Below are 40,506 nucleotides of genomic sequence, written 5' to 3' on the forward strand. Positions count from 1 at the left end.
CGGGGGGTCGAGGATCCGCGGATCGGTCGCGAGGAACGACGCCCCCCTGGCTCACGTCGACATCGGTCTCAATGACGCAACGGGCGCCAAGATGTCCTACTACCTGCGTTACTCGGCCGAGGTGGAGGCCGTGGACTGCCGACGCGACGTCCAGTCGTTGGTCGGGAGCATGATGCTGCACCAGACGTTGCCCGCCGCGCAGGCGAAGAAGTTGCCCCTCTCCGTCACCGGGACTGGCGGGTACGGCACCCCGCGCGGCAAGCAATTCGTGGTGGTGCGTCTGTATGGGCCGTGGGGAGGGTCGATCGAGGACGTCCGGCTGGAAGGTCGACTCCTCGACGGCGAGATCCGTGTCAACCGGCTCGACGGAAGGCCCGTGGCGCTGGTGCCGGTGCTGGTGTCAGGGCCGGAACAGGTGCCGTTGACCTGGCGGATGACGACCGGGGAGGGCCAGTCCGGGCCCGTGCGACTGCGGATGACGCCGGGCGTCGAGCCGGGCGGGGCCGACGAGATCCTGCCGAGTTCGTGCTGACGGGTGGCCGCGCCGGAGGCTCGGTCGCTCTGAGAGCATGACGTCATGACGTGTCACGTGAAGTTCGCCCGGTGACGGATTCTCCAGCGGTCGGACGACAGAGTCGTCCGCTCGCGCGGCGGCTGGTGTTCATCGGGATCCCGGTGGTCCTGCTGGGGTTCGCCCTCGTCTGCGGCTGGCAGCTGCTGCACGTCGCGAGCGGGGTCCTGAAGAGCCAGGACCAGGCCACCGCGCTCCGTGCCTCGCTTGAGGCACGGGACCTCCCCCGAGCCCACGAGGACGCGGTGCAGTTGCGGGGCACGGCCGATGACCTGCGGGACCGCACCGACGGCCTGGTCTGGTCGCTGATGGGCTGGACGCCCGGGGTGGGTGGGGACTTGAGGGCGATCCGGACCGCCTCGTCCGGCCTCGCCTCTGTTGCCCGGGGTGCCGAGAAGGTTCTGGGGGTGGGCGTGGCGCCGGACGGTCTGCTGCGCGGTGACCGGGTATCCCTCTCTGCGGTCCGGGAGATCTCGACGGCGACATCCGGGATGGTGGCTGGTTTCGGGGAGCTCGATCGCGCCGTGGACGACCTGTCCTCATCCCCCTTCGGCCCCATTCGGAGCAGGGCGGCGCGGGTGGCGGACTCGGTCACGGCAGGGCACGACGCGGTCCGGGGAGCGGCGCCCGTCCTGGAGGCAGCGCCTGCACTGCTGGGAGAGCAGGGCACGCGCAACTACCTGCTCGTCTTTCAGAACAACGCCGAAATCCGCGCCACCGGCGGCCTGATGGGGTCGGCAGCCTGGCTGACGGTCACGGATGGCCGACTCCGGCTCGAGCGCACCTTCTCGCCCATCGAGGAGACGAACGAGGTGGAGGTGCCGTTCAGCTTCACCCCCGCCGAACGGGTTCTGTACGGCGACAACCTCGCTCAGGGCGCCATCTTCGTGAACTCGATGCCCGACTTCTCCCGCGTTGCGGATCTATTGAGACAGGGCTGGGGCTCGTGGTTCGCCGAGCCGCTGGACGGGGTGATCTCCCTCGACGCGGTGAGCCTGTCCTACCTGCTCGACGCCACCGGTCCGGTGGAGGTCATGGGCCAGACCTTGACGGGCGACAACGCCGTCGACGAGTTGCTCAGCGGTGCCTACTCCCGCTACCCCGACAACGAGCAGCAGGACGCCTTCTTCTCCACGGTCGCCGACACGACGTTCGATGCCATGACCAGTGGCCGCGTGGACGGGCCGGTCCTGGTCTCGGCGCTGCGTCGGATGGACCAGGAGTCGCGGTTGGCGCTGCACTTCTTCGCCGACAACCTCTCCGTGGCGAACCTGGACCCCTTCACCCCGGCACCCGACGAGGCCGGCCACGCAATCGCGGTGGGTCTGAACAACGTGTCCGGCGACAAGATGAGCTACTACCTGCGGAGCAAGGTGGCCGTGACGGCCAACGGCTGCAAACGGGGTCGAGAGTCCCTGACCGGCGCGGTCCAGTTGACGTCCCGGGCGCCTCTGGACGCCACGAGTCTGCCGGCGCGCGTCACTGAGGTCCGTCCGGAGACTCCCGCCATCGGTGGAGTCTTCCGTCAGGTTCCCCTGGGTTCCCAGATGGTCCAGCTGGTGCTGCGCGCGCCCCAAGGAGGCTCGATCGGGGCGGTGGACGTGGATGGCGCTACCGTCTCAGGGGCGAGGGTCGCCCAGGGCGGGCTCGAGACCGTGAGCGTCGAGGTTCAGCTCGGCGCCCAGCAGTCCAGGCAGGTCTCCTGGCAGATGTCCACCGGCAAGGCCCAGGCCGGGGACGTCGACGTGATCGTGACCCCGAGCATCGAACCGACGGTCGCCTCGTTTCGTGTGCCGTCCGCCTGCGGCTGATCCATCGACGGCCAGGCTCCCTCGGGGGGAGGTGGGAGTTCGATCGATGTGGGCTAGGCTCGCGCGGTGTCGAGGCGATGCCATCGACGGCAGACCGCGAGGCAAGTAGCAACAAGGCTTCGGAACCGGGGACGATCGAGCGAGGCTGACTGATGGAACTGCGTGACCACCTGCGAATGCTCGCGATGCACTGGTTCGGGGTGCTGCTGATCGCTGCGCTCGTGGTGTCAGGTGCAGCGGCGTACACCTTCAGCCAGACCAAGATCTATGCGGCCGACGCCAACGGCTTCGTCAGCACCGGCTCCACGGGCAACGCCGCCCTGGGCTCGATCAACGACGACTTCTCCAAGTCACGAGCGACGTCCTACGTCGACATCGCGAAGAGCAGGGCGACCGCCCAGGAGGTCATCGACGACCTGGGCCTCGACGCCAGTCCGGCCGGCCTGGTCGGCAAGATCTCGGTCGAGCAACCGTTGGACACGGTGCTGATCAAGATCACTGCTCGCGACGAGACGCCGGAAGGCGCCCAGAAGCTCGCGGACGCGTGGGTGAAGGCGCTGGCGACCCAGGTCCAGCAGATCGAGGACCCGCAGCAGCGGGAGCGGACCGGTACACCGCGGGTGATCACCATCGAGTCGGCCGAACTGCCGACCTCCCCGGTGGCGCCGCAGCCTGAGCGGAACCTCGCCCTCGCCCTGCTCGTCGGCCTGGCCTTGGGGTATGCGTACGCGCTGCTGCGGCACACGCTGGACCGCCGCCTACGCACCCCTCAGGCGATCCAGGATCGCTTCCAGGTCTCCGTGGTGGGCACGATCCCGATGGTGGGTGCGCTGGGCCAGGACCCCAGCGACCGCCAGCAGGTGGTGCTCTCCCAGGCAGACGGTACGTCGCGTCAACGCGACGCGGCCGAGGCATTCCGCAAGCTCCGCACCAACCTGATCTTCATGGACGTGGACCACCCACCCCAGGTGATCGTGGTGACCAGCCCGCGGCCGGGCGACGGCAAGTCCACGGTGGCCGCCAACCTGGCCGCCGCGGTGGCCTACAGCGGGCAGAAGGTCGCGCTGGTCGATGGTGATCTGCGGCGCCCCACGGTGGCGCGGTCCTTGCAGGTGGATGGGGACATCGGGCTGACCGACGTCCTGGTGGGCCGTCTCCCGCTGTCCGACGGCCTTCAGCAGTCCGACAAGCACGCGAACCTGTTCGTGCTCCCGGCCGGGCGTATCCCGCCCAACCCCAGCGAACTGGTGGGCTCGCAGGCCATGCGCACCATGCTGGAGAAGTTGTCCCAGGACTATCTGGTGATCATCGACGCGCCTCCGCTGCTCCCGGTCACGGACGCAGCCATCCTGACGGCGGCGGCCGATGGGGCTTTTGTGGTGGTCTCGGCGGGCCGGACGCTGGACACCGAGCTCGGCCAGGCGCTCTCCCACCTCGAGGCCGTGTCGGGCAAGGCGCTCGGCATCATCCTCAACAAGACGTCGCGCCGGGCGATGGGCGGCTACTACTACTACGAGAGCGCCTACTACGGCGAGGAGCCTGGCGCCAATCCGTCGACGGGGGAGTCCCGGAGCGGGAGCAAACGCAAGCGCCGGCGCAAGAGCAAGGCAGGCTTCCTTGCTCGACGCCGCTGAGCCCGTGCAGGCCGACCGGGTGCTGCGCCGGAAGGACGAGCTGGCCGTGGTCGACTCGACCGACCGAGTGGCGATCCTCGACCTGGACGATCTCACCTGTCCTCCGCGCGTCCTGGAGGGCACGGCGGCGGCCATCTGGCAGCTGGTGGACGGGGTCCGCTCCGAGCGGGACATCTGCCAGGAGCTGGCCGAGGCCTACGGAGCACCGTTCGAGGTGGTGGCCGACGACGTCGCGGCCTTCCTGAACCAGATGGTGGAGGCTGGACTGCTCGTCGAGGCCGCCGTCGCGGTGATCGATGAGGGGTCCGGGGTGGAGCAATGAGTGCCCCCATCCAGATCGACGTCCTGGGTGTCACGATCGAGGTCGTGCCCACCGGCAAGGAGGCTGACGAGCTGGGGACCCTGCTGTCGCGGGCCTGGGACCGTTGTCTGGTCTCCGAGGTGAGCACCGGCCCGGCCGACCTCGTCGTGCATGCCGTGGTCGGTCGCCGGACGCCGAAGAAACTCCGGGGCGAGGTCGTCGCGGTCGCACCCAGCGTGGAGGCGCTGATGGAGGTCGTGACGCAGACCGTGACCGTCGAGGCGATCACCCGCCGGGCGGGGGACCTGGTGATGCTGCACGCGTGCGCGCTCGCCCACCCCGAGACCGGCGCCGTGAAGGTCTTCGTGGGGCCGTCGGGGATGGGGAAGACCACCATCGCGCGGACCTTGGGTGGCCGGTGGGCCTACCTGACTGACGAGACCGCCGCCTTCGCCGAGGACGGCGAGCTGATCGCCTACCCCAAGCCGCTGTCGGTGATCACCGAGGAGCGCCACAAGGAGCAGGTGTCGCCGAGCGACCTGGGGCTCCTGGCGTCGGTGCAGCCCGGCGACGTCGACGGGCTGTACCTGCTGGATCGCCGCGACGATGTCGCTCAGGTGACTCTGGAGCCGGTGCCCCTGGTCGAGGCCGTGGCTCTGCTGGCCGAGCACACGTCGTACTTGGGAGCGCTCGAGAGGCCGCTGCACCGTGTCGCTGAGGTGATCACTGCCGGTGGCGGACTCCACCGGGTGACGTACGCCGACGCCGGCGACCTTGCCTCCTTGCTGAATGGAGACGGGAAGCGATGACGAAGGGGTTGTGGCGCCTGGGCGACCTTGTCGACCGAGTGGACGGCGAGGACGGTCGCGCCGTCGTCATGGTGGGGCAGGACGTGCTGGTGGTCTCCCCGGTCGCTGCGGCGATCCTCGACCTCCTGATCGCGGGCGAGCAGAGCACGGCGTCGCTCGCCGAGTCGCTGGAAGCCGCGTTCGGTGCGCCCGTCGACGCGACCTCCGAGGCCCTGACGACCCAGGTGGTCCAGTCGTTGCTCGAGGCGGGGCTTGTCGTCGCGTGTTAACGCTGGGTGAAATCTGAGATCGAATGGCGCATTTGACGGACTGTGCCTTAGGGTGACCAAGAATGCTTTCCGGGACGTTTGAGTCCCAACCACGAGGGGAACCACAGATGACTTCCACCATGGACTCGGCCAGGACCGAAGAGGGCGCCGCCACCAGCGGTTTCTCTCGCCGCTCAGTCGTTCGTACCGGCGCCCACATGGCTTGGGCGGTGCCGGCGATCTCCCTTGCCACCGCTGCTCCTGCCCTGGCGACGTCGCACGGCCCGGATCAGCTGAAGATCACGAGGTTCAAGGCGCGCTACATCCGCAAGCGTCGCGGCGTGCGCGTCATCACCGGCCCGATCCGGAACAAGGGCCAGTCCAGCGCTGGTCAGGTCACCGCGGTGGTCACCTTCCCGATCCGTCGCAAGGGCCCGTTCCGCCGCCCGCCGAAGGTCTCTGGTCGCGTCAGCCGGGGCTGGAGCCTGGTGGGTCGCCGCGAGGGCTACAACCTGACCTTCGTCACCAACTCCGAGATCGAGGCCGGCGACCGTACGCAGCCGCTCATCTTCACGGTGGTGACCGCTGGCGGCAAGAAGCGGTTCTCGAAGGGCACCGTTCGTCTCGTGGTCAACGGCAACGACAGCTCTGACACCGCCTCGAGCCGGCTCTGACCGGAACCCTGTCCCCCTCTGAGGGGGCCGCACTGACCCTCCACGAGGGCGTGCACCTCGGCTACGCCATGGTCGCCCGTGTCGCTTGCGACACGGGCGTCCGTGCGTTGGCGATCAAGGGCCCGATCTTAGGCCTGCAGGGCCTACGGGGTTCGAAGATGTCGCGAGACGTAGACTTCTTGGTGCATCCGAGGGACATGCGGTCCTTGGTCGGCGCGCTTCGGAGAGTCGGCTGGTTCGTGGACGATGGGTTCCGAGCACCGAGTGTCACGAGGTCGCACTCCATCGTGATGCGCCATGCTGAGTGGCCGTGTGAAATCGACCTCCACCATCGATTCCCTGGGTTTCTGGCGTCCCCGGACTTCGTCTTCGAGTTCCTCTGGGAGTGTAGAACCTCAGCCGAGTTGGCTGGGGCCTCGATGGCATGCTGCGATGTCATGACCCATGGGTCCCTTGCCGCCCTCCACTATATCCGTGATCGGGCGACCGGAAGCCGGTCAAGTGAGTTCGACGAATTGCTGGCTGGCATGGATCGACAGTTGACCAGTGCCGACAAGGTGGAGTTGGGGGCCCGCGTCGCAAGGCTGGGGGCGACCGAAACGTTGCGATCGGTACTCGAACTTCTTGACGTGCCAGTTGAGGCGGCTGCGGAGTTCGATACAGATGCGGAGATGCTTGAGTGGCGGCTGGCGGTTAACGCCACCACGCTGACCAGCTTGGGTTGGGTAGTCGCGCTGCGAGGAAGTGGCCTCCGACGGTGGCCGTCGATCCTCTGGCAGGCGGCATGGCTCAACGAGGCAGATCTTCGGAGAGCCGAGCCGAGCCTGGGATTGGGTCGGGCACCCCTTCTTGTGGCTAGGATGCGGCGTCTGGGCCGAGGGCTGCGGGCGCTACCGCGCGCTATCTGGGCCATCGCTCGACTCAACTGAACGAGCGCCCTGTGGAGCTCTGTCCGAGATGACCAAGGAGTACACCGCTCAATGAATTCGGACGGGCTGCGCCCTACGGTAAGAATCTTGGGTACGCACGGCGTGCCGGCGAACTACGGGGGCTTCGAGACCGCCGCCGAGAACGTCGCTCGCTATCTCGTTGACCACGGCTGGAGGGTCATCGTCTACTGCCAGACCGACCATGAAGGGCCTGTCTACCACGATGTCTGGGAGGGTATCGAACGCGTCAACATCTCGGTCCCCGACAAGGGCTGGCTCGGCACCTCGAAGTTCGATTGGCTGTCCATTCGGCATGCGGTCAAGCACGGGGATCTCTGCCTCACCTTCGGTTACAACACGGCGGTCTTCAACGTCCTCCAGCGCGTGTGGGGGATTCCCAATGTCATCAACATGGATGGCATTGAGTGGTCACGGGAGCGGTGGGGGCGAGTGCGCCAGGCGATTCTCTATCTCAATGAGCGGATCGGCTGCTGGGTAGGCAACGAGTTGATCGCCGACCACCCGGAGCTCAACACCTACCTTCGGACACGGGCCCCTGCGCGCAAGATCACGACCATCACCTACGGTGCGCACCCGATTGTTGAGGCTCCTGTCTCCCATTTGACTGCGCTTGACCTGGAGCCCGGCAAGTACCTCAACCTGATCGCGCGACCAATTCCGGAGAACTCGATTCTTGAACTGGTGCAGGGGTTCTCGGCGCAGCGTCGCGGGATGCGACTCGCGGTGTTGGGGAACTATGACGTGGTGGATGATCCCTACCATCGGCTGGTTGTCGAGGCGGCGAGCGACGAGGTCGTATTTCTAGGCGCTATCTATGATCCCGCCATTGTCCAGTCTCTCCGCTTCCACTCAGCCGGGTACCTTCATGGCCACACAGTGGGGGGTACGAACCCCTCTCTCGTCGAGGCGTTGGCAGCAGGGAACCCGGTTATTGCTCACGACAACAAGTACAACCGGTGGGTGGCTGGAGACGCCGCGCTCTACTTTGGGTCGATGGCGGAAGCAGCCGAGGCCGTAGACCAGCTGGCTGGCGACCCGGGGTTGCGCAGTCGTCTGGGTGCCAACGCCCTCGCCCGCTGGGAAACTGAATTTACCTGGGAGAAAGTGGCGGGCGAGTACGAGGCGCTGCTCAGAAAGCGCCTCCCCTCCCGCAAGCGACGTTTCATCAAGAAGGGTTGACAAGTGGTCAAGGTCGGCATCATCGGGCTGGGAAAGATGGGGCTCTCCCATTACTCCATCATCAACGCGCACGAAGACGTAGAGGTCGTGGGCGTGTGCGACTCGAACGGCTACGTGCTCGACGTGCTGCACAAGTACACGGGCGTCGAGATCTTCTCGGACTTCGAGAAGATGTTGGACAGTCGGGGGGTCCAAGCTGCCGTCATCTCGACTCCCTCGAGACTGCACGCTCCGATGGTGCGAGCCTGTTTGGAGAGAGGCATTCACGTCTTCTGTGAGAAGCCGTTCTGTCTCGACCCGGCTGACTCCTTGGCCTTGGCCGAGCTGGCGAAGGAGAAGGGCCTCGTTTGCCAGGTCGGTTATCACAACCGATTTGTGGGTGCCTTTGGAGAGGTCAAGCGTCTTCTTGACGCTGAGGCCATCGGCCGCGTCACTCACGTGCTGGCGGAGGCGTATGGTCCCGTCGTACTCAAGCCCAAAGGGACGACGTGGCGGAGCCAGAAGGATGAAGGGGGCGGCGCACTCTACGACTACGCTGCGCACCCACTCGACCTGCTCACCTGGTATTTCGGTCGGCCTGACTCGGTGTCGGGGACGATTCTCGGCCACGTCTTCTCCACCGAGACCGAGGACGAGGTCTTCACGACCATTGACTGGGGTCGAGGGATGAGTGGGCAACTGTCCGTCAGTTGGTCTGACGAGTCACAGCGGAAGATGACCACCAAGATCACTATCTGGGGCACCAACGGCCGGATCAATGTGGATCGGCAGGAGTGCCAGGTCTACCTTCGTGATGCGACCGAGGCCCCGAACGGTTACGTCGCAGGGTGGAATGTGCGGTACACCACGGAGCTGACAGGTGAGGTCGACTTCTACGTTCGCGGCGAAGAGTACTCCGCTCAGCTGGACGCGTGGGTCAGGCGAATTGGCGATGGCGAGGTTGACGGGATCGGGGACTTCTCGGACGCCACGGTGACCGATCAGTTGCTGTCTGCGATCAGGCACGGTGACTCGGGGCAGGTTCGTCCTATCCTCGCTGGGGATGCCAGTCCGTCCCAGATTCCCGCCCGTGGCTGGCTTGCGCGGTTGCGTGAACGCCGTCGGACTCGCCGGCTCAACACGACAGGTAGGAAGGCATGACCATGGACCGCTTGCTCTTCGGGGACAACCAGTTCTTCGGCGTCAACCACATGTCCGAGGAGAAAGCGCGCTCGCAGGCAATGCGCTTCCAGTCCTTGGACGCCGTGATGTCCGTGCTCGACTCGGCATACGACGCGGGCGTCACGACGTTTATGTGCACCACGCATGATCGGATCGCCGAGGTGACTGAGCGAATGCGAAAGGAACCCGCCCGCTACGCCGAGCAAGTGTTCTACCCGTGCATGCCGTACGCCCACAAGTACGCCAATGCCATGGCTGAGTCGGGCATGATTGGCTCGATCAGGCAGTTCTTGCCGGATGAAGGCTTCTTCGATGCGGCGATGCGCGGCGGCAAGTCCCTGGCCAAGAAGGACATCGAAGGTCTCACCACGCTACTCATCGACGCCGAAATGAAGATGTTCGAGGGGCTCAAGACGCCTGTCATCTTCCTTCAGAACGTAGTCGTGGATCTACTCCTCGGTCTGGGATTCACAGAGGCCTTCAGGATCTTCGCAGACCACGTCAAGGCCAGGTACGGTGCGGAGCCAGGCTTTATCACGATGAACCTGCCCAAGCTCCTGGACGCACTCGACGAAGTTGGGGTCCACAACCCGATTGTGTGTTCCAACATCAACAAGATCGGGTTCCGCATGTGCGGCGGTGTGGATGCTTACGTCGATGCGATGACGAATCGCGAGTTCCGCGCAGTTGCCATGTCGGTGTACGCGTCTGGCGCCATTCCGCCCGCGGAGGCGATCGAGTGGGTTGCTCAACTGCCCAATCTCAAGTCGATCGTCTTCGGAGCCTCTAGTCGCTCCAACATCGAATCGACCGTGGAGCTGGTAGGTCGATACTGGCTCGCCGAGGGGCTGAAAGAGGGTTCTTAGGCGGATGACGGAGGCGGCGACTCGCGTGCTCGGGGCTCTTCCAGGGCAGCGTAGGAGGGGAGATGCTTCACGTCATCCACGAGGAAGCCTGACGCGATGGTGCGGACCTTGCTCTGTAGTGGTGATCGCTCAAGGAAGCAATCATGTGATGTCTGAACCAAACTGACTGGAGCTCCGTCGCACGGCGATTGGGTTGGCATAGCAGCCGGGCCTGTTGGTTGTTCAGGTCGGCAAGGACCTCGGTATCAGCTAGTTGGAGCTTCGACGCTGGATGTTTCAGGACGGTGTCGATGCCGGGCCGCCGTGAGGGGCTGTCGACCAATCGCGGGACGGGCCCGAAGACCCCCGGCTGAGATCTTCGAAGAGTAATGACAGCCGCCGCAGAAGCCGGAGTTGCAGCGACCGGTCGACCCACGCAAGTGACCTCGTGGGTTCGTTGGGCACCGGCTGTGTGATGCCGGCCCCCTGGGATCCATCGGCCGGGTCGCGTCCAGCGTCGGCAAGGTCCGGGTTCTTCGCCGACCTCGTCGCACGCGGCCTGACCGGGGTCCCGCTGGTCACCTCAGATGCCCACGCCGGCCTGGTCGATGCGGTCGCAGCGAACCTGCCCGGCGCGGCCTGGCAGCGCTGACGCACCCACTACGCCGCGAACCTGAGGTCGGTGACACCCAAGAGCATGTGGCCCGCGGTCAGGACGATGCTGCACTCGGTCTACGACCGGCCAGACCGGCCCGCCGTACCCGCCCAGTTCGACCGGCTGCTCGATTACGTCGACGGCAAGCTTCCCGAGGTCCACGACCACCTTGACGCCGCCCGCGCCGTCATCCTCGCCTTCACAGGTTTCCCAGGGACGTGTGGACCCAGATCTGGTCCAACAACCTCGCCGAAGGCCTCAACCGTGACATCCGACGCCGCACCGACGCCGTAAGCATCTTCCCCACGACCGAATCCGGAATGGGAGCTGATGATCTGCCTGCCCTGACCGCCTGATCCATCACGAAGGAAACGCAGCGCTACACCACTACGTGGGACTTGACCCACCACTGGAAACAGAAGTCCCTTCACGTCACCGCCCACGTAGCGACATGATCACCACACCATGTAGGTCGAAGGAAGCGGGTCAGCTGCCTGCACCCGAAAAGCCCTTGCACTATTTTGTTCGCAATTAGACATCGAGCTGGTGTCGGACCTCCGCCACGGCATCTGCGAGTCGGCCGAAGTCAGCCGGATCGGTGCGCAGGCGCCCTGACGTTGTAGCCCGAGCCAATTCATGGACGGCCCTTGAAGGACTGAGTTGACACGTGGACTCGATCCGCATGATTTCGCTGACGGGGTTGGTGGCCAATTCCTCGTAGTTTACGATGATGTCCAACTTGGTGCGATTCGCATAAATATGATGCATGCCAAGCACCCATTCACTCGCCGCCATTTCTGCCACACTCAGCGATGAACTCCCGATGATCTGACTCACCGATTCGTGCATCGGCGCGAGCTCTTGTCGAATGTGTGTCCACTTCCGGCGACCAACGCCCCACCAGTCCTCGTCGGCAAACCCGTGGACAGTGTTCCATTCGACGACCGAATTCACAAAGTCTTCCGGCCTTCTAATAATGGCCACTAAGATAGCGTCGGGGAACAGTTCGCGGATGAATTCAGCTCTGTAGGTCATCTCGGGGTACTTGTCCATGACCCGCCGACTGCGAGATATGCGCTGGTAGCGGCTGAAAGCCCGGGCCGCCCGCTCGCGAACTTTCGGCGTGACATCGGAGGCGCTCAGAAGGAACTTGCCGTGCTTCGAGTAGAAGCCGCTGACGTCTTCGCCCGGCACGATCAGGTTCCACATCAGCTTCGGTTCATTGAGCCACCCCACGTCTGGATGGGCACTCAGCAGTCGTCCCAAGTGAGTAGTGCCCGATCGACCCACCCCGAGGATAAAGATGGGTCGGTCGATGGGTTGAATTGGTTCCTTTTCGATACCCTGCATCAGGTTCCATCGCACGACGGGGTTGAACCACTGTCCGCGCGTCGTAGCAGGTCGCCCCTCAAACATAGTGTAGGTGAGGAGGCGCCGCAGGGTCGGGGCGATCCCCGCCAAGCGCACGTATCGTCGATCTATCTGAGCTACCATTTTTTACCGTCCGTGTGAGACATCGCTGACGACAGCGCGGCGGTCCAGAGGCTGGTTGACAATTGATTCATCTTTTCGCTTAGATCCTCGATTCGTGAATCAAACACCTGCTCAGCCGCCTCGACCCAGGCTCTGCCGGCAGGAGCGTCAACCAAGCCAGCCCAAGCACTTCCGTAAAGACCCGAAATGAACTCGTGACGATTTGCCACTACGGGTCGACCGAGCTCGTAGGCGCGCGTAGCAATACCGCTCTGGAAATAGAATCGATACGGGATCAATATGGCGCTGGCGTTGAGCATTTCCTCGTCCAGCTCCTCCTCCGTCAAGAAGCGTGCATCAACCTCCCATCCAGCAACTTCGGGCCATCCGCGCCCCACAATCTTCAAACGCCATGCGGGCGGGGCGATCTCGGCGATGGACTGAAGCAGGGCAAGATCGCGAGCGCCCTTGAACTGCCCGGCGACGAGGATGGTGCGAGCCGCTTGCAGCGGCCTGGGGCTGGATCGCCGTAACTTCACAGGGTGGGGAAGGATGTGGACTTCGCGGAAGCCCAGCTTTGTTAGCTCCTCAGCCGCGAGCGCGGTGTGGGCGACAGGATGTGTTCGCTTCCCGGCAGCTCCCCACGCCCCAAGTCGAATGGCGATTCGGCCGTGGCCGAATTGCGAGCCAAGAGGTATGGGATCGTGGATGACTATGAAGCGTTCCCCAAATCGACTGCTTAGTCGCCAAAAAGCGAGGTCAAGAAAACCGAAGGTAGTCCAAGTGATAATGACTGGATTTCGTTTAACGGAGGTCGCCAAGAGCTTCCGCACGGCCCCGAGCCCCCGAGCTATTCGCTTTCCAAGACTGTGCGAACTGAATTCAAAGGGCGCTTCAATGATGCTTGGTGACAGACTGGCGGGCAGCGTGTCTCTTAGGGCGTCAGTGTAATGATGAAGGGCGCCGGGCAAGGGGTTGTAGAGAATCGCGCCACCGCGTGCCGACCATGTGCGCAAAAGAACTCCTGGCAAGAGAGTGGGCTAGTTACGGTTGACGCCAATGTTCGACACCGTCGCGCCATGGCGACCGCCAAGACTAGCATGTGGGGTTACCCTGCCGGAGGGCCGCCTGCAGGTCCCCCTGAGGTTGTGAGCAGGCTCCTGTAGGCTACGGCTGTCGCCGTGAGGCGCCGACCCCATCATCTGACCCGACTGGATCGCCGTGTCTTTGCAGCAACCCACGCAGGTGTCTTCGTTCCAAGGGCGACGCGTCGATAAGGACGTTGCTGGGGAAGAGTGGTTCGGCCGCATCGCCGCCGTGGCCATCATTGTCGGAAGTACGCTCGAGCGCGCGACGTTGCAGGTCGGGTCGGTTGATCTCTACTGGGGCCAACTCATAGCGCTGGCGCTGTTCCCGATGGCCTTCTCAGGGCGAGTCGAGGTGCATATTTATCGTCGCTACTATGTCATCTTCGCGGTCGCGGCTCTATTTTTTCTGACCCCGTCGCTAGTCGCGTTGCCCTTCCCGGAAGTCCGACTGAAGCTGATACTGCAGCTACAAGTAAACGCGTTCATCGCCTTGGTGTCCTTTTCATTATTCACCCGCTTGACCGCTGCCAGCTTGAGGGGGGTGTTTAGTGCTCTCACATGGGCGTTGGTGCTCGGATCTGCGATTCAGATCATCTGGTTTAGTCATGAGTTGGAGTCGGCTGGTGCCAGACTGTTCGACCTTCCGCGTCCGTTCGCCCTTTTCATCGAGCCTGCATGGATGGCCACGATGGCGGCCCTCCTGCTGGGCGGGGCGCTAGCGTTGCGCCAACGTGGCGTCGCAATGATGCTGTTCATTCTAATTGCCATCATTTTCACGCGCGGGGCCCTGATCATCGCCCTGTGTGCTGTGATCGCCCATTTCTGGAGAGGTCGGCGTCTGCGCTTGGTTGGCCCTTTGATGGTGGCGGGAGCAACTGGCTTGGGGCTCTGGTTCTTCTATGTCGCTATGACGGGAGAGCGTCCAACTCGCAATGACACCAGTCTTGACTCGAGGGCCTCCGACAGTTGGGTCATCAGGGCCGCGAATGACGGCGATTTCTTGCCTTGGGGTGGCGCGGAATTGTACTTCCGTGTCGTTGGCTACTGGCGCCCCCTTCCGGAGGCCAGCAATGTCGCGGGCCTAGAGTGGATCTGGAAGTTCGGAGCCGGGGGCCTGATGGTCCTAGCCCTGTGGACGTTTTTCGTATCTTGGCGCGTACCGAAGGCGCTGGCTATCCAGGCGGCGGGCTCTGCTTCTGGCGCGCGGCGTACTCCGTTGGAGGCTTTTCCCGCCTGGCTCGCTCTGGCGGCTTTGCCGCCCACGCTTCAATTCAACAATGCGTTTGGTCGGCCGTGGATGTGGGTCACGGTCGCCCTGTTATTAGCTGTCATGTACAGAGTGGTCAGCGGTGACACGGCGAGAACTAGAGGGAGCGAGACGAGTCTTCAGTCGCAGCCAGTTGGAAGTGCCGCCACCAAATAGCAGCTTGGAGTGGCGCGCTGATAGCTGTGGCAATGGCGACTCCAAGAGCTCCCGCCCAGACGGCGCCGATCACGGCCAGAAGTAGGCCGAGAACGGTGCTGTGCACTCGGGCGCTCAGGGTGCGTCGTGCATTTCCGAGCGCCCTCAGGCCCACTGTCGGGCCGATGCGGAGACCGGCAGCAACTTGGGCTATGGCGAAGTAGATCAATAGCGGTTCGACGTGATGCCATGTTGGGCCAAGAATTTCGGTGCCGACGCGGTCCGGCAATAGCAAGATGGCCACAGACCAGACTAGGCCCACCAGGCTGAGTCCTGCCCCCACGAGATATGCCTGCGAGCGCATTCTGGGAGGGGAGTGGCTATGCGTCCGGACCAACTCAGGGACGATTGCTGATTGCACGCCTTGGATCAGACTTGCGGGCGGGCCGAAGACAGTTTGAGCTCCTCTCAAAGCTCCGGCGGCAACAAGTCCGGCTGTGGCGGTTACCACGTACGCCACGGCCTGATAGGAACCTTGGCTGGCCAGCGCGTCGGCTGCGTATCGATAGGCCAGGTCGCCGTGTTCACGCAGCCACGAGCGTGTGGATCTTAGTCTTGGGCGAACGCCGAGTGAATAAGACCCAACCGCGGCACCCAAGCAAGCTCCGATACCCCAACACAAGACCAAGGTGGTCGGACTCGCGGCGCCTCTCATCAGCAGGATGGCTGCGAGGGCGAACTGCCCCAGCCCCTGAATGATGTCGTTGAACAAGGCGGCCGAGGGTCGGCCAGAGGCCAAGGCGGCGTAGCGCAAGTTGTCCTGCAGTGCCAAGAACGGAAGCAGCCCGCCTAAAGCGATTCCCAAACTGTGTGCAGTTCCGCCAGCTATGACTCCGCCGGTCGCGATCAGAAGTCCGAAGATTGTGCCGAATGCCACACTCGCTCCAGCTCCGGCCGTGGCTCCCATCCTCCAACGCTCTTGCGTGACCGCGCTGTACCGGACGATTTGAGTCTCGGACGTTAGTCCCCGTAGGACGCATATTGCGATGAGGTAGCCAGCGAAGAGGAGCGAGAAACTACCGAACTCATCGGGGGTGGCAGAGCGGGCGACCAGAACTGTGAGTCCGAAATTTGACGCGCTGTAAACGAATTGATCTGCGAGCCCTGCCGAAGCCCGGTACTTACCTGTGTTCAGCCTCGATGCACGGCTGCCAGGCGGCCACCGTCGGCCGGGAGCCGGGGAGCCCACTCCATCACTCATCCTGCCTCCAGGCGATGGGGTCAGCCGCGCGGCAATGGCCAGGCTCGCCGCTCATTGTCCTTCGAGCCAACTGGATGGTCCCTTCGAGACTGCATCAGAGACTATTGACGTGCTGTCCGAGCCGCGCCCTCCCCGTAGTCGGGTCGTCCGGTGCCGATGATTGCCTGAGTTAGGAAGCGCTGTTGATCATGCCCGCGCCGACCGTCACGCCCGTGGCCTCGTCAATCAGGATGAACGAACCCGTGGTTCGGTTCTTCGAGTACGGGTCGCACAGCAGCGGCACCGTGGTGCGCAGCTGAACACGACCGATCTCGTTTCGGCCGAGCTCCTTGGTCTCCTGGTCGCGGTGCAGCGAGTTCACGTCGAGCCGGTACTGGATGTCCTTGACCAGGGTGCGCGCCATGCGGGTGGTGTGCTTGATGGCCAGCTTCTGGCGCGGGCGCAGCGGCTCGTCGGCCATCCAGCAGATCATCGCGTCGATGTCCTGCGAGGGCTTCGGGGCGTTGTGCGGCCGGGCGATCATGTCGCCACGGGAGACGTCCACGTCGTCCTCGAGACGGACCGTGACCGACATGGGCGGGAACGCGGCGTCCAGCTCCTTGTCGTGCAGGTCGATGCCGGCGATCTTCGAGGTCATGCCGCTGGGCAGCACGACGACCTCGTCACCGGGCTTGAGCACGCCACCGGCCACCATGCCGCCGTACCCGCGGTAGTCGTGGTGCTCGTCCGACTTCGGACGGATCACGTACTGCACCGGGAAGCGGACGTCGACCAGGTCGCGGTCGGAGGCCACGTGCACGTGCTCGAGGTGGTGCATGAGCGTGGGGCCGGAGTACCAGTCCATGTTCTCGGACCGGTTCACGACGTTGTCGCCGCTGAGCGCCGAGATCGGGATGACCTCGAGGTCCGGGATGTTCAGCTTGGTGGCGAACTGGGTGAACTCCTTGTGGATCTTGTTGTAGACCTCCTCGGAGAAGTCCACCAGGTCCATCTTGTTCACCGCGAGCACCAGGTGCGGGACCCGGAGCAGCGACAGGATCACCGCGTGCCGGCGGGACTGCTCGGTCAGGCCCTGACGGGCGTCGACGAGCACCAGGCCGAGGTCGGCGGTGGAGGCGCCGGTGACCATGTTCCGGGTGTACTGCACGTGCCCGGGGGTGTCGGCGATGATGAACTTGCGGTTGGGCGTCGCGAAGTAGCGGTACGCCACGTCGATCGTGATGCCCTGCTCGCGCTCGGAGCGCAGACCGTCGGTCAGCAGCGCCAGGTCGGTGTAGTCGTAGCCCTTGGAGGCGCTGGTGGCCTCGACGGCCTCCATCTGGTCCTCGAAGATCGACTTGGAGTCGAGCAGCAGACGACCGATGAGCGTCGACTTGCCGTCGTCGACCGAGCCGGCCGTGGCGAAGCGGAGCAGGTCCATGTTGGTCACGGTGGACTCGGCGGCGGGGGTGCTCATCAGAAGTAGCCTTCCTTCTTGCGGTCTTCCATGGCTGCCTCGGAGAAGCGGTCGTCGCCACGGGTGGCGCCACGCTCGGTGAGCTTGGCGATCGCGACCTCGTCGATGATCTCGGCGATCGTGGAGGCGGTCGACTCGACGCAACCGGTGAGCGTGATGTCGCCACAGGTGCGGAAGCGGACGGTGCGCTCGGTGACCGTCTCGCCGGAGCGCAGCGGGTTGAGGGGGGTCTCGCTCATCAGCATGCCGTCACGCTCGAAGACGCGACGCTGGTGGGAGAAGTAGATCGGCGGGATCTCGATGTTCTCGCGGCCGATGTAGTCCCAGACGTCCAGTTCGGTCCAGTTCGAGATCGGGAAGATCCGCATGTGCTCGCCGGCGTGGATGCGACCGTTGTAGAGGCTCCACAGCTCGGGGCGCTGCATCTTCGGGTCCCACTGGCCGAACTCGTCGCGGTGGGAGTAGACGCGCTCCTTGGCGCGGGCCTTCTCCTCGTCGCGACGACCGCCACCGAAGGCGGCGGTGAAGCCGTTCTCCTCGATCGCGTTGAGCAGCGTGCCGATCTGCATCCGGTTGCGCGAGGTCTTGCCGTCGTCGACGACGACGCCCTTCGCGATCGCGTCGTCGATGCTGGCCACGACCAGCTTGACGCCCAGGCGGTTGACCCAGTTGTCGCGGGTCTCGAGGACCTCGGGGAAGTCCAGGCCGGTGTCGACCTGGAGCACCGGGAAGGGGATCTTCGCCGGGTAGAAGGCCTTCTCCGCGAGCCGGAGCATGACGATGGAGTCCTTGCCGCCCGAGAACATCAGGACGGGCTTCTCGAACTCGGCCGCGACCTCACGGAAGATGTGGATCGACTCTGCCTCCAGCTGGTCGAGCTGGCTCAGCCGGTAGTCGGCATGCGTTTCGGTCATGTCGGGGAGGGACCTCTCGTTGGGACAGCAGCCGTCATCGTATCCGTCTCGTGACCCGGGGAAACAACCGCGGCGCACCGGAGGAGGCCAGCAGGTCCTGACGGGAGGGTGATCCCGGACACCCGGAGCCGGAAATCACGGCGCGGCGTACCGCACGTGGGGGTCATCCGGCGGCTCAGGGGTTGTCGCTCTCGGGGCAGTCCATGCGGCCTGCATGACCAGCCGGGGGCGCGAAGTGGTCGGCCTGGACGTGGTCCCCGACCACCCGGCCGCCCTCGCACGGGCCAGGCGCCGTTCTTCGACCCCGAGGCCGGGGCTGCGCGAGCAGGGCTGAGTTCGGGACGCCTGGACTTCACCACCGACGCCTCGCGGGCGGCGCAGGCCACCGTTGCACTGCTCGCGGCGCGCCTGGCGGTGTCGGCGCCCGGGGTGGAGCTGATCTGGAACCCCGAGTTCCTGCGCGAGGGGTACGCCGTCGAGGACACCCTGCAGGCACCCCGAAGATCGCGGCCGACTTCGCCACTGCCCAGCTGGTCAAGGTCGCCGCGAACGCGTTCCTCGCCACGAAGATCTCGTTCATCAATGCGATGGCGGAGCTGTGTGATGCCACGGGTGCAGTCGTCACCCTGCTGGCCGATGCGATCGGCCACGACTCCCGGATCGGGCGGAAGTGGCCGCCGGGTTCGGATGGTCGACCTCGCCCGGGAGGAGTGCGGCGGCTCGACCGTGGGGCGTTGCTGAGGGCCGGGGGGCTGATCACGGCCCCTGGTCTGGACCTCTGGGGGCATCCCACCGATTCCGGCTTGATCGACCCTGCCTGCTGTGACGATTTGCGGGTGACCTCGCCCAGGCCGACCCGGCGGCCCCTCTCTGCCCGGTCTCGCCGCATCCTCGACGCCGCGCGCGCAAGCGCGGCGCTCTACGTGGTTGCTCACCACGTGGTGCACGTGCCGGTCCCGTACGACTGGTTGTTCTCCTTCGGCCAGGAGGCCGTCGTCGTCTTCTTCGTGCTGAGCGGGTTCGTCATCTTCAACTCGGAGATCGACCGGACAGACGGGCCGTTGGCCTATTACGGGCGGCGCTTCTGGCGGATCTACCCGCCCCTGGTGCTGTCCCTGCTGCTGTCGGGTGTGCTGGTGTGGTCCGGTCTCGTGCTCGAGACCTTCTCGTGGCAGGAGGTGGCCGGGACGTTCCTCGGGCTCGCTGACCGTGCGCAACTGATGCCGGGGGTCATCGTCGAGCCCTTCCTGGGCAATCTGGTGCTCTGGAGCCTGTCCTACGAGCTCTTCTTCTACGCGATCTTCCCGCTGCTCCTGCGTGGGTGGAGGGCCAACCCACGGTTGGTCAACCACCTCGTGGGAGCCGCCGGGGTCATCGGCATGGTCAGCTTCGAGCTCCACCCCAACCACCTGTCCCTCGTGACGGGCTATCTCCTCACCTGGTGGGTCGGGGCGATGGCCGCCGCCGAGTACACCGGGGTCTACGACCCCTCGTGGAGATTGATGCGGGTTGCCGTGACCTGGTTGGTGGTGGTCTGCGCGCTGCTGGCCGGTCTGGTCGTCGTTCAGGGGTGGGAGGGGACGGGGGTCTACCCGTTCCTCAGTCTGCGCCACTTCGGCGCCGCGGTCGTCCTCGTCGCCGTGGCGCGGGGTCCTGTGTGGGGAGTGGTCGTGCGGTTGTCGCCGCTCCTGGCGCCACTCGCGATCTGGGTGGCGCCCATCTCGTACGAGATCTACATCTTCCACTACCCGTTGCTCGTGCAGTCCTCCGTGGCCGGCTCCTGGCCGGGATTCGCCGCCAGCATCATTCCGCTGCTTGCGCTGTCATGGGCCAGTCACCTCGGCTATCAGGCCTGGACACGGAGGCAGCGATCTCGCCGCACCGCCTCAGCGGCAGCGGCGGACTCCCGCCCGGTCGCCCCGGCGTTGTAAGGGTGCACGTGGCGGTCGCGTCCTAGGGTGAACCATCATGCGCATCATCAGCCAGGAAATGGACACACCCATGACGCTGTGTCCCCCGGCGCCGGACGTCTACTTCAGCGCCGGTTTCGGTGCGGCGGAGGTGGCGGGCTCGTCGGACCGCTGGCTGCTGCTCCATGAGTTCGACGGCGCGTGGCAGTTGCCGGTCAAGCTCAGCCAGCGCGCTGAGACCGGTACGTGCGACGCGTCGTCGCCGTACGGTTACTCCGGCATCTACGCCGATCCCGAGGTCTCCGCTCGCGACAGGGATCTGGCCTGGGCACGCGCGCGCGAGGCCCTCCTCGAGCGGGGCGTGTGCAGCGTCTTTCTCCGACGATCACCCCTGGTCCCGCAGGCCCCGCCGCCGCCGGGTGCCGTGTCCGTGGTCGAGGGGCACCTGACCCGGCTGATGCCCCTCGGTGACCAGGAGACGATGTGGGCCGGGATGGAGGGGCGGTGTCGCACCAGCATTCGCAAGGCGGAGCGGTTGGGCCTGGTCGCGACGCTGGCGGAGGCCACTCCCGCGGACGTGGCGACCGGTTCGCCGTTCCGAGCTCTCTACGAGGCCACGATGGCCCGCAAGGAGTCGCGCGCGGACTACGTCTTCCCTGACCCGTACTACCAAGCCCTGGTGACGGCTCCCGACCTCGGCCTGACGGTGGGGCAGGTGCGCGACGAGGCGGGGGAGGTGCAGGCAGCGGCGCTCTTCCTTCGTCACGGCCCGCGGCTGCACTACCACCTCTCCGGCGCGACCGAGAGCGGTCGCGCCTCCGGGGCAACCAACCAACTGGTCTGGGAGGCCGCCCGGCAGGCAGCCACCGGCGGTGTTCAGGTGCTGCACCTGGGGGGTGGGCTCGTGAACGGGGACTCGCTGTACAAGTTCAAACGGTCGTTCGGCGGCCAGGACCTGACCTACTCGGCGGTCGGCGTGGTGCTGGACAAGGCGCGGTACGACGCTGCCGTGGTGCTGCGGGCCGAGCAGCTGGGTCGCCGCGTGGAGGAGATTCGCGCATCACGTGTCTTCCCGGCCTACCGGTCGGAGGCGTGATGGGGTTCTACGCCTCCACGGGCAAGCGACTCGTCGATCTCCTGCTCACCGTTGTCATCAGCACGATGACGGCGCCCTTGCATGCTCTCTGTGCCCTCGCCATCCTGCTCACGTCAGGTCGACCGATCTACTTCTCCCAAGCGCGGGCGGGCCGGGACGGCCAACCCTTCGACCTGATGAAGTTCCGGACCATGCGGGTCGGCACCCATGAGCTGTCCGGGGGCTACCCGGATCGCGACATGATCACTCCGATCGGGGGACTGCTGCGCCGGACGAGCCTCGACGAGCTGCCCCAGCTGATCAACATCCTCAAGGGTGAGATGAGCCTGGTGGGCCCGCGCCCCGCGCTGCCGGACCAGGTGGAGCGGTACACGCGCCGTCAACGGGGTCGGTTGCAGGTCCGGCCCGGGCTCACCGGCCTGGCCCAACTGCGTTACCGCAACGACGCGCCCTGGTCGCGACGGATCGAGGCAGACCTCGAGTACATCGACAACCTCTCCTTCCGATCGGACATCTCGCTGCTGATCCGCACGGTCCCTGCAGTGCTGACAGGTTCGGGGGTGGCCGTTCACCAGACCGCCGCGGACGTGGACGATCTGGGCGGTCAGGACGCCGGTGACTGAGCCGACGCGACCCATCGGGTCCGACTTCGAGGTGGTCGACGAACGCTGGCTCACTGCCGATCACGAGCCGCCATGGCAGACAAGGTCCGACGGCATCACGTACACCGAGTCGGGGCGACAGGCGCTGGCGCTGGTGGCGTCGTACCTGACCGCGCGGGGCCGGAACACCTTGGTCCTGCCCAGCCTGTTCTGCGAGTCCATGATCGCGCCGTTCATGGCGATGGGGTGGCGGATCCTGGTCGTGTCCCTCGACGAACGGTTGGACGTCGATCGCTCCGCCCTGCTGGGCAGGCTCGACGACCCCGAGCACTCCGTCTACTTGCACACGCCCTACTTCGGAAAGGCCGAGAGCGAATCCGGTCTGGCACTGCTGACGGACCTCGAGGCCCGAGGCATGGTCGTGGTGGTCGATGAGAGCCACGGACTGCTGGAGGCGACCCGCCACCCACAGCGGATCCGCGTGGCAAGCCTGCGAAAGCTGCTTCCGCTGCCGGACGGCGGGTTTGTGGCCGGCATACCGGTCCCCGGCCTCGGTCTCCCGACGGGGGAGCGGGCCGCCGCGGTGAGGTGGCGGGCAATGATCCAGAAGTCGGCCTTCCTGCAGGACCCACGCAAGGTGCCGGTCTCGCTCCACCTGGAGGAGTTCCGGCGCGCCGAGGAGCTGACCGAGTCCAGCCCAACTCCTGCGCCGATGAGTGAGCGCAGCAGATCCGTCGTCCGTCGGCTCGACTACGCGGCGCTCCGGAAGCAGCGCAGGGCCAACTTCGCCGCCATCCGCGACGGTCTGGCCGGATCATCGCACCCGGTGGTCGAAACGAGTGCCGGCTGGGCGACGCCGTCGCATGCGGTGGTGGCGGCGCGTGACCCGCGGGCGCTCCAGGTCCACCTGAGTCGGCACGGGGTCTACTGCCCGGTGCACTGGGTGGCGCCAGCGGATCCCCGTCTGACCGCCGTTGGTGGCTGGCGCGGCAACCTGCTCTCCCTGCCGGTGGATCATCGTTATGATCCCGACGACATGGCGCGGATCGTCGCGCTGCTGAGAGATCCCGCCGCGCAGGGTCTCTGACCCGACGACCTTCCCGGAAGGGACACTCGATGATCTACGGCAAGCAGGTCCGGCTCCGCCCGATCGAGGTCGAGGATCTCGAGGACATCAACGCGATCAACGACGACCCGGTCGTGCGCTCGCAGGTGGTCGGTTGGGCCTGGCCCAACTCGATGGCCGATCAGCGAGCCTGGTTCTCGACGGTGAGGAGCGACAGCACCCAGCGGTGGGTGATCCTCGACGACGAGGACAGGATCATCGGACTCACCGGCCTGTGGGACGTCGATCTTCGCAATCGCAACGCCCTGAGCGCCATCAAGCTGGGCGGTCGCCACGAGATGCGGGGTCGCGGGCTGGCCGTCGACATCATGATGACCGTGCAGGCCTTCGCCTACTACGACCTGGGGATCCAACGGATCTACGGCAGCATCCTCGAGGGCAACGACGCCTCCATCAAGGCCTTCCGTGACAAGTGTGGCTTCATCGTCGAGGGTGTCTCCCGCAAGCACGTCTTCCGGCACGGGGAGTTCGTCGACCTGATCCAGCTGGGCGGGATCAAGGACGAGTGGGACAAGATGCCGGACGCCCAGGACTACATCGACCTGATCAAGCGCGGTCGCTGAGGACGCCCATTCCGATCGTCACTCCCTGCGACGGCGCGGGGGCGACATCCGCTCGAGCTCGGCCACCGTCGGTGCCCCGAAGTAGGGCAACCCCTGCCGCTTGCGGAGCAGGCCCCAGACCAACGGCACGATGACGACCATGGCCAGGCCGACGCCGGCGATCAGCATCGGGTGGGTCTCGTCCTCGCCGGCGCCCAGCGGCGCCCAGCCGGCCTTGTCCAGCAGGGCCACGCCGGACATGGTCAGCACCACCACGATGCCGCGCCGGATGAACGACTGCGGCACGCGCGGCGCGATCTTCGCGCCCAGCAGGGTGCCGGGCACCGAGCCCAGGATCAGCGGGATGACCAGCGACCAGTCCAGCCCGTGCAGGGCGATGTTCGAGATGGCCGCGGCCAGCACCAGCGGCACGGCCTGCACCAGGTCGGTGCCGACCAGCTTCACCGCAGACAGGCCGGGGTAGAGCATCAGCAGCGCGATCATGATGACCGAGCCGGAACCGACGCTGGTGATGCCCACCAGCAGGCCGCCCAGCGCACCCACGAGCAGGGTCGGCAGGGGGCGGATGTGCGGGTTCTCGTCCTCCGGCGGGCCGCCGCCGCGGACCCGGACCAGGTTCACGTAGAGCCGGATGGCGTACGTCGCGGCCGCGAGCAGCAGGGCGAAGCCGATGCAGAGCTTCAGCACCCGGTCCAGGCTGTCGGCGTCGGTGAACCAGGCCACCAGGTGCGGCCCGAGCAGCGCCGTCGGCACCGACCCGATCACCAGCCACTTGGCCAGCGCCATGTTGGGCGAGCCCTGCCGCTTGTGCACCAGCGCGCCACCGGTCTTGTAGACGGCGGCGGCGGTCAGGTCGGCGGTGACGACGGTGGCAGCGTCGCCCACGCCCAGGAAGATCAGGGCCGGCGTCATCAGGGCGCCACCGCCCATGCCGGTCAGCCCGACCACGACGCCGACGATGAAGCCGGCGGCGAGGATCGAGAAGAAGGCGGCGGTGATCAGATCGGTCATGGCGTGATCTTCCTTGATCCGGTGAGGGCGTCGACGACGACGCGCAGGAGGCCTTCGATGTGCCGAGCAGCGGTCTGGGCCGCTGCCGGGCCCTGGCGATAGGGGTCGTCGACGTCGAGGGTGGCATCGGCCGAGCCTCGGCGCTGCCCGATCGCCGCCAGCAGGTCGCGACCCGACAGGGCCGGGTCGGCGCCGCGGACGGCGTCCGCGAACTGGCCCAGCGTGAAGACCTTGCGGAAGTCGGCCGGGTGGTCGTCGAGGATGAAGCTGCGGTGCGCCGCCTCCGCGGTCAGCACCAGGTCGGCCTCGCGGACCAGGTCGCTGGTCAGCGGCCGGCTGGTGAACGAGCCCGGGCCGTCGACGCCGTGCTCCGGGAGGGTGCCGGCCATCACGTCGTCCATCGGGTGGTCGCGGAAACCGTGGGTGCCGGCGCTGGCGAACTGGAGCTGCGCGTCGGGGCCGGCGATCCGGCGGGCCACCAGCTCCATGAACGGCGAGCGGCAGATGTTGGCGGTGCAGACGAAGAGCACCTTGAGCGGGCCCTCGTCCTCCGGTGCAGGTGCAGGGGCAGGGGCAGGGGCAGCGGGTGACGGTGCGGAGGCAGACTCCTGGGTCGACCCGGTCAGGTCGAGGTAGCCCTCGTCGCGCAGCACACCCAGGACGTCGTCCAGCGCCTCCTCGATGCTGCGGCCGGTGGTGTCCACCCGGACGTCGGCGTCGGTCGGCTCGTCGTACGGCGAGGAGATGCCGGTGAACTCCGGGATCTCACCGCGCCGGGCCTTGGCGTAGAGGCCCTTGCGGTCGCGCCGCTCGCACTCCTCCAGCGGAGTGGCCACGTGGACCAGGAAGAAGGCGCCGCCCGCCTCCTCGACCATCTGTCGCACCTGCTGGCGGGTCCGGTCGAACGGGGCGATCGGGCTGCAGATCGCCAGGCCGCCGTGCCGGGAGATCTCCGCGGCCACCCAGCCGATCCGGCGGATGTTGGTCTCCCGGTCCTCGGCGGAGAAGGTCAGGCCGGCCGACAGGTTCCGGCGGACGACGTCGCCGTCCAGGCTGGTCACCGTGCGGCGGCCCTGCTCGAGCACCCTGTCCATCAGGGCGCGCGCCAGCGTCGACTTCCCGCTGCCGGAGAGGCCGGTGAAGAAGAGGACCAGCCCCTGCTCGTCCGGCGCCGGCTGGTCGGCGGCCACGATCGCGGCGATGTCGTCGGGCAGCCGGCCGCCCTCGGTCAGGCCGAGGACCCGGTCGCCGCCGGCGTAGGTCGTGGTCACGGCCAGGCCGAGCTCGTGGTCGATCGCGGCGTCCCCGTGCGAGGCCAACGGCACCGCGACCACGGCGGCGTCGGGCACGTGCCGGGCGCCGGCCAGCGTGGCCCGGATCAGGGCGACGGGGGAGAGGTCGGGGGTGCCGGTGCCCACCAGGGCCAGCAGGACGACCGGACCGGCCTCACGGAGCTGCGCGAGCTGGTGGTCGGTCAGCGCGTCCACCACGGGCACGAACGTCCGTCCGGCGTAGCGGGCGTGGGTCTGGGCCGGCGACAGGTAGTGCTGCCGGAAGGGCCCGTACTGCGCGTGGGTCAGGGAGGTGACCTCGCCGCCGGGGATGGTCACCCGGGCCAGCGGCAGGCCCTCGGGGTCGACCAGCTCGACCTCACCGGCCGCGCTCGCCGCCTCGAGGACGTCGGCGGGCAGGGTGAGCGAGATCGGGCTGCCCGGCTCGTTGAAGGCGCGGATGGGCGTGAGCGCACCGGTGGTGAGGAGCTCGAGGTCGTCGAGCTCCCGGGGGCTGGGGCAGTGTTGCGGCGTCGGCACGGGCGTCATCCTGCCACTCGGTGCCCGTTAGCCTTCGCCCCATGTCTTCTCCCGTGGTCGTGGCCGAGATCGTCCGTTCCGGATTCGTGGAGGGCCACCACTACGGATCGGTGGTCGCGCTGGCTCCGGACGGGTCGGTGGAGTGGTCCGTCGGAGCCGTCGACGTGCCCGTCCTGCCCCGCTCGTGCAACAAGCCGATCCAGGCGCTGGCGATGGTCCGGCTGGGGCTCGACCTGCCCCCCGAGCTGCTCGCGCTCGCGTGTGCCTCGCACTCGGGGGAGACCTTCCACCTCGAGGGCGCGAAGCGGATCCTGGCCGGCGCCGGGCTGGACGAGTCGGCCCTGCAGACGCCGCCGGACTACCCGCTCGACGACGCGGCCCGGGAGGTCGTGATCCGTGCGGGCGGCGGCAAGACGCCGCTGCAGATGAACTGCTCGGGCAAGCACGCCGCCATGCTCGCCACCTGCGTCCTCAACGGCTGGGACCTGGCGACCTACCGCGACCCCCAGCACCCGCTGCAGCAGGCGATCGCCGCCACCTTCACCGAGCTGACCGGCGAGCCCGCCGAGGTCGCCGTCGACGGGTGTGGAGCGCCACTGCTCTCCGCCTCGTTGATCGGGCTGGCGCGGGCGTTCCGGACGCTCGCCGTCGCCGAGGAGGGCCCGGAGCGTCGCGTCGCGGACGCGATCCGCACCCATCCGACGTACGTCTCCGGCACGACCCGGGACGAGGTCACCCTGCTCACCGCCCTCCCCGGCGCCATCGGCAAGGCCGGTGCCGAGTCCTGCTACGCGGTCGCCCTGCCGGACGGTCGGGCCTTCGGGCTCAAGACCGACGACGGTGCACCACGGGTCCGGCCGGTGCTGATGGCCGAGGCGCTGCGCCGCAGCGGCGTCCTCGACCTGCCCGGGGTCGACGCGGACGCCGTACGACGCACCGGCGTGCTCGAACTGCTCGGCGGCGGCAAGCCGGTGGGGGAGATCCGCGCCTGCTTCTGAGCCCAGTTAGCGCCCTTCCTGCCTCGAATCTCCTTATTTTCTTGGGCGTCCAGAGCGCGGCGTGACATGACACACGTGCCTGGAGTTTGCATTTGCTAACTGGAGTTAGCACTATGGGGTCATGTCCAAGGGCAAGGTGGGAAACGCAGTCGAGTCTCTCGGCGAGTACCTGAAGGAGCAGCGCGTCACCGCGCGGTTGTCGCTCCGTCAGCTCGCTGAGCAGGCCGGTGTGTCCAACCCCTACCTGAGCCAGATCGAACGTGGTCTGCGCAAGCCCTCGGCAGACGTCCTCCAGCAGATCGCCAAGGCGCTGCGGATCTCGGCGGAGCAGCTCTACATCCGCGCCGGGATCGTCAGCCCCGAGGACGGTGTGGGCGGCTCGGTGGAGATCGCCGTGCTCAACGACACCGGCCTCACCGAGCGCCAGAAGCAGTCCCTGCTGGACGTCTACTCGTCGTTCCTCGCGCTCAACTCGGCGCAGTCTCCCGACGAGAGCACGACCCCCAGCTGAATCCCCGATCCGGTGCAGTGCCGGATCGACCCAACCGAAGGAGCAGGACATGGCCAAGGCCAAGTTCGACATCAAGACCGAAGCCACCCGCCCGCTGTACGCCGGCGTCGGTGTCACCGACCTCGCCGTCGCGGCCGTCCGCGACTACGTTGCCGACGTCCAGAAGAAGCTGGTCGACGTGCAGAAGAACGTCACCTCCATCGACTTCGAGCCGCAGGCCCTGCGCGCCCAGGCCGTCACCGTGGTCAACACCCGCGTCGACGCCCTGACCAAGGACGCCAAGGCCCGTCGCGCCGCCATCGAGGCCCGCGTCGCCGAGCTCCAGGCCGAGGCGAAGGAGCTGCCCGCCAAGGTGCAGACCCTCGTCAACGAGAACGTCGCCACCGTGAACGAGGCGTACGTCGACCTGGCCAAGCGCGGCGAGGTGCTCGTTGCTCGCATCCGCAAGCAGGAGGCGACCAAGGCCACGGTGAAGTCCGCCAAGACCACCACCGCCAAGGCGAAGACCACCAAGACCCAGGCGACCAAGACCGCCAAGTCCACCGCGAAGACCGCCTCGACCGGCGCCAAGTCGACCGCCAAGAAGACGGCGACCACCGCCAAGAAGTCCTCCGCGCCCAGCAGCGCGAAGGCCACCGCGACCGCGGCGAAGTCCACCGCCTCGGACGCGACCTCGGCTGTCGCCGACGCCACCGAGAAGGTCGGCGACTGAAGGACTGAACGCGATGAGCAGCTGACGCTGTTCTGACGTGCGGCGAGGCCCCCGACGGTATGAGCGTCGGGGGCCTCGCTGTCTGCTGTCACGACCCGAACGGGGCAGCCGTAGGCTTGGCCGCGTGCTGAATGTCTTCGCGATCGAGAGCTACATCCTGCTGGTGGTGGCGATGGCGCTGCTCGCCGTCAAGATCTTCGCCTTCGTCAACTGCCTGCTGTGGTCGGCCGAGTCCTACCCGGTCGCCGGCAAGCTCACCAAGCCCGCCTGGGCGGCGATCCTCGGCCTCGGCGTGGTGGTGCACCTCGTGTTCGTCAGCGCGTCACCGATCAACCTGTTGAACCTGGTCTTCACGATCGCAGCTTTTGTCTACCTCGCCGACGTCCGGCCGGCGCTGGCGGGGTTGCGGCGTCGCTGATCCGGCGAAGTGGTCGGGCGGGGTCGCCCCGTGGCTTAGGGTTGGCGCCGGTAATGGTGTTGGTGAGAAAGCGACGTTGATGACTCTGCTGTCCGAAGACCGGCCCTGGGGCTCGTGGCACGTTCTCGCCGAAGGCGACGGCTACAAGGTGAAGCGGATCGAGGTCAACCCGCACTCCCGGCTCTCGTACCAGACCCACGCGCACCGAGCCGAGCACTGGGTGGTCGTCACGGGCAAGGCGACCTGCGTCATCGACGGCGAGACGACGATCGTGGGACCCGGTGGCTGCGCGGACGTGGCGATCGGACAGGCGCACCGGATCATCAACGACCAGGACGAGGACCTCGTCATCGTGGAGATCCAGCGAGGCGACTACACCGGCGAGGATGACATCGTCCGCCTGGAAGACGACTACGGGCGCAATTCGGCGCAGTAGTCGGCCAAGGCGACCATCGCCTCCCGGGGCTCGAATCCCGTCGACCTGATCCGGTCGAGGGCCAAGCTGCTGTGGGCGGGCCGAGGCGACAACTCCTTGCCCGCGGCATACTCCTCGGTGCTGACCGACGTCACGTCGGCGCGGTCTCGCCCGCTGAGGGCGAAGACCTCGCGCGCCAGGTCCGCCCACGACGTGGGCTCGCCGCCGTTGGTCACGTTGTAGGTCCCGTAGGGCGCCTGGGTGCGCACTAGGTGGGCGGTCGCTCGGGAGAGTTCCGCGGTGAAGGTCAGCCGCCCGACCTGGTCGTCGACCACGCTCGGGCAGACGCCCTTCTCGGCCAGGGTGCGCATGGTTCGAACGAAGTTCTTGCCGTCGCCGACCACCCAGGAGGTACGCACGAGGTAGTGCCGCGGGCTCACGCCGACGGCGATGTCTCCTGCCGCCTTGCTCTGGCCGTAGACGCCCAACGGAGACAGCGTCTCCTCCTCGCCCCGCTCGGGAGTGCTCCCGTCGAAGACGTAGTCCGAGGAGTAGTGCACCAGCGTGAAGCGGTGCTCGGTGGCCAGACGGGCCAAGGTGGCCGGCGCATGCGCGTTCGCCGCCCAGGCAGCCACCCGTCCCTCGGGCGTCTCGGCCGCGTCCACCGCGGTGTGGGCGGCGGCGTTGAGGACGAGCTCGTACTCGTGCCACGGCCACGCGGCCACTGCTGCGGCGTCGGTGACGTCGAGCTCGTCGAGATCGACCAGGTCCGCTGCCGGGAAGTCGCGTTGCAGGGCCCTGCCCAACTGGCCGCGGCAGCCGATGATCAACTGCTTGCGAGGCGCCATCGGGACCACGTCCGCGAGGTGCGGGTTGGCGCGGTCCTTGTCGGAGATGTCGGCCTCCGCCAGCGGAATCGGCCAGGGGATCGCCACGCCGGGATCGCCCAGGTGCAGCGCCGGGTACGGAGTGCCCGGGCGCCAGTGCTCATTGACGAGATAGGTGTAGGCGGTCCCGTCCTCCAGGGCCTGGTAGGAGTTGCCCACACCTCGCGGGACGAAGACAGCGACACCGGGGTCGACCTCGACGTGGAACGTCGTGCCGAAGGAGTCGCCCTCACGCATGTCGACCCAGGCTGCGAAGACCCGCCCGGTGGCCACGGAGACGAACTTGTCCCAGGGTTCGGTGTGGATGCCGCGGGTGGCGCCCCGGTGGGCGTTGAAGGAGATGTTGTTCTGGACCGGCCCGAAGTCAGGCAGCCCGAGGGCCACCATCTTCTCGCGCTGCCAGTTCTCCTTGAACCAGCCGCGGCTGTCCTCGTGCACGTCGAGCCGAACGACCACCAGGCCTGGGATCGGGGTGGTCTCCAGGGTCGGCATCCTCACTGCCCCTTGGCGGCGTACGACGCCTCGGTGGCCTGCTTGTGCGGTCGCCACCAGTCCTGGTGCTCGCGGTACCACTCGATGGTGTCGGCCAACCCGGCCTCGAAGTCGCCGTAGGCCGGCTGCCAGCCCAGCTCCGACCTGAGCTTGGTGGAGTCGATGGCGTAGCGCAGGTCGTGCCCGGCGCGGTCGGTGACGTGCTCGAAGTCGTCCTCGGGCAGCCCGAAGTGACGCAGGATCATCTGGACCACGTCGAGGTTGTTCTGCTCGCCGTCGGCCCCCACCAGGTAGGTCTCGCCGGCCCTGCCCTCGTTGAGGATGGTCCAGACGGCCGAGGAGTGGTCGTCCGCGTGGATCCAGTCACGCACGTTCAGCCCTGCGCCGTAGAGCTTGGGCCGTCCCCCGTCGATGACGTTGGTGATCTGTCGGGGGATGAACTTCTCGATGTGCTGCCACGGGCCGTAGTTGTTCGAGCAGTTCGAGATCGTGGCGTGCACGCCGAAACTGCGCACCCAGGCTCGGACCAGGTGATCCGAGCCGGCCTTGGAGGCCGAGTACGGGCTGCTGGGGTTGTACGGCGTGGCCTCGGTGAACCGCTGAGGATCGTCGAGCTCCAGGTCGCCGTACACCTCGTCGGTGGAGACGTGGTGCAGCCGGGTGCCGGCCTTGCGCACCGCCTCCAGGATCGTGAAGGTGCCCACCAGGTTCGTTCGGATGAAGGGCGCCGGGTCGTCCAGGGAGTTGTCGTTGTGCGACTCCGCCGCGAAGTGCACCACCGCGTCGTGCACGGCCACCAGTGGCTCGACCACGCCGGCGTCGGCGATGTCGCCGACCACCAGCTCGACACGGTCGGCGGGGAGGCCGGCCAGCGACTCCCGGCTGGCGGCGTAGGTCAGCTTGTCCAGCACCGTGACGTGGGCGTCGGTGTGGGCCATCAGGTGGTGAACGAAGTTGGAGCCGATGAAGCCGGCGCCCCCGGTCACGAGAAGTCGGTGCATGCGTCGATCCTAGGCAGCGGGTCCGCCGGACGCGCCCTCGCCTCGCGGCCTAGGGTGGCGCGCATGCGTGGAATCATCCTGGCCGGCGGCACGGGCTCGCGACTGCACCCGATCACCCACGGCATCAGCAAGCAGCTGGTGCCGGTCTATGACAAGCCGATGATCTACTACCCGCTGTCGACGCTGATGCTGGCCGGCATCCGCGACATCCTGGTGATCACGACACCGCACGAGGCCGAGGGGTTCGTCCGGCTGCTGGGGGACGGCTCCCAGTTCGGCATTCGAATCACCTACGCCGTGCAGCCGAGCCCGGACGGCCTGGCGCAGGCATTCGTGATCGGTGCCGAGCACATCGGAGACGCCTCCGTGGGCCTGGTGCTCGGGGACAACATCTTCTACGGCGCCGGGATGGGCTCCCGGCTCAGCCGCTTCGGCGACATCGACGGTGCGGCCGTTTTCGGGTATCGAGTGGCCGACCCGTCGGCCTACGGCGTGGTCGAGTTCGACGCGCAGGGTCGGGCGCTCTCCCTGGAGGAGAAGCCGGCGCACCCGAAGAGCAACTACGCGGTGCCCGGCCTCTACTTCTACGGCAACGACGTGGTGGAGCGGGCGCGCCACCTGGAGCCGTCGGCACGCGGGGAGCTGGAGATCACCGACCTCAACCGCCAGTACCTCGACGAGGGGCGCCTCCAGGTCGAGGTGCTGCCGCGCGGGTCGGCCTGGCTGGACACCGGCACCTTCGACGACATGAACGACGCCAGCAACTTTGTGCGGACCATCGAGAGCCGACAGGGCACCAAGATCGGTGCGCCCGAGGAGGTCGCCTGGCGAAGGGGGTTCATCACGGACGACGAACTGGCCGAGCGGGCGCAGGGTCTGATCAAGAGCGGCTACGGCGTCTACCTCCTCAGCCTGCTCGACGACGCCTGATCCTCACCGGTGCAGGTCGGCGTCGACCATCCGGCCGACGAGTTCGTCGAAGCCCACGCTGGGCGACCAGCCCAGGTGTTCGCGGGCGACGCTCGCGTCGCCGAGGAGTTCGACCGCGTCGGCCGGGCGCAGGAACTCCGGGTCGGTCCGCACCAGCGTTTCCCAGTCGCTGATCCCGGCGTGGGCGAAGGCGGCCGCGACGAACTCCCGCACCGAGTGGCCCACGCCGGTGGCGATCACGTAGTCGCGGGCTGTCTTGTGGCGTGCCGCGCGGATCAGGGCGTCGACGTAGTCCGGTGCCCAGCCCCAGTCCCGCCGGGCCTCCAGGTTGCCGAGAACCAGGCGGTCCGTCTCGCCACGCGCGATGGACGCGACCGTCGAGGTGATCTTCCGGGTCACGAAGGTGGTCGGACGACGCGGTGACTCGTGGTTGTAGAGGATTGCGCTGACCGCGTGCAGGTCCCGCTCGCGATAGACCGCCACCAGGTGGTGGGCGTACGCCTTGGCGGCGCCGTACGGATTCGTCGGCGCGATCGGCGTCCGCTCGTCCTGCGGCGAGGAAGCAGGCTGGCCGAAGATCTCTGCGCTGGATGCCTGGACGAACGCCACCGGGCGGCCGTGCTTCTCCTGCACCAGCAAGGCGGTCTCCAGGAGCCCGGCCACCGCCAGCCCGTTGACGCGCGCCGTGGTCTCCGGGTCGGTCCACGAGCGGGCGACCGAGCTCAGGGCGGCCAGGTTGTAGATCTCGTCGGGCGCCAGCTCCAGCAGCAGGCCGCGGAGCTCGTCGGGGCGGGTGAGATCCCCGGGGTGCAGCTCGACGCCCGGGATGGGGGGTGCGGTGTCGTCGATGTGTGCCAGGGCGTGCACGTCGACCCCGTCGGCCAGCAGCTGCTCGGCCAGGTAGCTCCCGTCCTGCCCGCCGACGCCGGTGATGAACGCGCGCGTGGTCATCACCAGCCCTGCTGGGTCGCCTCGAGGTCGGCCTCGACCATCATCGCCACCAACTCGGGGAACGAGACCTTCGGCTTCCAGCCGAGGACCTCGCGTGCCTTGCTGGCATCACCGATCAGCGTGTCCACCTCGGCCGGTCGCATGAAGGCCGGGTCCTGCCGGACGTAGGGCGTCCAGTCGGCGATCCCGACGTGCGCGAAGGCCAGGTCGAGGAAGTCCCGGATCGAGTGGGTCTCACCGGTGGCGATCACGTAGTCGTCGGCGACCGGCTGCTGCAGCATCAACCACATCGCCTCGACGTAGTCGCCGGCGAACCCCCAGTCGCGCTCGGCGTCGAGGTTGCCCAGCACCAGCTCGTCCTGTCGGCCGAGTTTGATCCGAGCGACCGCCTCGCTGATCTTGCGGGTGACGAACTCGGGTCCTCGACGGGGCGACTCGTGGTTGAAGAGGATGCCCGAGGAGGCGTGCAGACCGTACGACTCGCGGTAGTTGATCGTCATGTGGTGCCCGAAGACCTTGCTGACGCCGTACGGCGAGCGTGGCCACAGCAGGGTGCGCTCGTGTTGGGGCGTCTCCTGCACCTTGCCGAACATCTCGGAGCTGGAGGCCTGGTAGAAGCGGAGGTGCTCCGGGCGGTCACAGGTGTGCAGGCGCAGGGCCTCCAGCATGTTGAGCACGCCGGTGGCGGTCACGTCCGTGGTCAGCCGGGCGTTCTCCCAGGAGTAGGCCACGAAGGAGACGGCGCCCAGGTTGTAGACCTCGTCCGGGTCGGAGTCGCGCAGCGCCCGGATCAGACTGGACATGTCGGTCAGATCACCGTTGTGCAGGCGCACGCCCGGGAGCAGCTGCTCGACCAGCTCACGCTTGGGGTTGTTCTGCCCGCGGATCAGACCGTGCACGTCGTACCCCTTCGAGAGCAGGAGCTCAGCGAGGTACAGGCCGTCCTGACCGGTGATGCCGGTGATGAGTGCGGTGGGCATGGGGTGATTCTGCCCGACCGGCACCTGAGCGGGGTCCGGGTGTGTCCGTCGGGCAGTCTCAGTAGGCGCCGCGGGAGCTGAAGACAGCGCCGACGGTGCGGGCCAGGATCGACAGGTCCTGCATCATCGACCAATTGTCGACGTAGTAGAGGTCGAGCCGGATCGCCTCGGACCAGGAGAGATCCGAGCGGCCGGAGACCTGCCAGAGGCCGGTCATGCCCGGACGCACCCGGAGGCGGCGCTGGGCGTGCCCGTCGTACCCTGCCACCTCGAGGGGAAGCGGAGGGCGCGGCCCGACCAGGCTCATCTGGCCGAACAGGACGTTGAAGAGCTGGGGCAGCTCGTCCACCGAGAAGCGACGCAGCCAGCGCCCCGGCGTGGTGATGCGCGGGTCGTCCTTCATCTTGAAGAGCCCGCCGTCATAGCCCTGCTGCGCGTGCAGCTCGGCCAGGCGCGCCTCGGCGTCGACGCACATCGTGCGGAACTTCAGGCAGCTGAACTCGGCGCCGTCACGACCGACCCGGGTCTGCCGGAACAGCACGGGGCCCCTGTCGTGTGCCTTGATCCGCCACACCACGAAGAGCAGCAGCGGGCTGAACGCCAGCACCAGGAGTAACGAGCCGATCACGTCGAAGGCCCGCTTGCCCCAGCGCGAGGCGTCGAGCGCGGCCGGCGGGTCGATGTGCATCAACGACAGGCCGCCCACCGGGCGGACCTGGATCCGGTCGCTGGAGATGTCGGTGACGCTGGGGGCCACGATGACCTGGATCTTCTCGTGCTCCAGATCCCAGACGGCTTGACGCATCTGACCGGCGGAGCCCAACGCGCCGCCGGCGAAGAAGATGACGTCCGCCCGGGAGTGGAGGGCGACCGAGGTGGCGTCCTCGGCATTGCCGAGGACCGGGATCCCGGTCGCGCTCTCCTCGCTCAGCTCGGTCGGCGGGGTCAGGGCTCCGATCACGTCGTAGCCCAGCCAGGACTCGCGACGCAGGACGCTGGCGATCTCGTCGATGTGGGCGAGCGAGCCCGCGATGACCACGCGCTGGAGCAGGTGCCCCTGGCGGTGCGCCCGGTGCAGCGCCTTGCGCAGCACCACGCGACCGAGCACGAGCGCGGGCACTCCGACCAGGAAGGCCAGCAGGAAGAAGCCGCGGGAGAGCGGGAAGCGGGCCAGGTAGCAGCCCACCCCGACCAGGCCGGCGGTGAGCAGGCTCGCGTTGAAGACCCGGCGGTACTCGTCGGTGCCGGCCCCGAAGACGTTGCTGCGATACGCGCCGCAGGCTGCCAGGGTCACCAACCAACCCAGCAGGATGAGTGGTCCGGCCAGACCCAGCGCACTTACCACGCGCACGGACTCCGGGAAGACCTCGAGGCGCTCACGACCGACGGAAGCGAGGGTGCCCGTGACGAGCAGCAGCCCGAAGTCGATCGCGAGTGCGGCGACAGGCAGTGCCTGGAGTGCGCGGCTGGTCGTGGCGCCAGTGAGGCGTCTACGGCCTTCCGAGAGCAGGGTCATCGTTCTTCCTGGTTGCGGGCGACAGGCCCCGGGGGCGGAATGGGGTTCCTGGACCAAGAGCCAGTGTGACGGACCCGCGCGGTAATTGCAGCACTACCGACGATTCGGCTGTCCTCACGGATCTGTCGAACAGGCCGCCCACCTGCTCATCGTCGCGTAGCCTTCGGTCGCCTGAGAGCTCTCAGTCTGAATCGATGCCTAGGACGTGGACGCGACCCATGCAGGATCCCATCCTCCTGTCGGCCCCTGATGTCGGGGAGGTCGAGGAGCGACACGTCCTGCGCGCCATCCGGTCAGGATGGGTTGCGCCGGCAGGCCCGGACCTCGCGGCCTTCGAAAGCGCCATCGCTGAGCGAGTGGGGGTTCCGCACGCGGTGGCGCTGAGCTCCGGCACTGCGGCCCTGCATCTCGCGCTGGTCTCGTGGGGCGTCGGCCGAGGCGACGTGGTGCCTGTCTCGACGCTGACCTTCGCCGCGACGGTGAACGCCATTCGCTACGTCGGCGCTGAGCCGCACTTCGTCGACTGCGAGGTCGAGACGGGGAACATCAGCCCCGAGCTCCTGGAGCGGGCGCTGGTGGCCCTGCGGGCGGCGGGCAGGAGCGTGCCGGTCGTCGTCCCCGTCGACCTCCTGGGGAAGGTGGCCGACCACGATGCACTCCGGGAGGTCGCTGGCGACGCGCGATGGCTCTGGGACGCTGCTGAGTCCTTCGGCGCCTCCTACCGTGGGCGGCCAGCAGGTTCGCTCGGGGATGCGGCGGTGCTCTCGTTCAACGGGAACAAGATCATGACCACGTCTGGTGGTGGCATGTTGCTCACCCGCGACGGCGAGCTCGCTGCCCACGTCCGGAAGTTGTCGACGCAGGCGCGCGAGCCGGTCGCGCACTACGAGCACACGGAGATCGGCTACAACTATCGGCTGTCCAACATCCTGGCCGCACTCGGCATGGCCCAACTCAGTCGTCTCGACGCCATGCTCGAGCGGCGTCGGACCTGGCGGGAGCGGTACCGGAGCCTCTTCGCCAACGTCGCGGGGGTGCGGATCCTGGGTGGCTCGAGCGACGACGAGGACAACTGCTGGCTGACGGCCGTGGTCGTGGATCCGGCGACGTCCGGCTGGCATGCCCGGGAGTTGGGGGAACGGATGGCGACTCTCGGTGTCGAGACACGCCCGGTCTGGAAGCCGATGCACCGCCAGCCCGTCTTCCAGAAGTTTGGAGCCACCCTGGACGGCTCCTCCGACCGACTCTTCGCTGAGGGGCTGTGTCTGCCCTCGGGCTCGGGCATGGACGACCGCACCTTCGACCGGCTCGAGTCCTCACTGAGGGCGGCGCTGGCAGAAGTGGGGGCTTCGGTCGCATGACGCGGCGTCACAGCGACTCCCGCCGCCTGCTGCTCGCGGTCACCGACCCGATCTCGCTCACCCTGATGCGAGGACTGCCGGCGTTCCTCGAGGGTCGCGGGTGGGACGTCACCGTCGTCGCCGGCGGTCCCGGGGAGGGCCAGCCGGTCCACGTGCTGCCCATGGTGCGGCGACCCGCCCCCCTGGCAGATCTCACGGCCTTGGCGCGATGGGTGCGGCTCATTCGACGGAGCAGGCCCGCCGTGGTCGTCGCCGGGACACCCAAAGCCGGTCTGCTGGGCATGGTCGCTGCCCGCTTGAGCGGGGTGGAGCGGCGGGTGTACCTGCTGCGTGGGCTGCGGCTCGAGACCGCCCGCGGACCGCTGCGATGGCTGCTGGTCGCGATGGAGCGGCTGGCCGCCTGGTGCGCCACGGAGGTCGTCTGTGTCAGTCCGTCCCTTCGCGACGCGTTCGTGGGCCTGCGCCTGGGTGATCCGCGCAAGGCCCTTGTTCTCGGCGCCGGCTCGTCCAATGGGGTGGACACCGAACGGTTCCGACCGGCCACCTCAGCGGAGCGACAGGCCAGCCGAGCACATCTGGGGATCGACCAGTCGGTGTCCGTGGTCGGGTTCATCGGACGCCTCACGCCTGACAAGGGGCTCGACACCCTCGTGGCAGCAGCCGGGCTGGCGCGGCGCGAGGTGGACTTCCACCTGCTCTTGATCGGGCGGGAGGAGGAGGCGGGTTACCGGGACCGGCTCGCCGAGCATCTGGCAGAGGCTGGCGTGGAGCACAGTTTCGTGGACGAAATGCCCGACATCGAACGCGGCTACGCGGCCATGGACGTCTTCTGCCTGCCCAGTCGGAGAGAGGGATTCCCCAACGTGAGCCTCGAGGCCGCGGCTTGCCAGTTGCCGGTGATTTCGACCGATGCCACGGGATCGCGAGACGCCGTGCGGTCCGGCGTGTCAGGCTTGTTGGTGCCGATGGACGACCCCCCCGTCCTGGCTCAGGCCATCACCCGCGCCCTCGCTGACCCTGCCGGGTCACGAGCGATGGGCGCAGCGGGTCGCGCCTGGATGCTGGAGGAGTTCGACCGCCCGCTCGTGTGGGCGCGCCTCGACGACTTCCTGGTCCGGGGGCGGCAGACAGCACAGTGACGGATCCGAGCGAGCGAGTGGGAGTGGGAGCATCATGAAGGTTCTGGTCACGGGTGGGGCCGGCTTCATCGGGAGCAACCTCTGCGAGCGACTGCTCGCGGACCCCACGATCGAGCAGGTGCGCGTCATCGACGACCTGTCCACCGGTTTCGCGGAGAACCTGTCTGGCCTCGGTGTCGAGTTCCACGAGGCTTCGATCCTCGACGTCGGCGCGCTCGAGCGGGCGTCGTCAGGCTGCGACGCCATTGTCCACCTCGCGGCCCTGGGCTCGGTGCCCCGCAGCATCGAGAACCCGATGGCCACCCATGACGCCAACGCAACAGGCACCCTGAACGTGCTGCAGGCCGCCCGCCGGGTCGGTAATGCTCATGTGGTCCTGGCCTCCTCGTCGTCCGTCTACGGGGCCAATCCGCGGCTGCCGAAGTCCGAGGACATGCTCTGTCAGCCGATGAGCCCCTACGCGGTCACCAAGCTGGCCACCGAGCAGTACGCCATGGCCTTCGCGAAGGTCTACGACCTTCCGGTCCTACCCTTCCGGTTCTTCAACGTCTACGGTCCCAAGCAGCGGGCCGGGCATGTGTATGCCGCTGTGATTCCCGTGTTCGTCGACGCCGCCGTACGTGGCGTTCCGCTGCCCGTCAACGGCGACGGTCAGCAGAGTCGGGACTTCACCTACGTCGGCACGGTGGTGGACGTCCTGGCGACCGCTGTCACCGCGCAGGTCACCGGCGGGCCGACCAACCTGGCCTTCGGGTCGCGGACCAGCCTGCTCGACCTGATCGCCCTCATCGAGCAGGGCATCGGCCGGTCCGTGGAGGTCGAGCATCGTCCTGCCCGAACCGGCGACGTGCCGCACTCCCAAGCCGACAACTCGGTGCTCCGTGGACTCTTCCCGTCCCTCGACCCGGTCCCTCTCGAGGAGGGTGTCCGGGCCACCATCGCCTGGATGGAGCAGACCCTGCAGGTCTGACCCGTTCGTGTCCCTCCCCACCATCAGTCAGGAAGAAGCAGCTATGAGCGACAGGCTCGTCGTCGTTGGCCAAGGTTATGTAGGGCTCCCGATCGCCATGCGTGCGGTCGAGGTCGGGTTCGACGTCGTTGGTCTCGATCTGGACACTCGCAAGGTTGAGCAGCTCGTCGAGGGCTCGAGCTTCGTCGAGGACATCTCCGACAGCACCCTCCAGAACGCGTTGGCCAGCGGCCGCTACCAGCCGACGGCCAACCCGGCCACGTCCGCCGGCTTCGACTTCGCGATCATCACGGTTCCCACGCCGCTGCGGGAGACCTTGCCCGACCTCTCGTTCATCGAGTCCGCGGCGCACGACCTCTCCGTGCACCTGACCAAGGGATGCACCGTCGTCCTGGAGTCCACGACGTACCCCGGTACCACCGAGTCACTGATGGTGCCGATCCTGGAACAGGGCAGCGGCCTGACGGCAGGCGTCGACTTCTTCGTGGGTTACTCGCCCGAACGCATCGACCCGGGCAACACCCAGTACGGCTTCGTCAACACCCCCAAAGTCGTGGCCGGCATCGACGACGCTTCCTCGGAGGTGATCTGCAACCTCTACGGGCGCCTCGTGGACACGGTGGTCCCGGTCTCGACCCCCAAGGAGGCCGAGCTCACCAAGCTCCTGGAGAACA

38 protein-coding genes and 1 pseudogene are annotated in these 40,506 nt (G+C 67.1%); 28 read left to right on the forward strand and 11 right to left on the reverse strand.

Features of this window, described 5'->3' with window-relative positions; genetic code table 11:
* From ABZE72_RS02275 to ABZE72_RS02330, 12 genes and pseudogenes are all read left to right on the forward strand, one after another.
* The coding region (locus ABZE72_RS02275; RefSeq protein WP_372727395.1) for a hypothetical protein at positions 1 to 532 on the forward strand (532 nt) is incomplete at its 5' end.
* A 71-nt stretch (positions 533 to 603) separates the two neighbouring features.
* Positions 604 to 2,382 (forward strand): DUF4012 domain-containing protein, encoded by a 1,779-nt coding sequence (locus ABZE72_RS02280; RefSeq protein ID WP_372727396.1) that lies wholly within the window; start codon positions 604 to 606, stop codon positions 2,380 to 2,382.
* 152 nt (positions 2,383 to 2,534) lie between these two features.
* Complete coding sequence (locus tag ABZE72_RS02285; RefSeq protein ID WP_372727397.1) at positions 2,535 to 4,016, forward strand: polysaccharide biosynthesis tyrosine autokinase; 1,482 nt, start codon at positions 2,535 to 2,537, stop codon at positions 4,014 to 4,016.
* On the forward strand, positions 4,000 to 4,338 hold the full coding sequence (locus ABZE72_RS02290) for a PqqD family protein (protein WP_372727398.1): 339 nt from the start codon (positions 4,000 to 4,002) through the stop codon (positions 4,336 to 4,338). Before ABZE72_RS02285 ends, ABZE72_RS02290 begins: the two co-directional genes overlap by 17 nt.
* Positions 4,335 to 5,126, forward strand: coding sequence for a hypothetical protein (locus ABZE72_RS02295; protein WP_372727399.1), 792 nt, complete (start codon positions 4,335 to 4,337; stop codon positions 5,124 to 5,126). The genes ABZE72_RS02290 and ABZE72_RS02295 overlap by 4 nt, the downstream gene beginning before the upstream one ends.
* Positions 5,123 to 5,395, forward strand: coding sequence for a PqqD family peptide modification chaperone (locus ABZE72_RS02300; RefSeq protein ID WP_372727400.1), 273 nt, complete (start codon positions 5,123 to 5,125; stop codon positions 5,393 to 5,395). Before ABZE72_RS02295 ends, ABZE72_RS02300 begins: the two co-directional genes overlap by 4 nt.
* A 197-nt stretch (positions 5,396 to 5,592) precedes the next feature.
* Entirely contained in the window at positions 5,593 to 6,048 is a 456-nt protein-coding gene (locus tag ABZE72_RS02305) for a hypothetical protein (RefSeq protein ID WP_372727401.1), read from the forward strand.
* Positions 6,049 to 6,116: 68 nt separating this feature from the next.
* A complete protein-coding gene (locus tag ABZE72_RS02310) occupies positions 6,117 to 6,977 on the forward strand; it encodes a nucleotidyltransferase family protein (RefSeq protein ID WP_372727432.1) in 861 nt (286 codons plus the stop codon).
* Positions 6,978 to 7,064: 87 nt separating this feature from the next.
* Positions 7,065 to 8,177 carry a DUF1972 domain-containing protein gene (locus tag ABZE72_RS02315; RefSeq protein ID WP_372727402.1) on the forward strand — a complete coding sequence of 371 codons (1,113 nt, stop codon included), beginning with the start codon at positions 7,065 to 7,067 and terminating at the stop codon, positions 8,175 to 8,177.
* Between the two features lie 3 nt (positions 8,178 to 8,180).
* Positions 8,181 to 9,317 (forward strand): Gfo/Idh/MocA family protein, encoded by a 1,137-nt coding sequence (locus tag ABZE72_RS02320; protein ID WP_372727403.1) that lies wholly within the window; start codon positions 8,181 to 8,183, stop codon positions 9,315 to 9,317.
* Positions 9,314 to 10,204 carry a hypothetical protein gene (locus ABZE72_RS02325; RefSeq protein WP_372727404.1) on the forward strand — a complete coding sequence of 297 codons (891 nt, stop codon included), beginning with the start codon at positions 9,314 to 9,316 and terminating at the stop codon, positions 10,202 to 10,204. The genes ABZE72_RS02320 and ABZE72_RS02325 overlap by 4 nt, the downstream gene beginning before the upstream one ends.
* A gap of 496 nt (positions 10,205 to 10,700) precedes the next feature.
* Positions 10,701 to 11,143: pseudogene (locus ABZE72_RS02330) on the forward strand (transposase); the annotation flags it as partial.
* A gap of 226 nt (positions 11,144 to 11,369) precedes the next feature.
* Here the strand turns inward: ABZE72_RS02330 and ABZE72_RS02335 are convergent.
* Positions 11,370 to 12,188, reverse strand: a complete 819-nt coding sequence (locus ABZE72_RS02335; protein ID WP_372727405.1) for a sulfotransferase — start codon at positions 12,186 to 12,188, stop codon at positions 11,370 to 11,372.
* Positions 12,189 to 12,325: 137 nt separating this feature from the next.
* Complete coding sequence (locus tag ABZE72_RS02340; RefSeq protein WP_372727406.1) at positions 12,326 to 13,144, reverse strand: hypothetical protein; 819 nt, start codon at positions 13,142 to 13,144, stop codon at positions 12,326 to 12,328.
* 388 nt (positions 13,145 to 13,532) lie between these two features.
* On the opposite strand from ABZE72_RS02340, the gene ABZE72_RS02345 reads away from it, so the two are divergent.
* The gene (locus ABZE72_RS02345; protein ID WP_372727407.1) at positions 13,533 to 14,822 is read left to right on the forward strand and encodes a hypothetical protein; all 1,290 of its coding nucleotides are present in this window, start codon (positions 13,533 to 13,535) and stop codon (positions 14,820 to 14,822) included.
* Positions 14,823 to 16,231: 1,409 nt separating this feature from the next.
* Here the strand turns inward: ABZE72_RS02345 and ABZE72_RS02350 are convergent.
* Positions 16,232 to 17,518 (reverse strand): sulfate adenylyltransferase subunit 1, encoded by a 1,287-nt coding sequence (locus tag ABZE72_RS02350; protein WP_372727408.1) that lies wholly within the window; start codon positions 17,516 to 17,518, stop codon positions 16,232 to 16,234.
* Entirely contained in the window at positions 17,518 to 18,432 is a 915-nt protein-coding gene (gene cysD, locus ABZE72_RS02355; RefSeq protein WP_372727409.1) for a sulfate adenylyltransferase subunit CysD, read from the reverse strand. The genes ABZE72_RS02350 and cysD overlap by 1 nt, the downstream gene beginning before the upstream one ends.
* Positions 18,433 to 19,268: 836 nt before the next feature.
* On the opposite strand from cysD, the gene ABZE72_RS02360 reads away from it, so the two are divergent.
* The 5 genes from ABZE72_RS02360 to ABZE72_RS02380 all read left to right on the forward strand — a co-directional run bounded on the left by ABZE72_RS02360 (position 19,269) and on the right by ABZE72_RS02380 (position 23,729).
* Positions 19,269 to 20,363, forward strand: a complete 1,095-nt coding sequence (locus ABZE72_RS02360; RefSeq protein ID WP_372727410.1) for an acyltransferase family protein — start codon at positions 19,269 to 19,271, stop codon at positions 20,361 to 20,363.
* A 70-nt stretch (positions 20,364 to 20,433) separates the two neighbouring features.
* A complete protein-coding gene (locus ABZE72_RS02365) occupies positions 20,434 to 21,438 on the forward strand; it encodes a GNAT family N-acetyltransferase (protein WP_372727411.1) in 1,005 nt (334 codons plus the stop codon).
* The gene (locus tag ABZE72_RS02370) at positions 21,438 to 22,061 is read left to right on the forward strand and encodes a sugar transferase (RefSeq protein WP_372727412.1); all 624 of its coding nucleotides are present in this window, start codon (positions 21,438 to 21,440) and stop codon (positions 22,059 to 22,061) included. The genes ABZE72_RS02365 and ABZE72_RS02370 overlap by 1 nt, the downstream gene beginning before the upstream one ends.
* A gap of 31 nt (positions 22,062 to 22,092) precedes the next feature.
* Positions 22,093 to 23,127: a hypothetical protein gene (locus tag ABZE72_RS02375; RefSeq protein WP_372727413.1), complete on the forward strand. Its 1,035-nt coding sequence runs from the start codon at positions 22,093 to 22,095 to the stop codon at positions 23,125 to 23,127.
* A 29-nt stretch (positions 23,128 to 23,156) separates the two neighbouring features.
* Complete coding sequence (locus ABZE72_RS02380) at positions 23,157 to 23,729, forward strand: GNAT family N-acetyltransferase (protein WP_372727414.1); 573 nt, start codon at positions 23,157 to 23,159, stop codon at positions 23,727 to 23,729.
* 18 nt (positions 23,730 to 23,747) lie between these two features.
* On the opposite strand, the gene ABZE72_RS02385 is transcribed toward ABZE72_RS02380, so the two are convergent.
* Entirely contained in the window at positions 23,748 to 24,740 is a 993-nt protein-coding gene (locus tag ABZE72_RS02385) for a sulfite exporter TauE/SafE family protein (RefSeq protein WP_372727415.1), read from the reverse strand.
* Entirely contained in the window at positions 24,737 to 26,551 is a 1,815-nt protein-coding gene (cysC, locus tag ABZE72_RS02390; protein ID WP_372727416.1) for an adenylyl-sulfate kinase, read from the reverse strand. The genes ABZE72_RS02385 and cysC overlap by 4 nt, the downstream gene beginning before the upstream one ends.
* 41 nt (positions 26,552 to 26,592) lie before the next feature.
* Here cysC and ABZE72_RS02395 point away from each other — a divergent pair, with 41 nt between their 5' ends.
* The 5 genes from ABZE72_RS02395 to ABZE72_RS02415 all read left to right on the forward strand — a co-directional run bounded on the left by ABZE72_RS02395 (position 26,593) and on the right by ABZE72_RS02415 (position 29,626).
* On the forward strand, positions 26,593 to 27,549 hold the full coding sequence (locus tag ABZE72_RS02395) for an asparaginase (RefSeq protein ID WP_372727417.1): 957 nt from the start codon (positions 26,593 to 26,595) through the stop codon (positions 27,547 to 27,549).
* Positions 27,550 to 27,670: 121 nt separating this feature from the next.
* Complete coding sequence (locus tag ABZE72_RS02400; RefSeq protein WP_372727418.1) at positions 27,671 to 28,060, forward strand: helix-turn-helix domain-containing protein; 390 nt, start codon at positions 27,671 to 27,673, stop codon at positions 28,058 to 28,060.
* Positions 28,061 to 28,109: 49 nt separating this feature from the next.
* Complete coding sequence (locus tag ABZE72_RS02405) at positions 28,110 to 28,772, forward strand: hypothetical protein (RefSeq protein WP_372727419.1); 663 nt, start codon at positions 28,110 to 28,112, stop codon at positions 28,770 to 28,772.
* 124 nt (positions 28,773 to 28,896) lie between these two features.
* On the forward strand, positions 28,897 to 29,190 hold the full coding sequence (locus tag ABZE72_RS02410) for a DUF2516 family protein (RefSeq protein ID WP_372727420.1): 294 nt from the start codon (positions 28,897 to 28,899) through the stop codon (positions 29,188 to 29,190).
* A gap of 79 nt (positions 29,191 to 29,269) precedes the next feature.
* Positions 29,270 to 29,626 (forward strand): phosphomannose isomerase type II C-terminal cupin domain, encoded by a 357-nt coding sequence (locus ABZE72_RS02415; RefSeq protein WP_372727421.1) that lies wholly within the window; start codon positions 29,270 to 29,272, stop codon positions 29,624 to 29,626.
* Here the strand turns inward: ABZE72_RS02415 and ABZE72_RS02420 are convergent.
* Entirely contained in the window at positions 29,602 to 30,984 is a 1,383-nt protein-coding gene (locus tag ABZE72_RS02420; protein WP_372727422.1) for a sugar nucleotide-binding protein, read from the reverse strand. The genes ABZE72_RS02415 and ABZE72_RS02420 overlap by 25 nt on opposite strands.
* A 2-nt stretch (positions 30,985 to 30,986) precedes the next feature.
* Positions 30,987 to 31,985 (reverse strand): dTDP-glucose 4,6-dehydratase, encoded by a 999-nt coding sequence (gene rfbB / locus ABZE72_RS02425; protein WP_372727423.1) that lies wholly within the window; start codon positions 31,983 to 31,985, stop codon positions 30,987 to 30,989.
* A gap of 63 nt (positions 31,986 to 32,048) precedes the next feature.
* On the opposite strand from rfbB, the gene rfbA reads away from it, so the two are divergent.
* Positions 32,049 to 32,915, forward strand: coding sequence for a glucose-1-phosphate thymidylyltransferase RfbA (rfbA, locus tag ABZE72_RS02430; RefSeq protein WP_372727424.1), 867 nt, complete (start codon positions 32,049 to 32,051; stop codon positions 32,913 to 32,915).
* 3 nt (positions 32,916 to 32,918) lie between these two features.
* On the opposite strand, the gene ABZE72_RS02435 is transcribed toward rfbA, so the two are convergent.
* Genes ABZE72_RS02435 through ABZE72_RS02445 form a run of 3 tightly spaced genes read right to left on the reverse strand, consistent with a single transcriptional unit; the run spans position 32,919 to position 36,362 of the window.
* Complete coding sequence (locus tag ABZE72_RS02435; protein WP_372727425.1) at positions 32,919 to 33,866, reverse strand: GDP-mannose 4,6-dehydratase; 948 nt, start codon at positions 33,864 to 33,866, stop codon at positions 32,919 to 32,921.
* Positions 33,866 to 34,846 carry a GDP-mannose 4,6-dehydratase gene (gene gmd, locus ABZE72_RS02440; RefSeq protein WP_372727426.1) on the reverse strand — a complete coding sequence of 327 codons (981 nt, stop codon included), beginning with the start codon at positions 34,844 to 34,846 and terminating at the stop codon, positions 33,866 to 33,868. Before gmd ends, ABZE72_RS02435 begins: the two co-directional genes overlap by 1 nt.
* A 58-nt stretch (positions 34,847 to 34,904) precedes the next feature.
* Positions 34,905 to 36,362 (reverse strand): sugar transferase, encoded by a 1,458-nt coding sequence (locus ABZE72_RS02445; protein WP_372727427.1) that lies wholly within the window; start codon positions 36,360 to 36,362, stop codon positions 34,905 to 34,907.
* Between the two features lie 218 nt (positions 36,363 to 36,580).
* Between ABZE72_RS02445 and ABZE72_RS02450 the strand changes: the two genes are divergently transcribed.
* The 4 genes from ABZE72_RS02450 to ABZE72_RS02465 all read left to right on the forward strand — a co-directional run.
* Complete coding sequence (locus ABZE72_RS02450) at positions 36,581 to 37,723, forward strand: aminotransferase class I/II-fold pyridoxal phosphate-dependent enzyme (RefSeq protein ID WP_372727428.1); 1,143 nt, start codon at positions 36,581 to 36,583, stop codon at positions 37,721 to 37,723.
* A gap of 65 nt (positions 37,724 to 37,788) precedes the next feature.
* Complete coding sequence (locus tag ABZE72_RS02455) at positions 37,789 to 38,862, forward strand: glycosyltransferase family 4 protein (protein WP_372727429.1); 1,074 nt, start codon at positions 37,789 to 37,791, stop codon at positions 38,860 to 38,862.
* 34 nt (positions 38,863 to 38,896) lie between these two features.
* Positions 38,897 to 39,832: an NAD-dependent epimerase/dehydratase family protein gene (locus tag ABZE72_RS02460; RefSeq protein ID WP_372727430.1), complete on the forward strand. Its 936-nt coding sequence runs from the start codon at positions 38,897 to 38,899 to the stop codon at positions 39,830 to 39,832.
* Positions 39,833 to 39,929: 97 nt separating this feature from the next.
* Positions 39,930 to 40,506: nucleotide sugar dehydrogenase (locus ABZE72_RS02465; protein ID WP_372727431.1), on the forward strand; the 577-nt coding region annotated here is incomplete at its 3' end.

Origin of the sequence: Nocardioides sp., from assembly GCF_041600255.1 — a bacterium.
GTDB lineage: Bacteria > Actinomycetota > Actinomycetes > Propionibacteriales > Nocardioidaceae > Nocardioides.

What these genes read in the sequence shown, in the direction of transcription:
- rfbB (WP_372727423.1), bottom strand. Translation starts at nt 31,985, where the DNA reads ATGCACCGACTTCTCGTGACCGGGGGCGCCGGCTTCATCGGCTCCAAC.
- ABZE72_RS02395 (WP_372727417.1), top strand. Translation starts at nt 26,593, where the DNA reads ATGTCTTCTCCCGTGGTCGTGGCCGAGATCGTCCGTTCCGGATTCGTG.
- ABZE72_RS02300 (WP_372727400.1), top strand. Translation starts at nt 5,123, where the DNA reads ATGACGAAGGGGTTGTGGCGCCTGGGCGACCTTGTCGACCGAGTGGAC.
- ABZE72_RS02295 (WP_372727399.1), top strand. Translation starts at nt 4,335, where the DNA reads ATGAGTGCCCCCATCCAGATCGACGTCCTGGGTGTCACGATCGAGGTC.
- ABZE72_RS02400 (WP_372727418.1), top strand. Translation starts at nt 27,671, where the DNA reads ATGTCCAAGGGCAAGGTGGGAAACGCAGTCGAGTCTCTCGGCGAGTAC.
- ABZE72_RS02460 (WP_372727430.1), top strand. Translation starts at nt 38,897, where the DNA reads ATGAAGGTTCTGGTCACGGGTGGGGCCGGCTTCATCGGGAGCAACCTC.
- ABZE72_RS02445 (WP_372727427.1), bottom strand. Translation starts at nt 36,362, where the DNA reads ATGACCCTGCTCTCGGAAGGCCGTAGACGCCTCACTGGCGCCACGACC.
- ABZE72_RS02335 (WP_372727405.1), bottom strand. Translation starts at nt 12,188, where the DNA reads ATGCAGGGTATCGAAAAGGAACCAATTCAACCCATCGACCGACCCATC.
- ABZE72_RS02305 (WP_372727401.1), top strand. Translation starts at nt 5,593, where the DNA reads ATGGCTTGGGCGGTGCCGGCGATCTCCCTTGCCACCGCTGCTCCTGCC.
- ABZE72_RS02325 (WP_372727404.1), top strand. Translation starts at nt 9,314, where the DNA reads ATGACCATGGACCGCTTGCTCTTCGGGGACAACCAGTTCTTCGGCGTC.
- ABZE72_RS02450 (WP_372727428.1), top strand. Translation starts at nt 36,581, where the DNA reads ATGCAGGATCCCATCCTCCTGTCGGCCCCTGATGTCGGGGAGGTCGAG.
- rfbA (WP_372727424.1), top strand. Translation starts at nt 32,049, where the DNA reads ATGCGTGGAATCATCCTGGCCGGCGGCACGGGCTCGCGACTGCACCCG.
- ABZE72_RS02350 (WP_372727408.1), bottom strand. Translation starts at nt 17,518, where the DNA reads ATGAGCACCCCCGCCGCCGAGTCCACCGTGACCAACATGGACCTGCTC.
- ABZE72_RS02455 (WP_372727429.1), top strand. Translation starts at nt 37,789, where the DNA reads ATGCGAGGACTGCCGGCGTTCCTCGAGGGTCGCGGGTGGGACGTCACC.
- ABZE72_RS02405 (WP_372727419.1), top strand. Translation starts at nt 28,110, where the DNA reads ATGGCCAAGGCCAAGTTCGACATCAAGACCGAAGCCACCCGCCCGCTG.
- gmd (WP_372727426.1), bottom strand. Translation starts at nt 34,846, where the DNA reads ATGCCCACCGCACTCATCACCGGCATCACCGGTCAGGACGGCCTGTAC.
- ABZE72_RS02420 (WP_372727422.1), bottom strand. Translation starts at nt 30,984, where the DNA reads ATGCCGACCCTGGAGACCACCCCGATCCCAGGCCTGGTGGTCGTTCGG.
- ABZE72_RS02415 (WP_372727421.1), top strand. Translation starts at nt 29,270, where the DNA reads ATGACTCTGCTGTCCGAAGACCGGCCCTGGGGCTCGTGGCACGTTCTC.
- ABZE72_RS02310 (WP_372727432.1), top strand. Translation starts at nt 6,117, where the DNA reads ATGGTCGCCCGTGTCGCTTGCGACACGGGCGTCCGTGCGTTGGCGATC.
- ABZE72_RS02285 (WP_372727397.1), top strand. Translation starts at nt 2,535, where the DNA reads ATGGAACTGCGTGACCACCTGCGAATGCTCGCGATGCACTGGTTCGGG.
- ABZE72_RS02380 (WP_372727414.1), top strand. Translation starts at nt 23,157, where the DNA reads ATGATCTACGGCAAGCAGGTCCGGCTCCGCCCGATCGAGGTCGAGGAT.
- ABZE72_RS02365 (WP_372727411.1), top strand. Translation starts at nt 20,434, where the DNA reads ATGACGCTGTGTCCCCCGGCGCCGGACGTCTACTTCAGCGCCGGTTTC.
- ABZE72_RS02385 (WP_372727415.1), bottom strand. Translation starts at nt 24,740, where the DNA reads ATGACCGATCTGATCACCGCCGCCTTCTTCTCGATCCTCGCCGCCGGC.
- ABZE72_RS02370 (WP_372727412.1), top strand. Translation starts at nt 21,438, where the DNA reads ATGGGGTTCTACGCCTCCACGGGCAAGCGACTCGTCGATCTCCTGCTC.
- ABZE72_RS02435 (WP_372727425.1), bottom strand. Translation starts at nt 33,866, where the DNA reads ATGACCACGCGCGCGTTCATCACCGGCGTCGGCGGGCAGGACGGGAGC.
- cysD (WP_372727409.1), bottom strand. Translation starts at nt 18,432, where the DNA reads ATGACCGAAACGCATGCCGACTACCGGCTGAGCCAGCTCGACCAGCTG.